Annotated in this window: 55 protein-coding genes and 1 other RNA gene (2 of these 56 only partly in view); 35 read left to right on the plus strand and 21 right to left on the minus strand. The window is 61.8% G+C overall.

Translation table 11 applies throughout. The features are described 5' to 3' along the window. From K3555_RS06370 to K3555_RS06380, 3 genes are all read right to left on the minus strand, one after another. Positions 1-197: the 5' end (the start) of a short chain dehydrogenase gene (locus tag K3555_RS06370; RefSeq protein WP_260007814.1), read on the minus strand. Its footprint begins 406 nt before the window's first position; the window shows 197 of its 603 coding nt (coding positions 1-197); it begins with the start codon at positions 195-197; its stop codon lies off the left edge, out of view. 69 nt (positions 198-266) lie between these two features. Next, positions 267-1,346 carry an ABC transporter substrate-binding protein gene (locus tag K3555_RS06375; protein ID WP_260007815.1) on the minus strand — a complete coding sequence of 360 codons (1,080 nt, stop codon included), beginning with the start codon at positions 1,344-1,346 and terminating at the stop codon, positions 267-269. A 30-nt stretch (positions 1,347-1,376) separates the two neighbouring features. Continuing rightward, the gene (locus tag K3555_RS06380) at positions 1,377-1,859 is read right to left on the minus strand and encodes a luciferase family protein (RefSeq protein ID WP_260007816.1); all 483 of its coding nucleotides are present in this window, start codon (positions 1,857-1,859) and stop codon (positions 1,377-1,379) included. A 255-nt stretch (positions 1,860-2,114) separates the two neighbouring features. Here K3555_RS06380 and K3555_RS06385 point away from each other — a divergent pair, with 255 nt between their 5' ends. Further along, the gene (locus K3555_RS06385) at positions 2,115-2,999 is read left to right on the plus strand and encodes a LysR family transcriptional regulator (protein WP_260007817.1); all 885 of its coding nucleotides are present in this window, start codon (positions 2,115-2,117) and stop codon (positions 2,997-2,999) included. Between the two features lie 198 nt (positions 3,000-3,197). Here the strand turns inward: K3555_RS06385 and K3555_RS06390 are convergent, their stop codons facing one another. Continuing rightward, a complete protein-coding gene (locus K3555_RS06390; protein WP_260008503.1) occupies positions 3,198-3,998 on the minus strand; it encodes a transposase in 801 nt (266 codons plus the stop codon). Positions 3,999-4,463: 465 nt separating this feature from the next. Here K3555_RS06390 and rnpB point away from each other — a divergent pair. Both rnpB and rpmG read left to right on the plus strand, forming a co-directional pair. Next, an RNA gene (gene rnpB, locus K3555_RS06395) (RNase P RNA component class A) lies at positions 4,464-4,891 on the plus strand. 107 nt (positions 4,892-4,998) lie between these two features. Next, positions 4,999-5,166 carry a 50S ribosomal protein L33 gene (rpmG, locus tag K3555_RS06400; protein ID WP_008554190.1) on the plus strand — a complete coding sequence of 56 codons (168 nt, stop codon included), beginning with the start codon at positions 4,999-5,001 and terminating at the stop codon, positions 5,164-5,166. Between the two features lie 673 nt (positions 5,167-5,839). Here the strand turns inward: rpmG and K3555_RS06405 are convergent. The 3 genes from K3555_RS06405 to K3555_RS06415 all read right to left on the minus strand — a co-directional run bounded on the left by K3555_RS06405 (position 5,840) and on the right by K3555_RS06415 (position 7,595). Beyond that, positions 5,840-6,313, minus strand: coding sequence for a GNAT family N-acetyltransferase (locus K3555_RS06405; protein ID WP_260007818.1), 474 nt, complete (start codon positions 6,311-6,313; stop codon positions 5,840-5,842). Positions 6,314-6,399: 86 nt separating this feature from the next. Next, entirely contained in the window at positions 6,400-7,176 is a 777-nt protein-coding gene (locus tag K3555_RS06410) for a Bax inhibitor-1/YccA family protein (protein ID WP_259991206.1), read from the minus strand. A gap of 197 nt (positions 7,177-7,373) precedes the next feature. Further along, positions 7,374-7,595, minus strand: a complete 222-nt coding sequence (locus K3555_RS06415) for a DUF1127 domain-containing protein (RefSeq protein ID WP_260007819.1) — start codon at positions 7,593-7,595, stop codon at positions 7,374-7,376. 125 nt (positions 7,596-7,720) lie between these two features. On the opposite strand from K3555_RS06415, the gene K3555_RS06420 reads away from it, so the two are divergent. Beyond that, the gene (locus K3555_RS06420; RefSeq protein WP_260007821.1) at positions 7,721-8,602 is read left to right on the plus strand and encodes a LysR family transcriptional regulator; all 882 of its coding nucleotides are present in this window, start codon (positions 7,721-7,723) and stop codon (positions 8,600-8,602) included. A gap of 50 nt (positions 8,603-8,652) precedes the next feature. Here K3555_RS06420 and K3555_RS06425 read toward each other — a convergent pair whose 3' ends face one another. Further along, a complete protein-coding gene (locus tag K3555_RS06425; protein WP_260007822.1) occupies positions 8,653-9,621 on the minus strand; it encodes an NADPH:quinone oxidoreductase family protein in 969 nt (322 codons plus the stop codon). A gap of 352 nt (positions 9,622-9,973) precedes the next feature. Between K3555_RS06425 and K3555_RS06430 the strand changes: the two genes are divergently transcribed. The 3 genes from K3555_RS06430 (at position 9,974) to K3555_RS06440 (ending at position 12,693) form a co-directional block, all read left to right on the plus strand. Beyond that, complete coding sequence (locus K3555_RS06430) at positions 9,974-10,345, plus strand: helix-turn-helix domain-containing protein (protein WP_259991212.1); 372 nt, start codon at positions 9,974-9,976, stop codon at positions 10,343-10,345. 97 nt (positions 10,346-10,442) lie between these two features. After that, positions 10,443-11,234 carry a histidinol-phosphatase gene (gene hisN, locus K3555_RS06435; RefSeq protein ID WP_260007823.1) on the plus strand — a complete coding sequence of 264 codons (792 nt, stop codon included), beginning with the start codon at positions 10,443-10,445 and terminating at the stop codon, positions 11,232-11,234. 118 nt (positions 11,235-11,352) lie between these two features. After that, positions 11,353-12,693 (plus strand): 8-oxoguanine deaminase, encoded by a 1,341-nt coding sequence (locus tag K3555_RS06440; RefSeq protein ID WP_260007824.1) that lies wholly within the window; start codon positions 11,353-11,355, stop codon positions 12,691-12,693. 34 nt (positions 12,694-12,727) lie between these two features. Here K3555_RS06440 and guaD read toward each other — a convergent pair whose 3' ends face one another. Then, the gene (guaD, locus tag K3555_RS06445) at positions 12,728-14,014 is read right to left on the minus strand and encodes a guanine deaminase (protein ID WP_260007825.1); all 1,287 of its coding nucleotides are present in this window, start codon (positions 14,012-14,014) and stop codon (positions 12,728-12,730) included. A gap of 144 nt (positions 14,015-14,158) precedes the next feature. Here guaD and mgtE point away from each other — a divergent pair, with 144 nt between their 5' ends. From mgtE to K3555_RS06470, 5 genes are all read left to right on the plus strand, one after another. Continuing rightward, entirely contained in the window at positions 14,159-15,547 is a 1,389-nt protein-coding gene (gene mgtE, locus K3555_RS06450; protein WP_259991220.1) for a magnesium transporter, read from the plus strand. Between the two features lie 9 nt (positions 15,548-15,556). After that, positions 15,557-16,120: a 5-formyltetrahydrofolate cyclo-ligase gene (locus K3555_RS06455; protein WP_259991222.1), complete on the plus strand. Its 564-nt coding sequence runs from the start codon at positions 15,557-15,559 to the stop codon at positions 16,118-16,120. A 113-nt stretch (positions 16,121-16,233) separates the two neighbouring features. Then, the gene (locus K3555_RS06460; RefSeq protein ID WP_129370392.1) at positions 16,234-17,046 is read left to right on the plus strand and encodes a TIGR00282 family metallophosphoesterase; all 813 of its coding nucleotides are present in this window, start codon (positions 16,234-16,236) and stop codon (positions 17,044-17,046) included. Positions 17,047-17,259: 213 nt separating this feature from the next. Further along, on the plus strand, positions 17,260-19,038 hold the full coding sequence (locus K3555_RS06465) for an SLC13 family permease (RefSeq protein ID WP_259991224.1): 1,779 nt from the start codon (positions 17,260-17,262) through the stop codon (positions 19,036-19,038). A 55-nt stretch (positions 19,039-19,093) separates the two neighbouring features. Then, positions 19,094-19,282, plus strand: coding sequence for a hypothetical protein (locus K3555_RS06470; RefSeq protein WP_260007826.1), 189 nt, complete (start codon positions 19,094-19,096; stop codon positions 19,280-19,282). Positions 19,283-19,324: 42 nt separating this feature from the next. On the opposite strand, the gene K3555_RS06475 is transcribed toward K3555_RS06470, so the two are convergent. Next, positions 19,325-21,100 (minus strand): SLC13 family permease, encoded by a 1,776-nt coding sequence (locus K3555_RS06475; protein WP_260007827.1) that lies wholly within the window; start codon positions 21,098-21,100, stop codon positions 19,325-19,327. Positions 21,101-21,222: 122 nt separating this feature from the next. Between K3555_RS06475 and K3555_RS06480 the strand changes: the two genes are divergently transcribed. After that, positions 21,223-21,963 (plus strand): YebC/PmpR family DNA-binding transcriptional regulator, encoded by a 741-nt coding sequence (locus K3555_RS06480; protein WP_259991228.1) that lies wholly within the window; start codon positions 21,223-21,225, stop codon positions 21,961-21,963. Positions 21,964-22,297: 334 nt separating this feature from the next. Here K3555_RS06480 and K3555_RS06485 read toward each other — a convergent pair whose 3' ends face one another. From K3555_RS06485 to K3555_RS06500, 4 genes are all read right to left on the minus strand, one after another. Then, positions 22,298-22,459 carry a DUF1036 domain-containing protein gene (locus K3555_RS06485; protein WP_260007828.1) on the minus strand — a complete coding sequence of 54 codons (162 nt, stop codon included), beginning with the start codon at positions 22,457-22,459 and terminating at the stop codon, positions 22,298-22,300. 86 nt (positions 22,460-22,545) lie between these two features. Continuing rightward, entirely contained in the window at positions 22,546-23,382 is an 837-nt protein-coding gene (locus tag K3555_RS06490) for a hypothetical protein (RefSeq protein WP_260007829.1), read from the minus strand. Between the two features lie 88 nt (positions 23,383-23,470). Continuing rightward, positions 23,471-24,163, minus strand: a complete 693-nt coding sequence (locus K3555_RS06495; RefSeq protein WP_259991234.1) for a nitroreductase family protein — start codon at positions 24,161-24,163, stop codon at positions 23,471-23,473. Between the two features lie 16 nt (positions 24,164-24,179). Further along, on the minus strand, positions 24,180-25,064 hold the full coding sequence (locus K3555_RS06500; RefSeq protein ID WP_260007830.1) for a LysR family transcriptional regulator ArgP: 885 nt from the start codon (positions 25,062-25,064) through the stop codon (positions 24,180-24,182). 89 nt (positions 25,065-25,153) lie between these two features. Here K3555_RS06500 and K3555_RS06505 point away from each other — a divergent pair, with 89 nt between their 5' ends. The 4 genes from K3555_RS06505 (at position 25,154) to K3555_RS06520 (ending at position 28,851) form a co-directional block, all read left to right on the plus strand. Then, entirely contained in the window at positions 25,154-25,756 is a 603-nt protein-coding gene (locus tag K3555_RS06505) for a LysE/ArgO family amino acid transporter (RefSeq protein WP_260007832.1), read from the plus strand. An 84-nt stretch (positions 25,757-25,840) separates the two neighbouring features. Beyond that, entirely contained in the window at positions 25,841-26,785 is a 945-nt protein-coding gene (locus tag K3555_RS06510) for a pirin family protein (RefSeq protein ID WP_260007833.1), read from the plus strand. A gap of 50 nt (positions 26,786-26,835) precedes the next feature. Continuing rightward, positions 26,836-27,756, plus strand: coding sequence for a DMT family transporter (locus K3555_RS06515; protein ID WP_260007834.1), 921 nt, complete (start codon positions 26,836-26,838; stop codon positions 27,754-27,756). A 66-nt stretch (positions 27,757-27,822) separates the two neighbouring features. Then, a complete protein-coding gene (locus tag K3555_RS06520; protein ID WP_260007836.1) occupies positions 27,823-28,851 on the plus strand; it encodes a DUF1036 domain-containing protein in 1,029 nt (342 codons plus the stop codon). Positions 28,852-28,854: 3 nt separating this feature from the next. Here K3555_RS06520 and betI read toward each other — a convergent pair whose 3' ends face one another. Further along, on the minus strand, positions 28,855-29,430 hold the full coding sequence (betI, locus tag K3555_RS06525) for a choline-responsive transcriptional repressor BetI (RefSeq protein ID WP_259991245.1): 576 nt from the start codon (positions 29,428-29,430) through the stop codon (positions 28,855-28,857). A 159-nt stretch (positions 29,431-29,589) separates the two neighbouring features. Between betI and K3555_RS06530 the strand changes: the two genes are divergently transcribed. The 5 genes from K3555_RS06530 (at position 29,590) to K3555_RS06550 (ending at position 36,267) form a co-directional block, all read left to right on the plus strand. Then, positions 29,590-30,798 carry a BCCT family transporter gene (locus K3555_RS06530; protein ID WP_259991247.1) on the plus strand — a complete coding sequence of 403 codons (1,209 nt, stop codon included), beginning with the start codon at positions 29,590-29,592 and terminating at the stop codon, positions 30,796-30,798. A gap of 126 nt (positions 30,799-30,924) precedes the next feature. After that, positions 30,925-32,433: a choline-sulfatase gene (gene betC / locus K3555_RS06535; protein ID WP_260007837.1), complete on the plus strand. Its 1,509-nt coding sequence runs from the start codon at positions 30,925-30,927 to the stop codon at positions 32,431-32,433. Positions 32,434-32,495: 62 nt separating this feature from the next. Then, entirely contained in the window at positions 32,496-33,953 is a 1,458-nt protein-coding gene (gene betB / locus K3555_RS06540) for a betaine-aldehyde dehydrogenase (protein ID WP_260007838.1), read from the plus strand. 210 nt (positions 33,954-34,163) lie between these two features. Then, complete coding sequence (gene betA / locus K3555_RS06545; RefSeq protein WP_259991253.1) at positions 34,164-35,819, plus strand: choline dehydrogenase; 1,656 nt, start codon at positions 34,164-34,166, stop codon at positions 35,817-35,819. Between the two features lie 208 nt (positions 35,820-36,027). After that, positions 36,028-36,267 (plus strand): YdcH family protein, encoded by a 240-nt coding sequence (locus tag K3555_RS06550; protein WP_259991255.1) that lies wholly within the window; start codon positions 36,028-36,030, stop codon positions 36,265-36,267. Positions 36,268-36,357: 90 nt separating this feature from the next. On the opposite strand, the gene K3555_RS06555 is transcribed toward K3555_RS06550, so the two are convergent. From K3555_RS06555 to K3555_RS06570, 4 genes are all read right to left on the minus strand, one after another. Beyond that, complete coding sequence (locus K3555_RS06555; RefSeq protein ID WP_260007839.1) at positions 36,358-36,966, minus strand: class I SAM-dependent methyltransferase; 609 nt, start codon at positions 36,964-36,966, stop codon at positions 36,358-36,360. Positions 36,967-37,121: 155 nt separating this feature from the next. Beyond that, on the minus strand, positions 37,122-37,970 hold the full coding sequence (locus tag K3555_RS06560; protein WP_260007841.1) for a patatin-like phospholipase family protein: 849 nt from the start codon (positions 37,968-37,970) through the stop codon (positions 37,122-37,124). A 45-nt stretch (positions 37,971-38,015) separates the two neighbouring features. Continuing rightward, a complete protein-coding gene (locus K3555_RS06565) occupies positions 38,016-39,404 on the minus strand; it encodes a short-chain fatty acyl-CoA regulator family protein (protein ID WP_259998234.1) in 1,389 nt (462 codons plus the stop codon). A 75-nt stretch (positions 39,405-39,479) separates the two neighbouring features. Beyond that, positions 39,480-40,691 carry a multidrug effflux MFS transporter gene (locus K3555_RS06570; protein WP_259998236.1) on the minus strand — a complete coding sequence of 404 codons (1,212 nt, stop codon included), beginning with the start codon at positions 40,689-40,691 and terminating at the stop codon, positions 39,480-39,482. Positions 40,692-40,875: 184 nt separating this feature from the next. Here K3555_RS06570 and K3555_RS06575 point away from each other — a divergent pair, with 184 nt between their 5' ends. The 8 genes from K3555_RS06575 to K3555_RS06610 all read left to right on the plus strand — a co-directional run bounded on the left by K3555_RS06575 (position 40,876) and on the right by K3555_RS06610 (position 48,787). Then, positions 40,876-43,650 (plus strand): hypothetical protein, encoded by a 2,775-nt coding sequence (locus K3555_RS06575; RefSeq protein ID WP_260007843.1) that lies wholly within the window; start codon positions 40,876-40,878, stop codon positions 43,648-43,650. Then, the gene (locus K3555_RS06580) at positions 43,647-44,030 is read left to right on the plus strand and encodes a hypothetical protein (RefSeq protein ID WP_260007844.1); all 384 of its coding nucleotides are present in this window, start codon (positions 43,647-43,649) and stop codon (positions 44,028-44,030) included. Before K3555_RS06575 ends, K3555_RS06580 begins: the two co-directional genes overlap by 4 nt. 22 nt (positions 44,031-44,052) lie before the next feature. After that, entirely contained in the window at positions 44,053-45,288 is a 1,236-nt protein-coding gene (locus K3555_RS06585) for a hypothetical protein (RefSeq protein WP_260007845.1), read from the plus strand. A 185-nt stretch (positions 45,289-45,473) separates the two neighbouring features. Continuing rightward, positions 45,474-47,006 (plus strand): acyl-CoA carboxylase subunit beta, encoded by a 1,533-nt coding sequence (locus tag K3555_RS06590; RefSeq protein ID WP_259991269.1) that lies wholly within the window; start codon positions 45,474-45,476, stop codon positions 47,004-47,006. An 80-nt stretch (positions 47,007-47,086) separates the two neighbouring features. Next, positions 47,087-47,527, plus strand: coding sequence for a hypothetical protein (locus tag K3555_RS06595; RefSeq protein WP_260007846.1), 441 nt, complete (start codon positions 47,087-47,089; stop codon positions 47,525-47,527). A gap of 119 nt (positions 47,528-47,646) precedes the next feature. Continuing rightward, positions 47,647-48,018, plus strand: coding sequence for a DUF6497 family protein (locus tag K3555_RS06600; protein ID WP_260007847.1), 372 nt, complete (start codon positions 47,647-47,649; stop codon positions 48,016-48,018). 214 nt (positions 48,019-48,232) lie between these two features. Then, positions 48,233-48,373: a hypothetical protein gene (locus K3555_RS06605; RefSeq protein ID WP_024089507.1), complete on the plus strand. Its 141-nt coding sequence runs from the start codon at positions 48,233-48,235 to the stop codon at positions 48,371-48,373. 69 nt (positions 48,374-48,442) lie between these two features. Continuing rightward, positions 48,443-48,787: a hypothetical protein gene (locus tag K3555_RS06610; protein WP_260007848.1), complete on the plus strand. Its 345-nt coding sequence runs from the start codon at positions 48,443-48,445 to the stop codon at positions 48,785-48,787. A gap of 95 nt (positions 48,788-48,882) precedes the next feature. Here K3555_RS06610 and K3555_RS06615 read toward each other — a convergent pair whose 3' ends face one another. Further along, positions 48,883-50,025 (minus strand): DcaP family trimeric outer membrane transporter, encoded by a 1,143-nt coding sequence (locus K3555_RS06615; protein ID WP_259991278.1) that lies wholly within the window; start codon positions 50,023-50,025, stop codon positions 48,883-48,885. A 677-nt stretch (positions 50,026-50,702) separates the two neighbouring features. Here K3555_RS06615 and K3555_RS06620 point away from each other — a divergent pair. The 3 genes from K3555_RS06620 (at position 50,703) to K3555_RS06630 (ending at position 53,755) form a co-directional block, all read left to right on the plus strand. Next, complete coding sequence (locus tag K3555_RS06620) at positions 50,703-50,906, plus strand: hypothetical protein (RefSeq protein WP_129370421.1); 204 nt, start codon at positions 50,703-50,705, stop codon at positions 50,904-50,906. Positions 50,907-51,058: 152 nt separating this feature from the next. Then, positions 51,059-53,104 (plus strand): acetyl/propionyl/methylcrotonyl-CoA carboxylase subunit alpha, encoded by a 2,046-nt coding sequence (locus tag K3555_RS06625; RefSeq protein ID WP_260007850.1) that lies wholly within the window; start codon positions 51,059-51,061, stop codon positions 53,102-53,104. Positions 53,105-53,263: 159 nt separating this feature from the next. Beyond that, positions 53,264-53,755 (plus strand): hypothetical protein, encoded by a 492-nt coding sequence (locus K3555_RS06630; RefSeq protein WP_259991283.1) that lies wholly within the window; start codon positions 53,264-53,266, stop codon positions 53,753-53,755. Positions 53,756-53,777: 22 nt separating this feature from the next. Here K3555_RS06630 and K3555_RS06635 read toward each other — a convergent pair whose 3' ends face one another. Next, a complete protein-coding gene (locus K3555_RS06635) occupies positions 53,778-54,212 on the minus strand; it encodes a DUF4174 domain-containing protein (protein ID WP_259991285.1) in 435 nt (144 codons plus the stop codon). 177 nt (positions 54,213-54,389) lie between these two features. On the opposite strand from K3555_RS06635, the gene K3555_RS06640 reads away from it, so the two are divergent. Then, complete coding sequence (locus tag K3555_RS06640; protein WP_260008504.1) at positions 54,390-55,322, plus strand: hypothetical protein; 933 nt, start codon at positions 54,390-54,392, stop codon at positions 55,320-55,322. After that, positions 55,288-56,227, plus strand: partial view of a methylmalonyl-CoA mutase gene (gene scpA / locus K3555_RS06645; protein ID WP_260007852.1) — the 5' end (the start) only. 1,190 nt of this gene lie beyond the right edge of the window; only the first 940 of its 2,130 coding nucleotides appear in the window; its start codon is at positions 55,288-55,290; the stop codon falls past the right edge of the window. The genes K3555_RS06640 and scpA overlap by 35 nt, the downstream gene beginning before the upstream one ends.

Here is a 56,227-nt window from a genome sequence, read left to right on the forward strand (position 1 = left end):
GCAAGCCCGGCGGTGCTGATCACGGCGTCAACGGTGCCGATGGCCTGGAACATCGCCTCGATGGAGGCTTTGGAACCGAGATCGACCTTCACATCACCGTCGCTGTATCCGGCGCTGATGATTTCATGGTTGGCCGAGAGGGCATTTGCGACTGCGCCGCCGATGAGACCGGTTGCGCCTACGATAAGGATTTTCATGGATTTTCTCCGATATTGAAGGGCTTCGCGTTGCCGCGTTCTAGTCGCAACGCGAAGCCGTGAGCGGGGTTATGGTTTGACGCTGTAGTCCAGTTCGAGAGGGGCTGGACCTTCAGCCGGACCGACGAGCTGTTCGATCTGCAGGCGGAAACGCTCGACCTGATCGCGTTTCAGCATGAACCGGTGGAAGTCTGCAGGAGAGGTGTTGTAGTGCAGGTGCGATTTGTAGCCATCGGGTGATTCAACATCCATGCGCACCGGGAACTGCAGCCACTTGCCTTGGAATTCCTCAGAGAGCATCCAGTTCAGGTAGAGTTTGGCCGCGGCTTTGTGTTTTGCATCCGTCGGAATAGCTGCGGTTTGAAACCAACTCAGGAAGTAGTCTTCTTCGGGCAATACGAGCCGTGTATCGCTGCCTTCAAATGGCACAAATGCCCAGGAGGTCGTGAAGCTCGCGCCATACCATCCGTTGTCAATCGCGACATAGGGCATCGACGTGCCGCGCACCCAGGTCGGTTCAGTGGCAACAAGCTGTTCAAGATACTCCCAGCCGTATTGCTCTTTCAGATTCCAGAACTGGTACAGAACGGCGTCATCGGTGTGCGGGTAGGTCAGGATGACTTTGCCCTTCAGCGCCGGGTCCAGGTAATCCAGCGCATCGCGCGGAGCGTCATCTTCATTAATCAGGTCGGAATTGAATACGTTGGTGAAGGCCACGCCGAACAGGCCGATCCAACGCCCGTGCGGATCTTTGTAATCCGGGTAGACCTTCTCCCAGTTCTTCGGCTTGTATCGCTCCAGCAGTCCGCGCTCGGCGTAGTAGTCGTAGTCGTGCAGGGTTTGAAACTGGATGATGTCCGGCACATCGGCTTTGCTGTCATCTTCCCGCGCATTGTCATAGCGGGATGCGTGATAGAAACTCAGGTCAACACTGTGCGTGACATTGATTTCCGGAAAACGCTCTTTGAACATATCCAGGTAGTAGTCGGCCTGATCGTCCTTATCACCGCCCGCGCGGATGACCAGCTCGCCGCCTTCCGCAACGGCTTCGGCATAAAGTTCTTCGAGCGATTTGGTTTCGATTTCGGTTGCGAGTGCTGTGCTGGCGAACAGAGCGCCTGCAATGGCACCAATAAGTGCATGTTTCATTGGAGTGTTCTTTCTTTAACAGCTTGAGGGTTACGCCGCGATTTTCTGACCGTTCACGGCTTCGTAGGAGCGGATGAGTATCGTCTTGATGGTGTCCAGCTCAGCCTCATCACGGGGTGAAAACACCATCACGAGCCCGACCGGACGGCGGCCTGCCAGGACAAGAGTGTGGTGCTCACCCCAGCCTTTTTCGACAACTTCCAGGGCATCGTCGTGGGGCAGTTGCACATGCATGCTGCCATTGTCCGGATGCGGGTGGATGTGGGCGAACTCGCGGCCAATCATGAAGGCGTCGTGATTGCAGGCGGCTCCATCGTGCATAACCATTGCGCGGGCACCGGGAACCGAAACAAGGCTGTCGCGGTCTTCTACACCCGGCAGGGTAAAGGCCCATTCGCGCATCTGGTCAACGATGTGGTCAGGCCCGTGGTGAGTGACCTGGGAATGCGGCAGCCCGTGGGTGGTGTCGGGTTTCGGACCAACGCGCTTCGGGAGGTTCAGTGTTTTGCTCATGGCGTTTCTCCAGTTCGGTGTGCTCAGAAGATAGCCTGCGCAACTGCGCATAGTAATTAGCGATCTAGACAAGCCATACTTGCACAAAAGCACAGATTAAAATCGCAACCAGGCCATGCGGGCTGAATTTCGAAAGCTGACCCAGAAACTGCGCCAGAAAGCAGGCCTCCCTTTGGCCAGGCGAAATGCTTGCTGAGCGGCGTTCAGGCGTTAATACTTGCAAGGAGATTTGGCATCACCGTAAAGGCTTCTTGCATGGACGCACAAAACTTTGAATGGAGCGATGTTCCTTTTGTGCTGGCCGTCTGCGAAACCGGAAGCCTGTCCGGCGCGGCCCGCAGGTTAGGAGTGAACCACTCCACCGTTTTCCGGCGCATCGAAAACGTGGAAAGCAAGCTGGGCGTCACCCTGTTCGAGCGCCAATCGCACGGCTATGTCATGACTGCGGCGGGTGAGTATTTTCTTCAGCATGGGCTGAAGCTTCGGGAACGCATGACCCTGATTCAGCGCGAACTAAGCGGCCAGGATTTGCGCCTGGAGGGCATTCTTACCGTTACGACGACAGACTCTTTGCTGCACACGTTTTCGCCCGTGTTCCGGTATTTTCAGCAAAAATACCCTGATGTTGAACTGCGCCTGCTCTCCGGGACCCGGCCACTAGACCTGATGCAGCGTGACGCGGATATTGCGTTGCGGCCAACAATGAACCCTCCCGAACATTGGATAGGGCGCAACCTGCTGCCGGTTTCCTATGCAGTCTATGCCCATACAGATTACGTGGAGGCTATGCGGGACCTGCCGCCGGAGCAGCACCGCTGGCTGCAGCTGGACGATAGCTTGCGGCAATCACCAATGAACCGGATTACAGCGGGGCACAAGGCGGAGCATGCGCCAATAACACTAACCAGTGCGGTTATGGGGATGTTCGACCTTGCCCGGGCAAGCCTCGGTATTGCTGTGTTGCCCTGCTACCTTGGCCAAAGCTGCCCGGAACTGCAGCGGCTGCACGCGCCCGACCCCAAAAACAACACAAGTCTCTGGTTGCTGGCACATCCCGATATTCGACGAAGCGCCAGGGTTCATGCATTCTTCGAATTCGCGACCGCTAAAATTCGTGATGAGTACATGGATGTTTTCTAGCTGTATGATCTGCTGAGACGGCATCCGAGCGCATCGCAAAAGCAGATGAATTTGGCTCGAACATGCCGTAAACTAAGGTGAGTTTTGGCGGTTTACCACCGATAGAAGGCAATGGGCGCGGTCTTGTTCGCGACTGCGGCGAACGACAGAAAAGTCCCGACCTTGCCAATTCCGACACCTTGCCGTGAAAGGCAGCAGTCACGACTTTGCGGCACCGTAGCGAATTGACACCTGCCCTTCCTTCAACCCCGCATTCATGATGACGATGAGCTTGCGCATGATTGCCGTGATCGCGACCTTTGCGGGCTTTCCACGTTCACGTAAGCGTCGCGCGCATGATTGCATCATGGGATCGTATAGCTGCGTTGACAGAGCGGCCATGTAGAGCGTGGATCTGACGTCGCGCCTGCCCCCGGAAATGCGGCGGTGGCCTTTCAACGTCCCTGAATCTTGGGCGTGCGGCGCAAGTCCAACGATGGCGGCTGCTTCACCCTTGGCCAGTGAGCCAAGCTCAGGCACATATGCTAAGCACGCCGCAGCCGTTTCGGAGCCTACACCGACCACGGATTTCAGCAAGTCCGACTTGCTCCGAAACCCGGGTGTTGATGATATCAGCTTGCCGGTTTGTTCATCCAGCTCGTTCATATCTTTGGTCAGGGCGCGGATATGGCGTTTCAAGGAGCGCTCAACGGCCCTGATTAGCCGGTTCTGTTCCTTGCGGATCATCTGGGCCAGGCCATCGCGACGCCGCCGTAGCCCACGTAGCTCGGCTGTTTCCGTCCCAGGCGGCTGCCAAAGGCGCAGATCCTCTGATTTTGCGGCAAAGAGTGCGAGCATTCTTGCGTCCACCTGGTCTGTCTTGGCTGACAATCCGGGATACTTCGCAAAGTACCGTGTCCGTGTGCCATGTGCGCGATGGACAGGCAGCTCCAGATCGACACAGGACTGAAGAACGTGCCGTTCATAGCCTCCAGATGCCTCGCAAACGACAAATGGGATGCCGCCTTTCCTCTTGTCTTGAGAAACCGTTTGATGGCCGTGACGCTGTTGGGACTTGTCACCTGCCGATCATCGGGCAAGCTATGCACCGTCAGACTGGCCTTCGGGACTTCGAATGCAATGACGTTGGTGCGGTCTGCCTCGCTGAAGTTACTGCTGATGTCGTTATCCTTGATTAGGCTCGGCCGCGAAGGCCCTTCTGCCGTTCGGATGGCCGGACAGATGTGACGGGCGGCAAGATATTTTGCGACCGTTGAGCAGGTCTTCCTCGGGTTGGCCTGCCCGCCACCAGCTTCCCGAATGGCCATCCGGGAAACCGACCGGCATCATCTTCTCAGAAGATAAAATAGAGGCAATGTCTTACGCATAACCCTGGGGTGAGGCCGGAAGGCCAAGAGGGCAGCGCCCCTGCCGTCTGCACTATCTGCTTGACGCCGCGCGCCGATGTTCCTACGCATCCGGCGCGCAGAAGGCTGGACGGCCGCGTGGGGTTCATGCCCCGCGAGGAAAGTCCGGACTCCATGAAGCAACGGTGCCGGGTAACGCCCGGGCGGGGAAACCCGACGGAAAGCGCCACAGAAAACAGACCGCCCGCCGGACCGGAGGTTCGCCAACGGAGCATTCGGCGGGTAAGGGTGAAACGGTGGGGTAAGAGCCCACCGCGCCGCTGGCAACAGGGGCGGCACGGCAAGCCCCACCGGGAGCAATGCCAAATAGGGCCCCCGCGCAGGCAGGTCCCGGAAACGGGAAACCGCTGCTAGGCACGCTTCAGCCGAGAGGGGCCGGGTTGGCAGCTAGAGGCACGCAGCAATGCGCGCCCCAGATGAATGGCCGTCGAGCCCGGGATTACGGTCCCGGGGGGACAGGATCCGGCTTACAGGCCTTCTGCGCATAATTACCCCCGAATCCTATTGACTTGGGGGCTGGGACAGGTACAAGCCGGGCTTCAGATAGGAATTTACCGAGAGGCCCCTGCCTTTTCGGACGCAGGAGAAGCACCATGGCGAAGCCGACCACAATCAAGATCCGCCTGAACTCGAGCGCGGGCACCGGCCACTTCTATGTGACCAAGAAAAACGCTCGCACCATGACCGAAAAAATGGTTGTGCGGAAGTACGACCCGGTTGTGCGCAAGCATGTCGAGTACAAAGAAGGCAAAATCAAGTAAGCCTTTCCTTTGGAATGATTTCCGGAAACGGGTCGCGCCTGGCGCGGCCCGTTTTCTTTTGGGCTGGCCTGTCACTTCGGTTAGCCTGACACTTCGGCTGGTCTGACACCTCGCGCGGCTGCTTCAAATTCGAGAAAAATGCCGGGCTGATTTCGCCGCATAACGACCTGCCGTGGCACGTTTGTGCCCCAATTCCCGCCTAGCCTTAAACCCGTGGGTTAATGAACAAACGGGTGGATGTGCTGTGAGGGTTTACATGATTGCGGCTGCACTGGCAGCGAGTGGGGCGCCGGTCTCCAGTTCTTTTGATGCTGGGATGGCGGTACCGCCGCCGCCTGCAGTCGAGGCACGGCATTTGCAGGCAGCGTCGCCGGCCCCTTCCGGCGGACAGCGGGCTGTGGTGGACAAAATCGTGCACCTGCAGGGGCGCAGGCTGGCATTGTGCCTGGTCCGCTCAGGCAGTGCTGGAATGGCGGTTCTAAGTGTCCCGGAGGACAGTGCGGTGCCCAGCCTGCCAGAGATCCCAGCGGCTGAGTTCCTTGGTTTGGTCACAGAAGCTTCCGGCTGCCGCCCAGACGGAGAAGTGCGCAAAGTGTCGAGCCGCCGGGGCACAATCGCCGTCTCCACCGGGCTGGACTGCGCCGGTCCAGGTTCCTGACGCCACAGATCTGAACTAGGCGCGCCACTCGGCCATAGTCAGCACCGGATCCATTCCCATCCCCTGCATCAGCGCGGCTGAGGCGGTGTTGAAGGGTGCATAAGTGGCTGCAACCACTGTGGCGCCCGCCGCCAGTGCCTGTGCCCTCATCGCCTCGACCAGCGCCTTGCCAACCCCCATCCGGCGCCAGGCTTCGGTCACCGAAATATGGTGCAGCATGGCGCGGGTCTCAGCCATGCGGATGGGCAGCGCTGGCCGGTTCTGCAGCTCATAGATCAGATAGCCCAGCAGCGCCCCTTGCGGGCTTTCTGCGGCCAGCGCAAAGATGGTCTCTTCCCGCAGCCACTCCTGCAGCCATGCGGCCAGACCTGTGCTGTCAGGGGCTGGCGTGTGGCGCTCTGGCTGATGCGCTGCGTGCAGCGCATGCAGGTCCTGCAACAGCGGCAGCAGACGGTCTGCCTCCACTGCGGGAATCTCGATAATCTTCATGGGGTCATCCCTCTTATTGTTTTTGAAATGAAAAGGGGCGGATCATTGTGACCCGCCCCTCGCTGACTTTGGAATGTGTTGTACGCTTATTCGCGGTTTCCAAGCAGCTGGAGCAGCATCATGAACATGTTGATGAAGTCCAGATAAAGGCTGAGCGCGCCCATGATGGCGGACTTTGCCAGCCATTCCTGGTCGCCCGAATGGGCCATCTGCAGGTAGTCGTTCTTGATCCGCTGGGTGTCATAGGCGGTGAGGCCTGCAAAGATCAGCACGCCGATCACCGAGATCGCAAAGGCCATTGCCGACGACGCCAGGAAGATATTGACGATCGAGGCCACGATCAGGCCGATCAGGCCCATGATCAGGAAAGCGCCCATGCCGGACAGGTCTTTCTTGGTGGTGTAACCAACCAGCGACAGGCCCGCAAAGGCGACGGAGGTGATCAGGAACACCTGCACGATGCTCTCGCCGGTGAACACCAGGAAGATCGAGCTGATCGACAGGCCCATCACGGTGGCGAAGACATAGAACAGCAGCTGGACGCCGGCCGCGGACATGCGGTTTGCGGCAGCGCCGATGCCAAAGACAAAGGCCAGCGGTGCAAACATGATGACCCATTTCAGCGGCGAAGCATAAAGCGCATGGCCGATATTGGTCAGATATTTATCCGCGCTCAGCTGCGCTACGGCATTCGCCGGGTCCGCAGTGACGGCCAGGCCGGAAATGGCCCAGGCTGCAAGGAAAGTGATGAACGTGCCTGCGGCCATGGTGCCGTAGACCTTGTTCATATGGGCGCGCAGGCCCTCATCAATCTGCGCGGCGCGGGCGCCGGCGGCAGACCGGATGGTGTCGAATTGTGCCATCTTGGGTGGTCTCCGTAAATTACTCCCTTGCTGCCGGCGCACGAACCGGGCCGCGGCCGGCAGCATTCCCGCTAAATATCGGGGGAAGTGCGTTCCGGTTCAAGTATTTCAGGGCAATAAATACATGAAAAACGAGGAAACGGGCCGCCGGCTGGCGGCCCGTCTCAAATGCGGGCGTCAAATCGGGCTGCAGAGGCTCAGCGGGACCAGTGATCCGGCGCGCTCCAGAACCCGCGCCGGGCCTCGGCATCTGCTTCTGTGCGGGTCACGCCGATGTCGTCCAATGCGCGGGCGTCCAGCTTGGCCAGCTGGCGGCGCTGCGTCCAGACCTTCAGGTGCAAGCGCAGGCGGGCAGCCAGCGAAAGCTGCGGCTTTGCGGCAGGGCGGGGTGTGCAGCGGGAGGAGGTTGCAGGGGTCATAGCGCGGATCCTTCAGTTACGTTTGTGATGCGCCCCTTTTGGGTGATCAATTGTGTTGATGAATATGGCGTCTTGTGGCACATTTTAAAAACGAATGTTTTTGATCTAATGCATCAGGTGCTGTGATGATAAGAAATCTCGATATCACCACGCTCCGCTCTTTTGTGGCGGTGGCGGACAATGGCGGCGTGACCCGGGCGGCCGGTTTTCTGCATCTCACCCAATCGGCGGTCTCGATGCAGATGAAGCGGCTGGAGGAGCTTTTGGGTTTAAGCCTTCTGGACCGCTCCGGGCGCACTATTGCGTTGACAGCGGAAGGTGAGCAGATGCTTGGCTATGCCCGCAGGATGGTGGCGCTGAATGACGAGGTGATCGGCAGGCTGACAGACCAGGCCTTTGAGGGCGAGGTGCTGCTGGGGGTGCCGCATGACGTGGTGCATCCGGTCATTCCGCAGGTGCTGAAGCGGTTCAATCTCAGCTACCCGCGGGTGAATGTGAACCTTTGCACATCCAACACCCGCGACTTGAAAACTGAATTCTCGCGCGGTGCATTCGATCTGATCCTGACCACGGAAAACGGATCAGGCGAGGGCGGTGAGACGATCCACAGCATGCCGCTGCGCTGGGTCGGCGCGCCCGACGGATCGGTCTGGCGGCAGCGTCCCCTGCGGCTCGGCTTCTGCCGCAACTGCAGTTTCCGCCCCGTGGCCACTGCGGCGCTGGATCAGGCGGGTATCGAATGGGAGATGGCGCTCGACAGCGATTCCGACCGCACCGTCGAGGCAACGGTCAGTGCCGACCTGGCCATCGGCGTGCTGCTGGAGGGCACCCAGCCGGGCTATCAGGAGCTGGTTGAACAGGGTTGCGGTCTGCCGGACCTTCCGATGCAGCACATCAATCTCTACGGGGCCGAGCGCGTGCGCGCACCCTATGTCGAGGAGCTGGCCGAGTTTATCCGTCAGGCCTTTCAAGGGCTGTGGTCCGCGCCGCTGCGCGCTGCCAGTTGACGCGCTGATGCTCCGGCACCGGGCGGGAAGGGCCCGGACGCGCTATCTGGTCAGCGGTTGCCGCCCATGGTGATCACCACCTTGCCGGTGGACTTGCGGCTGCGCAGCAGGTCCAGCCCCTCGGCCGCGCGGTCCAGCGGCAGGGTGTGGCTGATATGCGGCTTGATGCGGCCTTCGCCGTGCCAGGCAAACAGCGTCTCAAAGGAGCGGCGTACTGCTTCGGGCCAGAATTTCATGTAGCCGCCCAGATAAAACCCGATCACCGTCAGGTTTTTTACCAGCAAGTGGTTGGCCGGGATTTGCGGCACCTCGCCGCCGGCAAACCCCACCGGCAGCAGCCGAGCGCCGGGATTGGCAGAGCGGAAAGCGGCTTTCCAAACATCTCCGCCCACAGCGTCATAAACCACATCTGCGCCGCCCAGTGTTTTCACAGTGCTGCGCAGGTCTTCACTTGCATCGACCAGGTGATCGGCACCGGCAGCGGCAGCCACTTCCAGCTTCTCCAGCCCGCGGGCCTGGGCAATGACTGTTGCGCCCATCAGCTTGCCGATTTCAACAGCCGTCAGCCCGACGCCGCCGGCGGCGCCTGTTACCAGCAGTGTCTCGCCCGGCTGCAGGCGGGCGCAATGATCCAGTGCCATGTGGCTGGTGCCATAGGCGATCTGCATCGCCGCGGCGTGCTCGAAACTCATCGCATCCGGGATCCGGATCAGCTGGGCTGCGTCAAAAACCCCGGCTTCAGCCAGCCCGCCGGATCCGCCGAACACCGCGACCCGGTCGCCCGGAGCAAACCCTTTTGTGCCATCGCCCAGTTCCGTCACCACGCCTGCCGCTTCCAGTCCCAGGGTAAAGGGGGGCTCGGGCGTGTCCTGATAACTGCCCTTCATCATCAGCAGGTCGGCAAAGTTCAAACCGCAAGCTTGCAGCGCAACGGCAGCTTGGCCGGGGCCCGGGGGCGGGACGTCTGTTTCCGTCAGCGACGCCGGACGGTCAAAGGCCGGAACTTGGAAAGCTTGCATGTTTTTTCCTCACCTTCTGCGGGAATCTGTGTGATTCGCCACCTCACACTGGCGGGGTGCTGCGCCTGCCTGCACCTCGCTATTTCTGGGGAGGTACGTGATCGGCAGCCGCTTGGCAACAAAACCTTTAGAAAAATGATACATGAAATCATGCGCTTGAACGTGCGGTCCGCGCACGGGGCGACGGCAGCCTTGCAATCAATCGCAAGGGTTGTACACTTTTGCTCAGAGGTTGAGCGTAGATCGCTCTGATGGGGAACCGTGTTCCGGCAAAGAATTGAAGCCGCCAGAACAGGTTATAGGAACGCAGCGGTCCGGGTTGCAGCCGGATTTTTGAACTTAGGAGAAACGCATGGCTCATCCAGTTGACGTGCATGTGGGAAAGCGCATCCGCCACCGCCGGTGGCTGATCGGCATGACACAGCAGCAACTCGCCGAGCAGGTCGGCATTAAATTTCAGCAAATTCAGAAATACGAGACCGGTGCCAACCGGGTCAGCGCCTCCCGGCTCTGGGATATCTCCGACGCCCTTGAGGTGCCGGTAAGCTTCTTCTTCGAAGGTCTGCAGGAAGAAGGCAAATCCTCGGCGGATAAAGCCTCCGTTCCGGAAGATCTGATGGGCGACAAGGAAGCCCTGGACTTGGTGCGCTCCTACTACGCGATCCCGGAAAACCAGCGCCGCCGCCTGTTTGAACTGGCGCGCGTACTGAGCGACGTCGCCTGAAATCCGGACGGCGAATGAAGGATAATTGCAAGCGCAAAACCTGCGATGACAGGGTTTGCGCTTGCAATAATGCCGGGTGAGTGGCACCCGTATTGGTATGACACAGGCCGCTTTTCTCGATCTTGACGTTGCACACAGGATGGCAGACGCAGCCCGCGCTGCCATCCTGCCGCATTTCCGCACATCTTCGCTGACCGCTGAAAACAAACTCGAAGGCGGGTTTGATCCGGTCACGGTTGCGGACCGCGCTGCCGAGCAGGCGATGCGGGCAGTCCTGGCAGAGTTGCGCCCCGATGACGGAATTCTGGGCGAAGAGTTTGGCACCAAGCCAGGCACCACGGGCCGCACCTGGGTGCTCGATCCGATTGACGGCACCCGCGGGTTCATCAGCGGCACGCCAACCTGGGGTGTCCTGATCGCATTGTCGGATGAAAACGGTCCATTCCTGGGGGTGATCGACCAGCCCTATACCGGCGAGCGTTTCTGCGGCGGGCCGGAAATTGCTTCCATGACCGGCCCGTTAGGCGAAAGATCTTTGCAGACCCGCGCCACTGCGGCGCTGAAAGACGCCATCCTGTTCACCACTTTTCCGGAAGTCGGTACGCCAGAGGACCGCGCTGCGTTCGAACGGGTCTCGGCCCGCGCCAAGCTGACCCGCTATGGCACCGATTGTTATGCCTATGCGCTGGTGGCGGCGGGGCAAGTGGATCTGGTGATCGAGGCCGGTCTCAACGCTTATGACATTCAGGCGCCGATTGCGCTGATCCAGGCGGCAGGCGGTATGGTCACTGACTGGCAGGGCAACCCGGCCCACAACGGCGGCCGTGCCCTGGCCGCGGCCAATGCGGATATCCACGCGGCTGCACTGGAACTTCTGCAACAGACGTAAACGGGTTGATAATGGCGCCCCCGGCCTGTAGTTTTCCCGGCAGGCCGGTTCTTCGCCCGTTTTCCATCGGCTAATCACACATTCCTCTGAAGCGGGCTGTCTTTTGGAGTGTGTGTAAATGACAGAGATCCTGATACAAAATGCCGATACCATCCTGACCATGGATGACACGCGCCGTGTGCTGCACGGCGCCGATGTGCTGATCCGCGGCGGCGGGATTGCCGCGGTGGGGCAGGGGCTGCAAACCAGCGGAGACATTGTCTCCGGCCGCGGATGCGTGGTGACCCCGGGGCTGGTCAACACCCATCACCACCTCTACCAGAACCTGACCCGCGCGGTGCCGGGCGCCCAGGATGCGCTGTTGTTCGGCTGGCTGCAGCGGCTCTATCCCATCTGGGCGCAGTTCACCCCGGACGAGATGTTCGTCTCTGCCCAGCTGGGCCTGGCAGAGCTGGCGCTGTCCGGCTGCACCCTCAGTTCCGACCACCTGTATCTCTACCCCAACGGCTCGCGGCTGGAGGACACTATCCATGCCGCCCGCGATGTGGGCCTGCGTTTTCACCCGACCCGCGGCGCGATGAGCATCGGCGAAAGCGACGGCGGATTGCCGCCGGACAGCCTGGTCGAGAAAGAGCAGGCCATTCTCGACGACATGATCCGCGTGGTGGATGGCTTCCACGATGCCGGCGAAGGGTCCATGTGCCGCGTCGGCCTGGCGCCATGTTCGCCGTTTTCGGTCAGCCGCGAGCTGATGCGCGATGCCGCCCTGCTGGCCCGTGACAAAGGCGTGATGCTGCACACCCATCTGGCCGAAAACGACGAGGACATCGCCTATTCCGAGGCCAAATTCGGCTGCCGCCCCGGCCAGTATGCCGAAGAACTGGGATGGACTGGCGACGACGTCTGGCATGCCCACTGCGTGAAGCTCGACGTGCAAGAGATTGACCTTTTTGCCAGAACCCGCACCGGGGTTGCCCATTGCCCCTGTTCCAACTGCCGTCTGGGCAGCGGCATAGCGCCTGTGCGCGCAATGCGGGACGCCGGGGTTCCTGTGGGGCTGGGTGTGGACGGCTCCGCCAGCAACGACATGGCCAGCCTGGCGTCAGAGGCGCGGCAGGCCATGCTGCTGCAGCGGGTTGCCAATGGCGCCGACGCGATGAGCGCTTATGAAACGCTGGAGATCGCCACCCGCGGCGGCGCCGATGTGCTGGGCCGCCCGGATTGCGGCCGCCTGGCACCGGGCAAGCGCGCCGACATCGCGGTCTGGGACACCACAGGCATTGCCTCCAGCGGCAGCTGGGATGCCGCAGCGCTGCTGCTGGCCGGTCCCACACAGGTGAAACACCTGTTTGTCGAAGGCAAGCAGGTCATCCGCAGCGGCGGGATCACAACGCTCGACCTGCCGCAGCTGATAGAACGCCATGGGAAACTGGCGCGGGCGCTGGCTTCATCTTTCTGAAAATACTCAAGGCCGAGGCGCGTCAGCGCCTCTGCTAAACCGGTCGCCCGCCAATCCAGACCTCGGAAATGGCGCGGTCGTCGCCCATCATGATGGTGGGGAACACCGCCTCCCACAGATCCCCGGCGCGCGCTGACCGCTGCGCGATCGCCGGGGCCGAGGCCAGATCCAGCACCACTAGATCCGCCTCCATGCCGTGGGCGATGTTGCCGATCTTTGCCTCCATCCGCAGCGCCGTGGCGGATCCTTGGGTCGCCAGCCACAACAGCTGTGCTGCATGCAGCGGCGTGCCGCGCAGCTGGCCGATCTCATAGGCCGCCGCCATGGTGCGCAGCATTGAAAAGCTGGACCCGCCGCCGGTGTCAGTGGCAAGCCCGATCCGCTGGCCCTCTGCCATCAGCCCTGCCATGTCAAAGAGGCCGGAGCCGATAAATGTGTTCGACGTCGGGCAATGGATCAGCGCCGCGCCAAAGTCCCGCAGCCGGTGCCGTTCACGCTCCTCCAGATGGATTGCGTGACCGTAAAGCCCCCGGGCGCCCAGCAGTCCGAACTCCTCATAGGTGTCCAGATAGTCGCGGGCCTGCGGAAACAACGACCTGACCCATTCGATCTCATCAATCTGCTCGCTCAGATGTGTTTGCATCAGGCATTCCGGGTGCTTGCCCCACAGTGCACCCATTGCTTCCAGCTGTTCTGGGGTGGAGGTGGGGGAGAACCGCGGTGTAATTGCATATTCCAGCCGGTCCACACCGTGCCAACGCCCGATCAGCGCGTCTGAATCGTCATAAGACGACTGCGCGGTATCCCGCAGCTCCTCCGGCGCGTTGCGGTCCATGCAGGTCTTGCCCGCCACCACCCGCTGCCCGCGCGATTGCGCGGCCGTGAAAAACGCATCCACGCTTTCGGAATGAATTGTGCAATAGCTGCAGACAGTGGTGGTGCCGTGTGCGGCTGTCAGATCCAGATACCTGTTCGCAATCCCGTCTGCATAGGCGCGGTCGCCGAACCGCATCTCCTCCGGGAAGGTATAGCTGTTCAGCCAGTCGATCAGCCGCTTGCCCCAGCTGGCGATGATCGCGGTCTGCGGGTAATGCACATGGGCGTCCACAAATCCGGCCATGATCAGCTTGCCGCTGTGATCCACGGTTTCCGCCGCAGGCAGCAGCGCCTGCATTTCTGCCAGCGGCCCTGCACCCGCGACCTTGCCGTTCTGCACCGCCACCGCGTCCAGCAGACGGGCCGCGTCTTCGGGCTGCTCCACGGCAAAGGGAGAGCCGGTAAAAGACAATACGTGCCCTTTCAGGATGTAATCGGTGCCCATTCTTCCAACCCTTTCCTTGCAAAATGGCTCTTGGCAGGATACCCGCCGCATCAGCTCCGGTAAATTATGCCGATGTCATTGTTTTCCGGTAGCCGCTTCTTCTATTTTGCAGGCAGACACTCATAAAATACCCGGGGGCATCACATGAGCAGCGGCGACAACATCACCGGCGATCTGTCTCAGGACGACTCCTATGACCTGGACCGCAAATTGGTTGCCCGGATTCTGGGGGCGGTGGAGCAGGGCGATCAGCAGGCGCTGACGGATCTGCTGGAAGACCTGCACGCAGCCGACATCGCCGACCTTCTGGAACAGATCGATGCCAGCGACCGGGCACGGCTGATCCGGCTTTACGACCGTGAGTTCGACGGCGAGATCCTGTCCGAACTGGACGAGTCGATCCGCGAAGAAGTCATTGAGACGCTGAATCCGCTGGTTCTGGCCGACGCGGTCCGGGAGATGGAAAGCGACGATGTCGTCGACCTTCTCGAAGACCTTGAGGTGCCGCAGCAGGAAGCCATTCTTGAAGCGCTGGAAGATGCCGACCGGGTCGCGGTTGAGCAATCTCTAAGCTATCCGGAAAACTCGGCCGGCCGCTTGATGCAGCGCGAAGTTGTGATGGCGCCGGAGCATTGGAATGTCGGGCAGGCCATTGATTTTATGCGCAACTCGGATGATCTGCCAGAGCAGTTCTATCACGTGGTCCTGGTTGATCCGCGTCTGCATCCGATTGGTAATGTCACCCTTGGCCGGATCATGGCCACCAAACGCGAAGTGCCGCTGACCGAATTGGTCGAGGACACCTTTCAGGTGATCCCCGCCGATCAGGACGAGGAAGACGTGGCCTATGCCTTCAACCAGTACCACCTGATCTCGGCGCCCGTGACCGACGCTGAGGGGCGTCTGGTCGGTGTGATCACCATCGACGACGCGATGATTGTGCAGGACGAGGAGCACGAGGAAGATATCCTGCGTCTGGCGGGTGTGGGCGAGGAAAGCTCGCTGGCGGACCGGGTGATCGAAACAACCAAACGCCGGTTCCCCTGGCTGGCCGTGAACCTGGTCACCGCGATACTGGCCTCGCTGGTGATTGCGCAGTTTGAAGCAACCATTACGCAGTTCGTTGCCCTTGCGGTGCTGATGCCGATTGTTGCCTCGATGGGCGGCAATGCCGGCACCCAGTCGCTGACGGTTGCGGTGCGCGCGATTGCCACCCGCGACCTGACCGGCTCCAACGTCTGGCGGGTGATCCGGCGGGAAGTGCTGGTGGGGTTGGTCAACGGGGTGATCTTTGCCATTGTGATGGGTCTGGTGGGCCTCGCTTGGTTCGGCTCGCCGATGCTGGGGGTCGTGATTGCCGTCGCTATGGTGATCAATCTGGTCGTGGCGGGGCTGGCGGGCACGGTGATCCCGGTTCTATTGGAGAAAGCCGGAATTGACCCGGCGCTGGCCTCAGGCGCATTTGTGACCACTGTGACAGATGTGGTCGGGTTCTTTGCCTTCCTCGGGCTTGCCGCCACCGTTTTGCTGTAGGAGACCGCGATGACGGATCTGACTGAAATCAAAGCCGCCGCCCGCAAGGCGGCCTTTGCCCGCCGCAAGGACGCGCACGCCCGCAACATCCCCGGTGCCGCAGGCCATCTGTCCGAGGTGCTGGCCGGTTACCGCGGTGTGCCGCTGTCGGGTTTTCTGCCGATCCGCACCGAGATCGACCCGGTGCCCGCAATGGCCGAAGCGGCAGCGCACGGGCCTGTCGGCGTGCCGGTTATCATGGGGGCGGGCCAGCCGCTGAGATTCAGCCGCTGGCAGCCCGAAGGCCCGCTGCGCGACGGCCCTTTTGGCGCCATGGTTCCTGAAACCGATGACTTCTTTGAACCAGAGATCCTGGTGGTGCCGCTGGTTGCCTTTGATGCAAAGGGGGGGCGTCTGGGGTATGGCGGCGGCTTTTATGACCGCACGCTGGAATTGCTGCGCGGCAAGCGGGCGACGCTGGCGATCGGCTTTGCCTTTGACGCGCAAGAGGCCGAAGACCTGCCGCTGGAACCCACAGATCAACCGCTGGACATGCTGATTACCGAAAGCCGGATCCTGCAATTCAGCCGCTGACGCTGGCCGCGCGCCTAAGATTTTTCGAAAAATCTTGGCAAAACTTTTCAGAAAAGTTTTGCGCGCTTGCTGCAGGCCTTGTTCTGCCGTCCGCATGCGCGTACCACGCCCGCATGCGAATTCTGTTTCTAGGCGATGTGATGGGCCGCGCGGGGCGCAGTGCCATTACCGAAAATCTGCGGCGGCTGCGCCAGGACTGGCGGCTCGATTTTGTTGTGGTGAACGGCGAAAACGCCTCCAACGGCATGGGGCTGAGCGGCGAGCACGCCAAGCTGCTGCTGGAGGCCGGCGTTGATTGCCTGACTCTGGGCGATCATGCCTTTGATCAAAAGGACATGCTGCAGTTCATTGAGAAGGAACAGCGCATTATCCGGCCGCTGAACTTTGCCAAAGGTGCGCCGGGCCGCGGCTTCCGGCTGTTCCAGGCTCCGGGCGGACGTAAGGTGCTGGTGGTGCAGGTGCTGGGCCAGGTGTTCATGAAGCGCGCTTTCGATGATCCCTTCGGCGCGGTTGAGGCGGTGCTGAAATCGCACCCCCGGGGCGGGCTGGCACAGGCCATCATTGTGGATGTACATTGCGAAGCCACCTCCGAGAAGATGGCGATGGGCCATTTCTGCAACGGGCGTGCCTCGCTGGTGGTCGGGACCCATACCCATGTTCCAACGGCTGACGCGCAGATCCTGTCCGAGGGCACCGGCTATCTGACCGATGCCGGCATGTGCGGCGATTACAATTCGGTCATCGGCATGGACAAGGCCGAGCCGATGCGCCGCTTCCTGACCGGAATGCCCAAGGCGCGCTTTACCCCTGCAAACGGCGCGGCCACCTTGTCCGGCGTGTTTGTCGAGACAGACGACCGCACAGGGGCTGCCAAGCAGATTCGCATGGTGCGCAACGGCGGCCTGCTGCAGGAGGCGGCCCCCTAACGGAGTGCTTTTCCGCCACGCGGTGCAGCTTGTGGCGGGATGAATTGCCGGTGCGGCCGCGATTTTCCGCATAAATTCCCGAATCCAGGCCTCCGCAGCGGGGCGGGCGCGGAAATTCTTGCTCAGGCCAAGGGTTTCAGGGAAACTGCGCGATGGCGGAGCGTGCAGCAGCGCGCTAAACCCGCCTGAAACAATAAGGCATCGTCACGGTATATGCAGTTTTTCCAACTAGGTGATTCCGGCAGCGCGGTCCTGGCACTAGCCATTGTCCTGGCCATGTTCGTGGCTTTTCTGCGCGAAACCTATCCCACCGAAGTTGTGGCGCTGACCGGCGTTGCAGCAATGCTGGCCACCGGTGTTTTGCCCTACAATGAGGCGCTGCCGGTGCTGTCCAACCCGGCGCCTTGGACCATTGCGGCGATGTTCATCATCATGGGCGCCTTGGTGCGGACCGGTGCGCTGGATGCCTTCACTCAAATCGCCAAAAAGCAGGCCGAGGTGAGTCCCAAGCTTGCGGTTGCCTTGCTGATGGCCTTTGTGGTTGCGGCTTCAGCCGTGGTGTCAAACACGCCGGTGGTGGTGGTGATGATCCCGGTGTTCATCCAGATCTCCCGCACCCTGAAGGTTTCCGCCTCCAAGATGCTGATCCCGCTCAGCTATGCGGCGATCCTGGGCGGCACGCTGACACTGATCGGCACCTCGACCAACCTGCTGGTGGATGGTGTTGCGCGGGCGCAGGGCCTGCAGCCTTTCACTATTTTTGAGGTCACGCCGCTGGGCGTGATCCTGGTCATCTATGGCATGATCTACCTGCGCTTTGTCGCACCGCGGCTGCTGCCGGACCGTGACAGCATGGCCATGCTGCTGAGCGACAAATCCAAGATGAAGTTCTTCACCGAAGCGGTGATCCCGCCCGAAAGCAACCTGATCGGCCGCGAAGTCACCGGTGTGCAGCTGTTCAAACGCCCTGGCGTGCGGCTGATCGACGTGATCCGCGGCGATGACTCTCTGCGCCGCAACCTCATGGGTGTGGAGCTGCAGGTCGGCGACCGGGTAGTGCTGCGCACCCGAATGACCGAGCTGTTGAGCCTGCAAACCAACAAGGAACTGAAGCGGGTGGATCAGGTTTCCGCCGTCGAGACTGAAACCGTCGAAGTGCTGATCACCCCGGGTTGCCGTATGGTGGGCCGCAGCCTTGGCGCCATGCGCCTGCGCCGCCGCTACGGCGTCTATACCCTGGCGGTGCACCGCCGGAACCAGAACATCGGCGTGCAGTTGGATGACCTCGTGGTGCGGATCGGCGACACCCTGCTGCTGGAGGGGGCGCCCGCCGATATCCAGCGTCTGGCCTCTGATATGGATCTGGCCGATGTCTCGCAGCCGACCCAGCGCGCCTACCGCCGCAGCCACGCGCCGATTGCTGTTGTTGCCCTTTTGGGGATCGTTCTATTGGCCGCCTTTGGCGTGGCACCAATCCTGATGCTGTCTCTGCTGATGGTGTCGCTGGTGTTCGTGACCCGCTGCATTGACGCGGACGAGGCGTTCTCCTTTGTGGACGGGCGGCTCCTGGCGTTGATTTTTTCGATGCTGGCCATCGGCGCCGCGCTGGAAAGCTCTGGGGCGGTTGCCCTGATTGTCAATGCCATTGCCCCCGGCCTGTCGATGCTGCCGCCGTTCCTGCTGGTCTGGGCGGTCTATTTGCTGACCTCTGTGTTGACCGAGCTGGTCTCAAACAACGCTGTGGCTGTTGTCGTCACCCCGATTGCCATTGGCCTGGCCCAGGCCATGGGGGTGGATCCGCGCCCCTTGGTGGTGGCTGTCATGGTCGCCGCCTCGGCCTCTTTTGCCACCCCGATCGGCTACCAGACCAACACGCTGGTTTACGGTCCTGGCGGTTACAAGTTCACCGATTTTTTGCGTGTCGGCATCCCGCTGAACCTGACGGTCGGCATGGTTGCGTCCTTGATCATTCCGTTTTTCTGGCCGCTCTGACATCACCGGATGCCCTTGATGATGGCGGTTTTCCGCTTCGCCAGCATTTGTTTACGTGAAACTGTTAAAGCCGGGCCCATATGAAACAGAGAGTATTTCATGGGGTGGCAAAGTGGATTTCAAAAAACTGTTCCTGATCGCGGTCCTGGGCGGATCAACAGCCATTGTGCTGATGTCGCAGGCCTGGGCGGACCGGCACCCACAGTCTTTAAAAGTCTCCGCGCAGGCCGCAAAATCCTTGTGAAAGGATTTTGGCAAAACTTTTTCTCAAAAGTTTTGGTCCCCGCTACAATGGCCAAAACACCAGGATTGCCGGAATAGAGACAGCAATGACCAGAACCTCAAGCGGCAATCCCATCCGCCAGTAATCGCCAAAGCGGTATCCTCCGGGACCCAGCACAAGCGTGTTGTTCTTATGTCCGATCGGCGTCAGGAACGCCGCCGAGGCGGCAACTGCCACCGCCATCAGGAACGGATCCGGAGATACCCCCAGGGACTCGGCCATCTGAATGCCCACAGGTGCCGCGACAATGGCTGTGGCGGTATTGTTCAGCACGTCCGACAGCGTCATGGTCACCACCATCAGCACTGTCAACACTGCCCAGGCGGGCAGGCCTTCGGTCAGGCCTGTCAGCGCATTGGCAATCAGAGCTGTGCCGCCTGAACTGTCCAGTGCCGCCCCCAACGGGATCATCGACCCCAGCAGCACCACAACCGGCCATTCCACATGATCATAGATCTCCGCCACCGGCAGGATCTTGAAAAGAACATAACCGATTGCCACCAGGCCCAATGCCACCGGCAAGTAGATCAGCCCGACGGAGGCCGCCAGAACGGCGGCGGCAAACAGACCGATGGCGGCCCAGGTCTTGTCATTTGCCGTTACCGCCAGCCCGCGCTGCGCCAGCGGCAGACAGCCCAGCCAGTCGGTCACATCGGCACTGCGCCCGCGCGGGCAAAGCAGCAGCAGAATGTCCCCTGCCTCGATCTCTGCCTGCCGGATATGTTTGGTGATCCGCCGGCCTTGACGGGAAATCCCCAGCAGCACCGCGCTTTGCCGCCAAGCCAGTCCGATGGACTGGGCGCTGCGCCCGCGCACGCGGGCCGCTTCCGGCACCACGACCTCAACCAGCTCCAGCCCGTCGCCTGCAGCGGTCAGCTTTTCCTGCCGTGCGGCGTCGGCAAAATCCAGTTTCAGGGCGCTGCGGAACTCATCCAATGCCTCCGGTTCGGCCTCGATCACCAGCGTATCCCCGTCCTGCAGCATCGCAGCGCTGGCGCGGCCATAGCGGCGCTTGCCGTCCCGGATCAACCCAATGATCGCCACATCCGCCTTTTCGGCCTCTTCGTCCAATTCGCCCAGCCGCTTGCCGGTCAGCTCTGACCCTTCGCCTACAGTCAGCTCAGCAATATAGGGCGCCAGCTGCGCCTCGGACGCTCCCGCTGCATTCTCCCGCGCGGGGATCAGCCGCCAGCCGATTAGCGCCACAAAGGTAAGCCCCGCCAGCGCCGCCACGCCGCCCACCGGGGCAAAATCGAACATCCGGAACGGCTCTCCCAGCCGTTCCTCCCGGATCGCCGCAATGATGATGTTGGGCGGCGTGCCGATCAGGGTCGCCATGCCGCCCAGAATAGTGGCAAAGGACAGGGGCATCAGGCTCAACCCCGGCGCCCGGCCTGCTTTGCGTGCGGTTTGAATGTCCACTGGCATCAGCAGCGCCAGCGCCGCCACGTTGTTCATAAAGGCCGACAAAACCGCGCCCACGCCGCCCATCAGCGCAATATGGCCGCCAAGGCCGCGCGCGGAATCCACCAATGTGCGGGTGATCAGAAACACCGCGCCTGAGCGCACCAGCCCGGCAGAAACGATCAGCACCAGCGCCACCACCAGCGTTGCCGGATGGCCAAACCCGCCAAAGGCATCGCCAGCAGGCACCACCCCCAGCACGACCCCCGCCATCAGCGCCGCAAAGGCCACCAGATCATAGCGGTAACGCCCCCATAACAGCAGGGCAAAAACGGCAGCAAATAACGCAAATAAAACAGCTTGATCATATGTCATCGGGCCAGCTTAACCGCGAAACACCGCGGAGCAAGGGCCAAGCCGGGGCAGGGTGCTTGAAACCCGGTGCCGGCACGGGCTATATGGGCGCCAATTCAGATATTCAGCAGCAAGGATGCACCATGGCAGGCCATTCAAAATGGGCAAACATTCAGCACCGCAAAGGCCGTCAGGACGCGGCGCGGTCGAAACTGTTTTCCAAGCTGGCCAAGGAGATCACCGTGGCCGCCAAAATGGGCGACCCTGATCCCGACAAGAACCCGCGCCTGCGCCTGGCGGTCAAGGAAGCCAAAAGCCAGTCCGTCCCCAAGGACGTGATCGACCGCGCGATCAAAAAGGCCGTGGGCGGAGACGCTGAAAACTACGATGAAATCCGTTACGAAGGGTATGGACCCAGTGGCGTGGCTGTCATCGTCGAGGCAATGACCGACAACAAGAACCGCACCGCCTCCAACGTGCGCTCCACCTTTTCCAAGAACGGCGGCAACCTGGGCGAGACCGGGTCAGTCGGTTTCATGTTCGAACGCAAGGGCGAAGTCACCTATCCGGCCTCTGTTGGCGATGCCGACACCGTGATGATGGCAGCAATCGAAGCCGGCGCCGAAGATGTCGAAAGCTCGGAGGACGGCCATATTATCTACTGCGCCGATACCGACCTCAACGACGTGTCGAACGCATTGGAAGCTGAACTGGGCGAGTCCGAGAGCACTAAGCTGGTCTGGAAACCGGGCACCACCACCGAGCTGGATCTCGAAGGCATGCAAAAGCTGATGAAGCTGGTTGATGCGCTGGAGGATGACGACGACGTGCAGCGTGTCACTACCAACTTCGAAGCGTCCGACGAGGTCATGGCGCAGCTCTAAGCTGCAGCAGCCGCGCAACGTTGAAAGCCCGCCGCGCCACCGGCGGGCTTTTCCTTTGGCGCACAGACCACCTGTATTGGGGCTACCTGTATGGGGCCACCCGTATGAGGCCACCCAAATGGCTCCGGGCTGCTGCTTCTTTCTGGTCGAAAGTACCCCGGGGGTAAGGCCGCAAGGCCGAGGGGGCAGCGCCCCTCCCTGCCGCCGCGAATGGTACAGGGCTCAGAGAATGTCAAACGGTGTAACCGCCGCTGGCAAAAGCCTTGCCCGATACATTTGCCTGGCAATAATTTTGGCTTTTCTTTAAATCGCCGCCGACCGGCGTTTTGCACGCTTAGACCGGCATGTTCCACCAGCCTTCCGAGACCCAATCCCCGCCGCCAAAATAGCCGATGACCAGGCTCAGGCTTTGCCCGCCATTGTTGCAGATCTCCAGCCCGGCAACGGCAGGCGATGCTGCCAGCCCCAGGCCCGCAGCAAGTAGAATATGCTTCATGCAAAACTCCCTCCGGGTGATCTCTGAAACGTTAGGGGGGATGGTGGAGGCGGCATGAAAAACCCGGATGCACGGCGGCTGGCCGGTCATTCGGTCACGACACCGCCAATTCGCAGGGCCGTGGCATCCGGTATCCATATCTCCCGGTGGGGGATGGCGAAGACCCTGTTTGCAAACTCGGCGCTCACCCCTTGCTGCAACAGAAAGGTGCGGTCCTTTTCCTGCTCCTTTTCCAGGTTTATCTGCGGCAGGCCGCTTTCGAACTGCAAAGCATAGCTGTGAAAGCCAAGCTGCCCGTTTCCGCCGAGGCTGCGCCGAAGGCCGGCTGCGAACATCAATGTGCAGGCTGAAGCACACAATCCCTCTGCACGGGTGGAAAACCCCTGTTCGCGGATCAGTCTGGCGGCGCCACGGGCTTCGGCAATCAGACCGCCGGGACTGGTCAGGGTAATTCGCTGCAGCCCGGGGTGCTGGAGGATCATCTGCTCAACCCGCTGTGTCAGGCCAAAGGTGATTTCACCTGCAAAGATCAGCGCGCGGCCGTCATTGGAAACTGTCAGCCTGTAAAGCGCTTCGCGCGCCTGCCGCCGCTGTTCGGCATAGACGGGTTCTTCCTCCGCCCTGGCAATCAACTGGGCATCCCACCACAGGGTGACCGCTGCAAAACCCGCAAACAGCAGCACCAGATAACCGCCCCAGACTGGCGCCATCGCACCGGTGCTGCGTACATGCGCATCGGCACTGTGCAGATAAATGCGGGCCTGCCACAGCAGAAACAGCCCGTCCGCCGCCATCAAAGCAAAGACCAGCGGTACTGGCAGGCTGACCCATTGGTTCAGCGCCAGCCAGATCACCACAACCCCCGCGCGCGGCAGCAGCACCTGCAGGCCCAGGCTGCGGCGCAGGGAGGCGGGCGCCGGCATCAACTGTACCGCCCGCCGCAGGCGGCACAATTTTCTTGCAAGAAAATTGGCCGGAAAATTCGAATTTTCCGGGTGCCGGCCGCGAGGGCTATTCTACAAATGCTGCAATCTCCTCCAGCGGTTTTTTCAGCTTGGCAACGGAGGGCACCATGGCGTTCTCTGCGGGATGGCCCACGGCGATGATCATCGTCGGTTTTTCCGATGCCGGGCGGCCCAGGGCGCCATTCAGGAACTTCATCGGGTTCGGCGTGTGGGTGAGAGTGCACAGGCCCGCCGTATGCAAAGCTGTCAGCAATACGCCGGTGGCAATGTTCACGCTTTCCGGCACGTAATAGTTTTTGTAGCGGCTGCCGTCCTCAAAAGCGCCCCAGCGCTGGGCAAAGACAACAATCAGCCAGGGCGCAGTGGTCAGGTGCGGCTTGTCCGCATTGGTGCCGATCGGCTCCAGCGCCGTGATCCATTCATCGCCCGCACCCCCGGCATAGAACTTCTTTTCCTCTTCTTCAGCCTCGGCGCGGATCTGCGCCTTCAGCTCCGGATTGGAGATCGCAGCAAAGAACCAGGGCTGGTGGTTGGCCCCCGAGGGTGCCGTGCCGGCTGCACGGATACAGGTTTCGATCACCTGCCGCGGTACCGGCTGGCCGGTAAAGTCCCGCACCGTGTGCCGCCGCCTCATATGGGCCAGGAACTCTGCTGCTTTCTCCTGCATTTCAGCGTCGGAGTACTCGGCTCGGTCCGGCAAGGGCAGAGGATCATAGCTGAGGGTGTCTTTTGAAAACATCGGCGGGCTTTCCTGTCTAGCTTTGGGTCAAATACTGCCTAGCAGATTTCTGCACGGCGCGGGTCACCTCCGCAAGGGCAGGGGCCATCACCCGCGCCACCTGCCAGGTCAAGGGCACCGGCAGCGTGGTCTCAGGGATCAACGGCACCAGCCGCCCGCTGCGGATATCGCCGGCGACCATTGCCAGCGGATTCATGCCCCAGCCCAGACCCACCGCGGCGGCATCAATGAAGGCCTGGGTCGAGGGCAGGTAATGGGCAGGCGGTGCCAGCTGCGGCGCCACATTCTGCTCCAGCCACTGCCGCTGCAGATTGTCCTTGGCATTGAAGATCAGGCAGGGCGCGTGGGCGGCAGCCTCCGGCGTCACCCCTGCCGGAAACCAGCGCGCCATAAAATCCGGGCTGGTGGTTGCCACATAGTCCAGCGTGCCCAGCGGATGGGCGTCAAACCCGGTCACGGGCTTGGCGCTGGCCGTCACCGCAGCAGAGACCTCGCCGCGCTTCAGCCACTCCGCGCTGTGGTCCTGATCATCCACCAAAAGATCGAACAGCACCCCGTCCACCTCTGCCATTGCGTCAATGAACCAGCTGGCCAGGCTGTCGGCATTTACCGCAATCCGCAGCCGCACCGGGCCGTGATCCGCTGTCAGAGCCAGTTCCCGTGCCAGCTGCGCTTCCAGCAGGCCGATGTCCTCGGCATGTTTGGCAATCCTCAGACCCGCCGCCGTCCCGGTGCAGGGCGTGCCGCGCAGCACCAGCGCGGTGCCGATGCGGTCTTCCAGCGCCTTGATCCGCTGCGAAACCGCCGATGGCGTCACCCGCAAGGAATGCGCCGCGGCCTCAAATGTGCCAAGACGCAGCACCGCGCTCAACGCCGCCATCTGGCTGGGATCCATCTGCATTAGCAACTCTAATCTGACTTAAGTCTCTTTAACTGGATTAATGGCGTGGCAGTCTCTAGTCAAACCCCAGCACAACGATGGAGACCACAATGCCCCCCAGCCTGCTTGCCGGATTTGCCCTTGGCCTTAGCCTGATTGCGGCGATTGGTGCCCAAAACGCCTTTGTTCTGCGCCAGGGGCTGCGGCGCCAGCATGTGTTCTGGATCTGCTTCACCTGTGCGGGATCCGATGCGGTGCTGATCACTGCGGGTGTTTTCGGCTTTGGCTCGCTTGCGCTGGCAGTTCCGTGGTTTGAACAGGCGATGCGGCTTGGCGGCGCGGCTTTTCTGATCTGGTACGGTGCCCGCGCTCTGCGCAGCGCCTGGCGCGGCGGCGAAACCCTGGACACGGCGGGCGAAGGTGCAGGCGGCGCCCTGGCGCCGGTGCTGGCCACGGTTCTGGCGCTGACCTGGCTGAACCCGCATGTCTACCTCGATACAGTTGTTCTCCTTGGTTCGATCTCGGCCCAATACCCCGAGCCGCTGGTCTTTGCGTCCGGCGCTGCCATTGCCAGCTTCACCTTCTTCTTCACGCTCGGCTATGGCGCCAGCCTGCTGGCTCCGGTCTTTGCCCGCCCGTGCGCCTGGCAAGTGCTGGATGCCATTGTCGGCCTCACCATGTGGGCGATTGCGCTTAAGCTGCTGATGATGTGACGAACAGCATCTGTGCGCAGGCCGCCCTAACGCCTGCGCTGAAATGCGCTACCTTCCTCCTGAAGCCGCCAACAGGAGGGAAGGATGAGCTGGAACCCGGCACTGGAACCGCAATGCCCCGAAGCGGGCAGCCTTGATGCAATTGAAACGGTGATCATCCCGCGCGCCCGCGACCTTGGCGGCTTTGAGGTCCGCCGCGCCTTGCCCGCACCACGCCGCCAGATGGTCGGCCCGTTCATCTTCTTCGATCAGGCCGGGCCGGCTGAATTCCTGACCGGGCAGGGCATCGACGTGCGCCCGCATCCGCATATCGGCCTTGGCACCGTGACCTACCTCTATCAGGGCGAATTCGAACATCGCGATTCCTTAGGCACTCACCAGATGATCTATCCGGGCGAGGTGAACTGGATGGTGGCAGGCCAGGGCGTCACCCATTCCGAACGCACCTCGGCCACGACCCGCGCAGGTCCAAGCAGCCTGTTCGGCATCCAGACCTGGATCGCTCTGCCCGACAGCCACGAGGACACGCCCGCCGCCTTTGAACACCACGGCAAGGACGCACTGCCGCTGCTGGAGGGCGAGGGCAAGGCCGTGCGGCTGATCCTCGGTACTGCCTGGGGTGAAAAAGCCCCTGCAACGCTTTATTCTGAAACCTTTTATGCCGATGCGGTACTGCAAGCCGGCGCCAAGCTCCCGCTGCCCTCGGATCACGAGGACCGCGGGCTTTACGTCACGCAAGGGTCGGTGGAAATCGCCGGCGAAACATTTGAGGCCGGCCGCATGATGGTGTTCCGCCCAGGGGATGAGATCACCGTGACCGCAGGCCCGCAAGGCGCCCGGCTGATGGCGCTGGGCGGTGCGACACTGAACGGGCCGCGCTATATCTGGTGGAACTTCGTCGCCTCCTCCCGCGACCGGATCGAAGACGCCAAGGCCGCCTGGGCCGCGGGCGACTGGCAGCAAGGCCGCTTCCAGCTGCCGCCAGGCGATGATGAGGAATTCACCCCGCTGCCGGAGAAGCGGAAATAATTCACATGTGAAGCCTTGCGCCGCCGCCCGAACGGGTGTTCTGTCCGGCCATGTCCCAAACCGTCAAATCCGCCCAAACCGCGCAAAACCCTCTCAGGGGCGTGTTCTGGATGGTTGTCACCGGTCTTTGTTTTGTGGCGGTCACAGCGCTGGTCAAGCACCTCGGCACCCGCATCCCGCCCGCCGAAAGCGCCTTTTTGCGGTACTTGCTGGGGCTGGTGTTTTTGATCCCGATGGCCGGGGCCTTGCGCCGGGCGCATCTGACCCCGCGGCTTTGGGCATTGTTTGCAGGCCGCGGCGTGGTGCATTCTGCCGGCGTGATCCTGTGGTTCTATGCCATGACCCAGATCCCCCTGGCCGAGGTTACGGCAATGAACTACCTGTCCCCGGTCTATGTCACCTTGGGGGCTGCGCTGTTTCTGGGGGAGAAGCTGGCGGTGCGCCGGATATCGGCGATTGCTGTCGCTTTGATCGGCGCGATGATCATCCTGCGGCCGGGCTTCCGCGAGGTCTCGCCCGGCCATATCGCCATGCTGTTCACCGCAGTGTCCTTCGGCGCCTCCTACCTGATCGCCAAGTTTACTGTTGGCAGCAACAGCCCAGCGGTTGTGGTCGGCATGCTGTCGATCTTTGTCACTCTGGGCCTGGCCCCCTTTGCTCTGGCGGTCTGGGTGACGCCCACGCTGGCTGAGCTTGCAATTCTGTTCGGTGTCGCCTGCTTTGCCACCGCAGGCCACTACACCATGACGCTGGCCTTTGCCGCAGCACCCGTGGCGGTGACCCAGCCGGTCACGTTCCTGCAGCTGGTCTGGGCTACCCTGCTGGGCGCGCTGGCGTTTGGTGAACCGGCTGACATCTGGGTAATGTCCGGCGGCGGGCTGATCCTGGCTGCGGTCAGCTTTATCTCATGGCGTGAAGCCAGGGTTAAAAAGAAGGCTCTTACACCTTCCGGTAATGCGACTGGTGTTTGATCGTCTTATGGATGTTACAAACCCGAAGTAATCTTCCGCTCTTACCGATGCAGGCGGAGACCGCGCATGGCAAACTGGCTTTGGCCCACGGCGTTGCTGCTGGCGGCCCTTTTTGATCTGCCGGCCGCCCAGGCCGGGCCCAGTATCTGCAACGATACGGAGGCCTTGCATCATTTGGCCATCAGCTTGCGGATTGACGGCCGCTGGGTGGTGCAGGGCTGGCAGCCGCTCATGCCGGGAGATTGCGCCGAACCGGTGCCGGCCGGCTATCAGGGCCGGTTTCTCTACTTCCGCACCAAAAGCCCCGGATACCGTTTTCGCGATGACAGCGTCCGGTTTTGCACCGCCCAGGGCCGGTTCCGGATTGAGCATGACAGCGGTTGCACCGCACAAGGCTATGCAATGCAGGGGTTTGCCAAAACCCTTACGGCACCAACAGGACCGCAGGTTCTGCTCAGTTCCCGATCACAGTCCGAACGCCGGCAGGCTGCGGTTGCCGCCGCTGAAGACGGGCATGACGCGACAGAAGACCAATTGCATTACGCGGCGGAGGTGGTTTTTCAAGGCTGCAAGCAGCAGAAAAGCCCGGGCGCCGTCACCTGCAGTTTTGTTGGCGGCGGCATGGAGTTCGGTGCTGTGGGCAAGGTCCGGATCTCCGATCCGGTCTTCACATTCCTGCTGGGGCTGGTGCGCGGCACCCCGCTGGCAATTGACGGTGAGATAGTCACCCGTTTCGGCTCTTTTGCAGAGCTGGAGCTGCACAGCGTCACGCCGCGTGTGCCGAACCGGTTCGACAAGATGCTGCAGAACATGCAGGGAGAGTGGCAGTCCGTGCAAAACCCAAAAGACCGGTTTGCCATTTCCGGTGCCGTGCGCCAAGTCCGTTACGGTGGCAGGCAAATGACCCCGGAGTTTGTCACGATCCAGCACAGCTGCCGCGGCATAGGGTTTACGGCTGACTTCCTGATGGCCTGGGACAGCCAGAGCGGCACCAGACTGTGTTATCAGATCAATTCTCTGACCCGCGACGGAATGACCCTTATTTATTTGCCGCGCGGAACCCGGCTGGACTACGAACGGCTGCCTGGCGGCTAGGCCTTATGGGATGACAAGATCCACAACCAGATGCGCCGCAGCTCGCGCGGCATTGGGATTCAGCGGATCTTCCGACTGCGCGGCCTGCAGCCAGACCCCGTCCATATAGCATTGCAGCGCCTGGCGCGCGGTTTCCAACTGTCCGCCTGGCAGCAGCGCCCGCAGCTCGGCCAGGACATGGCTGCGCACCCGGGCACGGTTGATTCGGTGCAGACGGCTCAGCCGCGGCGAATAGGGGGCATTTGCCCAGAACTGCATCCAGATACTGCACTGGGGAACGGTGAACAGATCGTCGGCAAAGTTCGCGTCCATCACCGCATACAGCCGTTCGCGCGGGGTGCGCGCTGTGGCATAGCCATCCGCCATGGCCCGCCGCAGCTTGCCCAGAAGATGCAGCATAGTGGCTTCCATCAGCCCTTCCTTGGAGCCGAAATAATAGTTTATCGAGGCCGCCGAAGCACCGGCCTCCTTGGCGATTTCCGCCATGGTTACAACACCGTAACCGCGCTCATGCACCGCAACGATGGTGGCTTCGATCAGCTCTTCGTTGCGGATATCCCGGATGCGTTTCCTGCTCATGAATAAGTTGTGCGGCAATTGGGCCGGCGTTTCAACTGTTGTTCGAAGGAATTCAAATCTTGAATGACCATTCAAAAAACTATTTGGCCGATCAGCCTGCTGTGTTATGTACCCGACCCATGTCTTAGGGCGGGAACCGCCTGGAAATGGGAGGGACATATGACTTCAATCATTTCATTCGGGATTCTGCTGGCCTTTGCGCTGGTGGTGTTCTGCGTGATCAAGTGGTGGAACGTCCGCAACGTCGGCGTGACTCCGGTCCACTTGTTCACCTTCATCGCAATCCTCTTCACCTCGGGCCTGGACGTCGGCCTGATCATGTTCCCGCTGGCCTGGGACTTTCCGCTTTATGCCGACACCGCGGCAGAGCCCGCCTATGGGTTCACCAACCCGCTGGCGCTGGAATTCGGCTTCTGGGGCTTCCTGATCTGGGGCTTCTACTTCCTGACCACCTTCTACTTCTGCGTGGTTGAGCCGCGGGTGAAGTTCTTTGAGATCCCGCTGGTGAAATGGCTCAACAACATCGTGATCATCGGCACCTGCGCCTTTACCGGCGCGCTGTTCCTAATCTACTTGCCGTATTATGCCACCTTCATGGGCGACGGCGAGAGCGTGATCCCGGCCTTCTATGTCATTACCTTCCTGGTGATCCTGTTTGCCGCCTTCTCCTCGACCGACATCAAATACGTGCGCATCCTGTCGGTCGGCTCCACCGTGTTGTTCCTGTCGCTGATCCTCGGCATGTGGGCTTATTCCGGTATGGGGCTGAGCGCCTTCGGCGATACCGCCTCCAACATCGGCGGCTATTTTGCCAACATCCACAAATTCGTGCTGCCGCTGACCGACTATCACGAATTCTACCTGTTCTGGTGGTTTGCATGGTCGATCATGATCGGCCAGTTCACCTCGCGCTTTGTCGGCGGGCTGCGCACCTGGCAGGTTCTGGCAGCGCTGCTGATCTTCCCGTCGATCCCGCTGGGTGTGTGGTTCTCGGTGCTGTACTATTACCACCTCAACAGCATCGAGACGACGCTGCTGATCAACGTCTCCATGGTCGCGGTGGGCATCATCTTTGTGGTCAACTCCTTTGACTCGCTGATCCGCCTTTACACCGACAACCTGAACCTGACGGCCAAGCGTTTCGGCACCATTCCTTATGTGCTGGGCAACGCGGTTGTGCTTTTCGCCCTGACCCTGGCCTTCCAAAGCCAGTGGCTGCAGATCCAGTGGATCGGCACCGCGGTGATCGGCATCTATGTCGCCTGCCTGGCCTATATCGTGCTGTTCAAACGCAGCGAAGTGATGAGCATCACTGCTTCGCCCGAGGAAAACACGCTCGACTTCGACAAGATCAAGACAGCCCATTAAGGGCGGTCTCCCGGCTGGCCCCCAAGTTTCCCCGAATGACGGGACCAGCCACCAAACTGCCTGGCAGCGCCTTTGGGCCTGCCAGGCGCCTTTCGAAGAAACATCGCCTTATCTGGGAGGTCCGCGATGAGTGCCCCGAATATTCTGATCCTGATGGTTGACCAGTTGAATGGGACGCTTTTCCCGGACGGCCCCGCCGACTGGCTGCATGCTCCGAACCTGAAGAAACTGGCGGAACGCTCGACCCGTTTCGCCAACGCCTATACTGCGTCGCCCTTGTGCGCGCCGGGCCGCGCCTCCTTCATGTCCGGCCAGCTGCCGTCTCGCACTGGCGTCTATGACAACGCGGCTGAGTTCCGCAGCGACATCCCGACCTACGCCCACCACCTGCGCCGCGCGGGCTACTACACCTGCCTTTCAGGCAAGATGCATTTTGTCGGCCCCGACCAGATGCACGGGTTCGAGGACCGCCTGACCACCGACATCTACCCGGCTGATTTCGGCTGGACCCCGGACTACCGCAAACCGGGCGAGCGCATCGACTGGTGGTACCACAACATGGGGAGCGTCACCGGGGCAGGGGTGGCGGAAACCTCCAACCAGATGGAATACGACGACGAGGTTGCCTACAACGCTACCGCCAAGCTCTATGAGCTGTCGCGCGGGCTGGACGACCGCCCCTGGGCGCTGACCGTCAGCTTTACCCACCCGCATGACCCCTATGTGGCGCGCAAGAAATACTGGGATCTGTATGAGGACTGCCAGCATCTGCTGCCGCAGGTCCCGGCAATGGATTACGACGACCACGACCCGCACGCCCAGCGGATTTTTGACGCCAACGACTGGCGCAGCTTCGACATCTCTGAGGAGAACATCAAACGCTCCCGCCGCGCCTATTTCGCCAATATCTCCTATCTGGATGACAAGATCGGCGAGATCCTGAACGTCTTGGAAACCACACGGCAAGAGGCGATCATCCTGTTTGTCTCCGACCATGGCGACATGCTGGGCGAGCGGGGCCTGTGGTTCAAGATGAGCTTCTATGACGGCTCCTCCCGCGTGCCGCTGATGATCTCGGCACCGGACCTGCCCGTGGGCCTCATTGAAACCCCGGTTTCCACCCTGGATGTGACCCCGACGCTGGGCGCGCTGGCCGGTGTCGATATGGCTGAAATCGAGCCCTGGACCGACGGCCAGAACCTGGTTCCGCTGGCCACCGGCACGGAACGGACCGAGCCGGTTGCCATCGAATATGCTGCCGAAGCCTCATATGCGCCGCTGGTGTCGCTCCGCTATGGCAAGTGGAAATACAACCGCTGCGCGCTGGACCCCGATCAGCTGTTCGATCTGCAAGCCGACCCGCACGAGCTGGCCAATCTGGCAGCCGACCCTGCCCATGCCGGAACACTGGAAACCTTGCGCGCCAAATCAGACGCCCGCTGGGACCTGGAGGTTTTCGACGCCGAGGTGCGCGCCAGCCAGGCCCGCCGCTGGGTTGTCTACGAGGCCCTGCGCCAGGGCGGCTACTATCCCTGGGATTACCAGCCCCTGCAAAAGGCCTCCGAGCGTTACATGCGCAACCACATGGATCTCAACACCCTCGAGGAAAACAAACGTTTTCCCCGCGGCGAATAACTCGAAATCAGCACCCCGCCAGTTCTTCTGGCCCCAAATATCCCCGCCGGAGGCATAAACTCATGACCCACCCCGCCCAGCCCAAAGCCAGCCACTTCATCAACGGCGAATACGTCGAAGATACCGCCGGCACCCCGATCCCGGTGATCTACGCCGCCACAGGTGAGCAGATCGCCACCGTCCACGCCGCAACGCCCGCAATTGTCGAACAGGCGCTGTCCACCGCCAAAGCCGCCCAAAAGGAATGGGCGAAAATGACTGGCACCGAGCGTGGCCGCGTGCTGCGCCGTGCTGCCGACATCATGCGCGCGCGTAACCACGACCTCAGCGTGCTGGAAACCTATGACACCGGCAAGCCGCTGCAGGAAACCCTTGTGGCCGACGCCACCTCCGGCGCCGACGCGCTTGAGTACTTCGGCGGTCTCGCAGCCTCGCTGACCGGCGAGCATATCCCGCTGGGTGAGGATTGGGTCTATACCAAACGCGAACCGCTTGGCATGTGCGTCGGCATCGGTGCGTGGAACTACCCCACGCAGATCGCCTGCTGGAAAGGCGCGCCTGCCTTGGCCTGCGGCAACTCGATGGTGTTCAAACCGTCGGAAACCACCCCGCTCTGCGCCCTGAAAGTGGCCGAAATCCTGATTGAGGCCGGCGCGCCGGCGGGCGTCTTCAACGTCGTCCAGGGCATGGGCGAGGTCGGCGGCGCGCTGGTCACCGACCCGCGCGTTGACAAGGTTTCGCTGACCGGATCGGTGCCGACCGGCAAGAAGGTCTATGCCGCCGCCGCCGCAGGCATGAAACACGTCACCATGGAACTGGGCGGCAAGTCGCCCTTGATCATCTTTGACGACGCAGATGTGGACAACGCCGTCGGCGGCGCCATCAACGGCAACTTCTACTCCTCCGGCCAGGTCTGCTCGAACGGCACCCGCGTGTTTGTGCAGAAAGGCATCAAGGAAAAATTCCTCGCCCGTCTCGCCGAACGCACCGGCAATGCCATTATTGGCGACCCGATGGATGAGGCCACCAGCTTTGGCCCGATGGTGACTGAAAACCAGATGAACATCGTCTTGGGCTACATCGAGAAGGGCAAGGCCGAGGGCGCCCGCCTGATCTGCGGCGGCAACCGCGCCGACAAGGACGGCTACTTTATCGAGCCGACCGTCTTTGCCGATGTGACCGACGACATGACCATCGCGCGCGAAGAAATCTTCGGCCCGGTGATGTCTGTCCTCGATTTCGACTCCGAAGAAGAGGTCGTGGCCCGCGCCAATGACACCGAATTCGGCCTGTCGGCAGGTGTGTTCACCAAGGATTTCACCCGCGCCCACCGGGTGATCGGCAATCTTGAGGCCGGCAGCTGCTTTATCAACTCCTACAACGACGCGCCGGTCGAGGCGCCGTTCGGCGGTGTGAAGGCGTCTGGTGTGGGCCGCGAGAACTCGAAAGAGGCGATCAAGCACTTCAGCCAGGTGAAATCCGTCTACGTCCGCATGGGCGACGTCGAAGCGGCATTCTGATTGCCCTTTTGGGCAACGCCCACCCACCCGCCCCGTTGCCCAAAAGGGCAAGAGGGAAGGGGTTGCTGAGAGGTCGCTGAGGGCGCTTTGCGTCCTCAGCAGACCAGAACAATGATGAGGCAGATTCGGGATGCCTCAAGGACAAGCCGCGCCAAGGCGCGGTGCCAAAGGCATCCTTGACCCAACCCGGATCCGCAATGGAGAGAAGAAATGAACGCGGATTATGTGATTGTCGGGGCCGGGTCTGCCGGTTGTGCAATAGCCTACCGGCTGTCTGAGGCCGGCAAAAAGGTTCTGGTGATCGAACACGGCGGCACCGATGCCGGGCCGTTCATCCAGATGCCGGGCGCGCTCAGCTACCCGATGAACATGCCGCTTTACGATTGGGGCTACAAATCCCAGCCCGAGCCGCATCTGGGCGGCCGCGAACTGGTCTGCCCGCGCGGCAAAGTGATCGGCGGCTCCTCCTCGATCAACGGTATGGTCTATGTGCGCGGCCACGCCGGCGACTACAACCACTGGGCCGAGACGGGTGCGGCGGGCTGGTCCTACGCCGACGTGCTGCCGTACTTCAAACGTATGGAAACCTGGAACGACCGCGGTCATGGCGGCGATCCGGACTGGCGCGGCACCGACGGCCCGCTGCATGTGACCCGCGGCCCCCGCGACAACCCGCTGCACGACGCCTTTGTCAACGCAGGCGCGCAGGCGGGCTACCCGGTCACCTCCGACTACAACGGCGAGCAGCAAGAAGGCTTCGGCCCGATGGAGATGACGGTCTACAAGGGCCGCCGCTGGTCCGCCGCCAACGCCTATCTGAAGCCCGCGCTCAAGCGTGACAACTGCAATCTGATCCGTGCCTTCGCCCGCAAGGTGGTGATCGAGGACGGCCGCGCTGTCGGGGTCGAGGTTGAACGCGGCGGCAAGGTCGAAGTGATCCGGGCCAATACCGAAGTGATCCTGGCCGCCTCCTCGCTGAATTCCCCCAAGATGCTGATGCTGTCCGGTATCGGCCCGGCCAAACATTTGGCGGAACACGGTATCGACGTGGTCGCCGACCGTCCCGGCGTGGGCCAGAACCTGCAGGACCACCTGGAATTCTACTTCCAGTTCGCCTGCAAACAGCCGATCACCCTGTTCAAGTACTGGAACCTGTTCGGCAAGGCGCTGGTGGGGGCGCAGTGGCTGTTCACCAAGACCGGCCTTGGCGCCTCGAACCAGTTCGAAAGCGCCGCCTTTGTCCGCTCCGGCAAGGGGGTGGACTACCCGGATATCATGTATCACTTCCTGCCGATTGCAGTCCGCTATGACGGTCAGGCCGCGGCTGAGGGCCATGGTTTCCAGGCCCATGTCGGCCCCATGCGCTCCGGCTCGCGCGGCGAGGTCACGCTGAACTCTGCCGATCCGAAAGACGCGCCAAACATCCTGTTCAACTACATGTCGACCGAACAGGACTGGGAGGATTTCCGTAAATGCATCCGTCTGACCCGCGAGATCTTCGGCCAGGAGGCAATGAAACCCTTCCTCAAGCATGAGATCCAGCCCGGCGATGCGCTGCAATCGGACGAGGAACTGAACGGTTTCATCCGCGAGCACGTGGAAAGCGCCTATCATCCCTGCGGCACCTGCAAGATGGGCGCAGTTGATGACCCGATGTCGGTAGTCGATCCGGAATGCCGGGTGATTGGCGTCGAGGGTCTGCGGGTTGCCGACAGCTCAATCTTCCCGCGCATCACTAACGGCAACCTCAACGGCCCCTCGATCATGACCGGCGAGAAGGCCTCGGACCACATCCTGGGCCGCCGCCTGCCGTCCTCGAACGCTGAACCGTGGTTCAACCCGGACTGGCGCCAGGCGCAACGCTGATCCTGTTGCGCTGCCAGCAAGCCGCCCGCCACCTCCCCGTTGTGCGGGCGGCTTATTTTCTGAAATCCCGGCCTGGAACCGGGCCTGGGACCGGGCCTGAAATCAGACCGAAAATCAGCGTGTTTGCCGCATCTTTTGATCCGCGTCAAAGCGGGCGCGCAGCGCTGCGGATAACCTGCAACCGACCCTAGAAAAAAGGAGCGGGCAGATGTCCAATACCCCCCATGAACTGGCCGAAGAATTCCCCGAAAAGGCCGCGCAGATCAGTCAGCTGAAACAGGCAGATGCCCATTTCGCCAAGCTGTCGGACGAATACCACGAAGTGAATCGCGCTGTGCACCGGGCCGAAACCAACGTGGAACCGGTGAGTGCTGAGGCCGAAACCGGCCTGCGCAAACAACGCGCCGCGCTGAAGGACGAGATCTGGGGGATATTGTCGAAGGCGTGAGGGAAAAACGTGTTGAAGGCAGAACGGGGTATCACTGAAGCCCCGTTCTGTTTTTTGAACCTGTTCGGCCCTGACTGGCGTACACCCGTTTCAGGGCCGGTCTGCGTTGCGGGTGCCCAAGCCCATCAAGACCGGCATGGATTGCCCGCCGGTGTCCAGCGCAAAGACCTGCTTCACCCGAATGGAACCAAGCCCCGCAGCCTCGAGTGCAACGTGCATCTGCTGTTCTGTCAGCCCGAAGCCGCCGCTGTCCTGGCCTTGCCAATCCCATTGCACAAACTGGCCGCCCCGCTCAAGCAGGCCTGACAGTAGCTTCACTGCAGCTGCATAGTCCGGCAGGAAGCCGCAGACGGAAGATGCGCAGATCAAATCAAAACCGGAAAGCCGGTTTTTGTCGCCCGCAGCTGCACCGCCTAGGATGTCCGCGTGGACGGGCGTCACGTTGGGCAGATTCTTGTCCTTCAGGACCGCAATCATCCTGTCCGAGGTGTCAACGGCAATCACCTCTCTAACATGCGGTGCAATCAGTTCCGTCAGCAGCCCGGTTCCGCATCCAAAGTCGAGAACACGTTTCGACTGCCAGGCCTCACCGCTTATTCCGGCATGCGAGTCGAGCGCGGAAAACGCTTTGGCCGCAAAAAGCCTGACATCGCTGTTGCCGTCCCAGCCGTCCGCATAGTCATTCCAGTCGTCTGTCATTTTGCGTGCATTGCCTCAGTATTGGCTACGGCGCCGGTCCGCTGAAAACGCAATTGTGCGTGCCGCAGAAGCAACGGACATTGGCTGGGCCGGGCGCGGCAGTCAATAAGGCAGACAATACGGGGGGCAGGCCTTGTTTTCAGACGTGCTGGGTCTCAATCCCCGGCGTCAGGGATCACCCCTGCCGCTCTCTCCCGCAGGAACGTTTCCCCAGCCGCCAGGCCTGCGTCCCAGGTCGCCTGGATCTTCTCCGGATCAGTGAAGTCGATCTTATCCGCGGGCACCTCTTCCTCTGGCCAGACGTACAACCGTCCGGCGATCTCCGGCAGGTGCTTGTACGGGCGCGTCAGCAGTACCAGCGTGCGCCCCTTGTTGGGGTCCGGCATCGGCGCCTGATCGGCCATGCCGCCGTCGATCACTGCCTGCCCGTTCCAGCGGGGCGGGTCGAACACCGGCGGGATGGTGGCCGCGAACCGCACCAGATCGGCCAGCTTCCCCTCCTGCGCTGCGGCACGGGCGTCCATCAGGCTGGAGCCGACACCCAGCCACTCTGCCCAGTTGAAATGCGGCGAGCCGACCATGTGCAGCTCTGCCTCATAGGCCAGCGCCGCCAGGCTGCCAGTCAGGCGCGCCCAGCGGTCAGAGGGCGGGTGGCCCAGCAGGATCTGCGCCTGCGGCCCGGCGGCCACCCGCGCCATGGCATCGCCATCCAGCGACCGGGTGACCACCTTCTCATAGACCTTCTGATGCGGCGTCAGCTTGTCCGCGCCAGGCTTGTGCCAGTTGAGATTGTGATCAGTGCCGCGGAACGCATCTTTCATCTCCGCCAGCACCCGCTCGCCGCGGCCCGCCAGAAACCCGGCCAGCGTCAGGGCGCCGCCAGAAACCCCGGTCACGCGGGCGGGGCGCAGCGGCAGTTCATCCTGAACCACGTGCAGAAAACCGCCTTGCCAGAAGCAGCGGCAGCCGCCGCCGGACAGGACCAATTGTTCAAAAGCTGCCATGAATCCTACCCTAAAGCGCGCCGGGTACGCAGGCCAGCCGGTGCATCAGCTCACCTCATACGGCAGCACGCCGCGCTGATCGGTGTTGATGGTCAGCCGCCGTTCCAGCGGCGGGACCGAACGCTGGTGGCAGTCCTTGCGCTCGCAAATGCGGCAGGAAATGCCGATCGGCTCATAGGCGCTGTCCTGGTTCACATCCATCCCGTCTGCATAGACCAGCGCCTCCGCGTGGCGCACCTCGCAGCCCAGCGCAATGGCATAGCGCCGCACCGGGGATCCGAATGAGCCGCCCGGTTTCGACACATCCCGCGCCAGCGAGATGTAGCGCACCCCGTCCGGCGTCTCTGCCAGCTGGCGCAGGAACCGGCCCGGGGTCTCAAACGCCCGGTGCACGTTCCACAGCGGGCAGGCGCCGCCGAACCGGGCAAACTGCAGCCGCGTGGCCGAGTGCCGCTTGGTGATCGTGCCAGCCTGATCAACCCGCACAAAGAAAAACGGTACTCCCTTGGCGCCGGGACGCTGCAGGGTCGACAGCCGGTGCGATATTTGCTCGATCGAGGCGCCAAAGCGGATCGACAACAGCTCCAGATCATGGCGGCAGGCCTGCGCCGCCTCCAGAAACCTTGTGTAGGGCATCAGGGCGGCACCAGCGAAATAGTTGGCAAGGCCGATCTTGGCGATGGCGCGGGCCTCCTCGCTTTGGAACTTTGCAAAATCCAGCGTCGCTTCAAGCAGCGCGTTCTGCCGCAAAAGCGCCACCTGCAGCAGCATCTGAAACAGCTGCGTCTGCGGCGCCGAGCGGTTGGACAGATGCAGCACGCCTGTCTCCGCATCAAAACTGCGCAAGCCTTCCATTTCGGACTGGCGCACGGTCACGCCGCCGCGCTCCAGCGCGGCCACGGCTGCCGCGCGGATGTCATTGGCGGCGGCAAAATGCTCGGCTGCATGGTCCACTGCATCGATGTAGTTGTCGCAGTAGTGGAAGAAATCGCGCACCTCTTCCCAAGGAGAGGCCTGAATGCGCGCGTCCTCGCGCCCCAAAGCCTCGTCCAGCGAGGCCAGCCGTTCATGCGTCTGCCTATACGCCCGGTGCAGCGACAGAAACGCCCGCGCCAGGGCCGGGGCGTTCGATGCGGTCAGCCGCAGATCCGCCAAGGGCGGCGCTTCATCAGCAAATACCGGATCCGCCATCGCCTCGCGCATGTCGCTGACCAGCCGTTCGCTGTCGCCTGCAGACAGCTCGGTCACATCCATGCCGAATTCCTGCGCCAGCGCCAGCACCACCGTGGTTGACACCGGGCGGTTGTTGTTCTCCATCTGGTTCAGATAGGGCAGGGACACCCCCAGTTTGGCGGCGAAATCCTTCTGCGTCAGCTCCAGCCGTTGCCGCATTTCACGCAGCTTGGCGCCGGCGTATAGTTTCTGGGTGGCCATAGGGCGTGCCTTTGCAAATCCAATTCTTGCGAATGGTATAATTGCAAATCCATGCCTGCAAGCCGACCGCAGGCGTTATGCGCCGATCTGCCGCTCCCGCCGGACCACCAGCAGGATCGCAACCAGCCCGCATGCGGCGGTGCCGAACATGATCGCCAGCAAAGGCACCGCCGTGGATCCCGGCACCAGCAGCATCCCCGCAAAAGCGCTGAGTGCTGCCCCCGCACCGATCATGATCGCACCGCTAAGACCGGACGCGGTGCCGGCCAGATGCGGGCGGACAGAGATGGCGCCCGCAGTGGCGTTGGGGATCGCCATGCCGTTGCCCAGGCCCACGAAACACATCAGCCCGAAGAAGGTGAACACGCTGTCAGCGCCCGCCATAGCAATCAGCAGCGACAGCAGCACCCCGCCGCCGTTGATAACACAGCCCCACAGCACCATGCGATTGACCCCGATCCGGGTGGAAAACCGCCCCGAGATGAAGTTGCCGGCAAAATACCCCACCGCCGGAGTGGAGAAATAGACCCCCAGCTCTGCCGTGCTGAGGCCATAGACTTCGGTGCCGACAAAGGGCGCGCCGCCCAAGTAAGCAAAGAAAGCGCCTGAGGCGAGGCCCGAGGATAAGGAGTACCCCCAGAACCGGGGCGAGCGCAGCAGTTCCGGGTATTCGCGGAACTGCGCCATCAGCGTCTTGCCGCTTTTGTGGGCAGTCTCGCCGAAATCGGTGAAGGTGATGGCCAGCGTCGCCGCACCGACCAGGAACAACAGCCAGAAGTTGGCTTGCCAGCCCATCCACTGATCCAGGAAACCGCCGATTGCGGGGCCGATCATCGGCACGATTGCCATGCCCATGGTGACATAGCCGATCATGCTGGCGGCCTGGTTGGTGTCATACATGTCGCGCACCGCCGCCCGGCTCAGCACCATGGTGGCCGCCACTGCCGTCTGCGCCACCCGGAACAGCAGGAACGCCTCGGCCGTCGGCGCATAGATGCAGCCCAATGTCGCCAGCAGGAACAGCACAATGCTGACCAGGATCACCGGCCGCCGCCCCATCTGGTCCGAGATCGGCCCGACAAAAATCTGCACCACCGCATTGCCCGCCAGATACAGCGCCACTGACAGCTGCATCACACGGTAATCGACCGCATAATACTCGGACATCCCCGCCAGCGACGGCAGATGCAGGTTCATGCCAAGCGCCGACAGCCCGGCAAGCAGGATCAGGGTGAAAATGCGCGGAGGTGTCCGCTGGCCGGAAACGCGGGAATTATATGTGGACATACCATCCGGTTAGAGCAGTCGGCCCGTCTTGTCCATCAGTCCCCGGCCTGGCAGGGCATAAGGTTGCCGTTGCGTCAAAAGACTCTTGCGCCGAATTCAATGCCTCCCCTATGGTTGCTTAAGCATTCCATCAAATCGCGCGTTCCCCCAAGGCCCGTCCTTTTAAGTTCTGTTGAGGTGACCCATGGCCAATACCCCTGATCCGCTTGCCAACAATCCGGCCATCCGGCAATGGGCCGAACGGTTTTACAAGCTCAAGGCCTGGACCATGCCGGACTTTCCCGATCCGGTGGATGAGGAGGTGGACAACAGGCGTTCGGCGGCCCTGACGGAGCTGAACAAGATCACCATTCCCGCCGAACTCAGCTCAGGCGCGCGGCGCAGCCTGGCCGGCGGGCGCAAGGCGCTGAAAAAGGAAATCCTCAGCGCGGATGAGGCCGGCGCCTTTGACAAGATCGACAGCGATATTTCCGATCTGTCCAGCCAGATCGCCGCGCAGCTGGCGGTTGCCGCCGCGCGTGACAAGGCGCAGACCGCCCTGGCCGCAGCTGAGGAAAAATTCGCCTCGGTGCGCAACAGTCTGGACCAGGGCGCCTTTACCTATGTGGAGGGGCTGATCAAGGCGGCGCACAAGACCATGGCCGCCGCCGTGACCGACAAGGACTTTGAAGCAGTGGAGGCCGCGGCCAAGGATGCCTCGTCCAAGGCGGAAGACGCCAATACCTATGGTATCTTCTTCGACAATTGGACCAGCGCCACGCTGGCGCTGATCAACCCGATGACAGGCGTTACCAAGGATACCGCCGAAGCCGCCCGCGGAACCCAGATGAAAGCCGCAGCCGTCCATTCCAAGGCCGGGGATTTCGGCGCCGCCAAGTTGGCGCTGGAGGCCTGGAAATCCAATCTGAGCGATGAGGGTGATCTGGCCGAAGGCCTCAGCTTTGCTGCGCTGATGGACGATTACATGACAAACTCCCACAAGCGCTGCGAGCTTATCCTCGCCAGCGCTGTTCCTGACGCCAAGGATTTTCGCAATCACCTGAAAAACGCCAAGAAAAAGGGCTACAAGGAGCAAAAGTTCAATGAGGCCAAGGGGCTGCTGCAGGAGCTGATAGACTACAGTTCCAAGGACCGCGGCAAGCTCGCCCGCTATATGCGCGGCTTTGACGGCTCCCTCAGAGCGGATGAGGGGTTCCGCAACGCATTGGCGGCGGCGGATACCAAGCAGAAATTCAAGGGCAACAATGATCCCGCTGGCGCGCTGGCGGATCTGAAGGTCTGGGAAAAGGCCAACCGCGCGTTAATGCGCAAAAGCCATTCCAAACAGATCGTCAAGGCGCTGGAGGCGAAATACGACACTCTGAAAAAAGTTCTGGCTGAGCCGGAACTCAGCGACCTGACCACGACCTGGGACGCGCATAAACTTCTGGCGGATGCCGACAACTTCGACAAAAAAACCGGCGCGCCGCAATACCATGTCAAGCTGAACCATCTGTTCCAGCTGGAAAAGGTTGTGGATGACCGAAGCGAAATGGCCCGGATACTGACGCAATTCCCCGAGGCCGCCAGCTATGATTTTCACAAACCGGTTGCAGACAATATCACGGCGCAGAAATACCCGGATGCTGTCAGCGCTGTGCCCGCGGCACTGGCGCTTTTGCGTGCAATGCCGGGCTACCTGACCGCCAAAAAGGCCGCCGAAGACCTGCTCGCGGTGCTGCCCGGCGATGCGGATGTTATGAAGAGCACGCTGGATGACGCGATCAAGGCTGCCGAGTTCACTGCCCGCGGCGGTGATCCGGCCAAGGCCGCAGGTGATCTGCAGACTGTGCTGGACAACGCCGATTACATGGATCTGGTGCTGGCCATGGCGGATTACCGCGCCAAGCTGGCCAAGGTCGAAAAGGAACACGCCCGGACCAAGAAATACCTCAAGCTGCCAGCCGCCGAGAGCAAACTGGACGAAGCCTTGGAGGCGGCCAAGGACCGGGCCGGAACGGACAAGGAATATGGCGACGCCTTCCTGATGCTGGACACCCATGAAAAGCTGCTGAAGACGGTCAAACCGATGGCCACAGCCCGTTTTCAGGTGCAGGGCATTATCGCTGCACTGAAACGGGCAAGCGTGCCTTCAGGCGAGCTGGACCCCTTAGAGGTCAAAGTTGCAGCGGCTGAGGATGAAGCCAAAAAGCCGGATTTCGATAAGGCCAAGACCGCCTTTGATAAGGTCCGCAATGAGCTTGAAAAACTCAGCGCCGAGGCGGCGGAAGCCTATGAGATGTTGGACGGTGCCGGCAGCAATGCAGGCCATTCGCTGGACCGCCACGGCCCAGACGTCAGCGACGAGGATCTGATCACCCGGCTGAAAACCGGCAAGCCGCCCAATGCGCATGACGACGACGAACGTTCCTACACCGGCGCGTCTTCCAAGTTCCACAGCCCGCAGGACTGGCTGGCAGGCCGCGAGATTGCTGCCGAGGCCGCATTGGCCAAAGGTGTCGATATCACTGAAACCGAAATGACATTCACCGGTGATCCGCTGACCGATCCCGATGAAAGCGCCGATTTCACCGTTGAACACGGCCGCCCGATCGACAAAGCCTATATCGGCCACAAGAAACACGTGCGCTCCGATGACAACGGCGAGCCGATTTCCGATAAGACCTATGAAAGCTTCGAGGAGGTTGAGGGGCTGACCCGCGCCTATGTGAACTTCATCTGGGAGCCGGAACTGCTGCCGGCGGAAACCACAGACAATCCCGATCCTGCAACGGACTATCCCGAGGAAAAAGCGCAGGATAACGCCGACTATGTGGCGAAATACACCACCCGGCATGGCGCCGCTCCGGCCAAAATACCGGGCCGCTGGGTGATGATGCAGCAATACCCGGTCGCAGATGGCTGGGATAACGAGACCAAGACCTACACCAATGGCAATCCGGGGAACATGATCCCATGAAAATCCGCAAGGAACTGATCGCGGGCTACACGCGGCTTCTGACCATGGGGCGGGCGGTCAATGCTCCCGATCCGATGGCCGATCTGGCCCAGTTCGACGCCGACATCCGCAGCATGCACAAGCGCGCCCATAAAGAGGGCAACCTCGATTGGCTGCGGCTGGCGCTGGACTCGCTGATCGCCAGCCCTGCTGGACGCATCAGCCAGTTTGCAGGCCAGCAGTACCCGTTTGACGACGCCGAGCTGCAGGCGCTGTTCCGCCGTGCCTACGGGATGATCTGGCCGGATCAGCCGCTGTCCGAGCCGGGCGACGAGGCCGATCTCGATTTTGTGGAAATGAGCGCTGAGGACTGGAACGCCTTTACCGGCAACGCCAGCTAGGAACCAGCTTAGGAGACCTGCCATGCCTGATCAGGCTTTTGATGCGGACGCCGTCCTGAAACTTCTGAAAAAGGCCAAGGCCTCCGGCAAGGAGCTGCCTTTTGCCTTTGGCCTTGCCGGCAAGCCCGAAGACTGCGGGCTGATGATCGACCTGCGCAAACCCGGCAAGGTGCTGCGCGGCGACATGAAAAAGGCGCCGGGGATCAAGAAATCCTGTTTCGGCACCCTGCGGGTTGAGGAAAACGAGGTTCTTTTGCAGCCGGAAAAGCCGCTGAAGGGCATCGTCAAGCAGCTGAAGAAAAAGTTCATGAAGGAGGGAATGGTCAAGTTCAAGCCGGTGCTTGTCGGCCCCGATGGCAGCGTGATCGACGAAGACAGCCTGCCGGATGACGACGACGACGCCGCAGGAACCAGCCCTGAAACCCGCCCTGCCGAAGACAGGGCAGCTGATGCCGGGGCTGCTGCGGCGTTGAAATCCCGCATTGCGGCAGCGGCTGAGGCGGTCAAGGCGCTGGGCAAACCGGACTTGGCAGGCAAGCTTGCACCGGAAATCAAAGCCAGCGTGAAACTGCTGGGGCAGGGCGATCACGACGCCTGCGCGGCCCGGCTCGACCGGCTTGAAGCAGCCCTTGCCAAACTGGGCGGTCAGCCCAAGCCTGCGCCCGCGGACCCGGCCCAATCGGAACAGGCCGCAAAGCTGGGCAAGCTGCTGACTGCGCAGGCGGCCAAGCTTAAATCCCTGCCGCCGGAACAGGCCGCGCCCTTGGCAGAACAGGTCCGCGCCATCGCGGCCAATCTGAAATCAGGCGCGCTGACCGAGGCCGCGGACGGGCTCAAAGCGCTGATCAAAGCGATTGAGGCACCGGCAGAGACGGGCCAGCCCGCGGCGGACCCAATGGAAATCTGGCAGGCCGCCAAGGAGGATGTGGACCGCGGCGTCTCCAGCCTGCAGGATGCGCTGAAATCCCAGAACCATCCAGTGCTGGCGCAAATCGCTGATGCCGGCCTTGCCGGTGTCACGGACGGCAACCAGACGGCGCTGATGAAGGCCTTGTTCGAGATGAAATCGGCCACTGGCGACGCCCGCAAAACAGCTGCACAGGCATTGCTGGCCCAGATCGCCGCCTATCTCAAGTTCCTTAAGGACGATCCGGTGATCGGCATGGTCGAAGACAATCCTTTCGGAGTCAAAGCCCCGGTTAAAACACCGCTGACAAACGCCCTGCGGCAAATGGCCGGGATCGCCAAAGCGGCCTGAGGCTGCCTCCCCGGCCCCGGCCCCGGCCCCGGCCCCGGACAGGGGCTGGAATCCAAATGCGAACTTTGCTGATTTACAGGTTTGCATCCTGCGTATGCAAACGATTTGCAAATTTGCGATAATGTCCTTTGGCTTCGCTGCCGCGCAATATATGGTCCCGGTGAAATCTACAGGGGACATGTGCCATGAAAGACATCCTTTCCGAGCTGGAAGACCGCCGCCAGGACGCGCGGCTGGGCGGCGGCCAGCGCCGCATTGACGCGCAGCACGGCCGCGGCAAGCTGACGGCCCGCGAACGGATCGAACTGCTGCTGGACGAGGACAGCTTTGAAGAGTTCGACATGTTCATCAGCCACCGTTGCACCGATTTCGGCATGGAAGACAACAAACCGGCAGGCGACGGCGTGGTCACCGGCTGGGGCACCATCAATGGCCGCCAGGTCTATGTGTTTTCCCAGGATTTCACCGTCCTGGGCGGTTCGGTCTCGGCGACCCATGCCCAGAAGATCTGCAAAATCATGGACATGGCGATGCAGAACGGCGCGCCAGTGATCGGCATCAACGATTCCGGCGGTGCCCGCATTCAGGAAGGCGTCGACGCCCTTGCAGGCTACGCCGAGATCTTTCAGCGCAACATCATGGCCTCGGGCGTGATCCCGCAGATTTCCGTCATCATGGGCCCCTGTGCAGGCGGCGCGGTCTATTCCCCGGCCATGACCGATTTTATTTTCATGGTCAAAGACTCGTCCTACATGTTTGTGACCGGCCCGGATGTTGTGAAAACCGTGACCAACGAGGTGGTGACAGCCGAGGAGCTGGGTGGTGCCTCCACCCACACCAAGAAATCCTCGGTTGCTGACGGCGCCTTTGAAAACGACGTCGAGGCGCTGGCCGAAGTCCGCCGCCTGGTTGATTTCCTGCCGCTCAATAACCGTGAAAAACCCCCGGTGCGCCCGTTTTTTGACGAACCTGGCCGGATTGAGACCAGCCTCGATACCCTGATCCCGGAAAATCCCAACAGCCCCTACGACATGAAGGAGCTGATCGCCAAGGTTGCGGACGAGGGTGATTTCTACGAGATCCAGGAGGATTTCGCCAAGAACATCATCACGGGCTTCATCCGCCTTGAGGGCCAGACCGTGGGCATCGTCGCCAACCAGCCGATGGTGCTGGCAGGCTGCCTCGACATCGATTCCAGCCGCAAGGCCGCGCGTTTCGTGCGCTTCTGCGACTGTTTTGAGATCCCGATCCTGACCTTTGTCGACGTGCCGGGCTTCTTGCCGGGCACCTCGCAGGAATACGGCGGCGTCATCAAGCACGGTGCCAAGCTGCTGTTTGCTTACGGCGAAGCCACCGTGCCCAAGGTCACCGTGATCACCCGCAAGGCCTACGGCGGCGCCTATGACGTGATGGCCTCCAAGCACCTGCGCGGCGATTTCAACTATGCCTGGCCGACAGCGGAAATCGCGGTGATGGGCGCCAAGGGCGCGACCGAAATCATCCACCGCGCCGACCTCAAAGACGCGGATAAGATCGCGGCCCACGCCAAGGACTATGAGGACCGTTTCGCCAACCCCTTTGTGGCGGCAGAACGCGGCTTTATCGACGAGGTGATCATGCCCCAATCCACCCGCCGCCGCGTCTCCCGCGCGTTTGCCTCCCTGCGCGGCAAACAGCTGAAGAACCCGTGGAAGAAACATGACAACATTCCGCTGTAATTGCGGATGTTGAGCGGGGGCTGTCTGCCCCCGCACCCCCGAGGGTATTTTCGACCAGAAAGAAGAGGGAGTCTTCGGATTTGTCCAGCAACCGTTGGCATATCACCCGCACGGACAGCAGCCTGACGCTGTCGCGCCGCCTGCCTGCGCAGTTCGACGTGGCGGCGGAGACCGTGCTGACGTCCGGCGACCCGCTGCGGCTGGCGCATCAGATCCGCCAGGACATGTGGCGCAAGCTGCAAGGCATGCGGGGCTTCTCTCCGGTGGTGGAAATCACCGCCACAGGGCCGGGGTCGGGGCAGGGGCTGCACATCCGGGCCGGCGGGCAGGTGATGGGCCGGGTGCCCTCCAATGCCGCCGGGCTGATTGCCGACGTGCTGGAAAATCCCGCTAACCGGGCCCGCTGGCTGCGCCATGCGGTGCGGCGCCGGGACAAGACATGCCCGGAAACGGGCCCGAAAACGAATAATCCGCCCGAAATTGCGGCAAAATTTGACAAGGGAAACGAATCAGTCTCATGATCCGCCTCAGCCAGATACCAACAGCGCGCGCTTTATGCGCTGCGCCAGCAGCCCCGGCCGGAGGAGCCTGGGAAACCGGGGGCCGGGGCTGCGGATATCTGGCTGTTATCCCATTAGCATTGTCCGTCCTGTCCGCCTCTGCCGCGGAACCGGTTGCGGTTCCGTCGGGCCAGCCAGTGACCCTGGCCGAGGTGCTGCTGGACGAAGTACCCGGACAGGCGGGCGAAACCTGGGCCCGTTTCCGCTTCCTGGCGCCGGAAATCGCCCGGGAAACCGGTTCGGTCAGCTATGAGGCGGCGGCGCCCGACATGGACCATCTCTGCGAGACCTTGGCGGTGCCCTATCTGGCCGGTCACGGGCTGACCGCAGCCCGGGTGGTGATTTCGCTCTCGGACCGAATGGTGCCTTTTGGGGCGCAGGACCCGGCGGCCACCCAGTTTTTCGAGGCCTACCGCCCCGTGGCCGCTGGCTGCATGTGGGAGGCTTTCTGATGCATCCACAATATCTTGCGGGGCAAACTTCAGATCGGCGGATTCTTGCGGCATTGCAGCCACAGCGCTGCCAATTGCCGCGATTCACATGTGACTCGGTTGCAAACCCCGCTATCCTTGGCGCGGGCAGCCTGCGGGCTGCCTTCACATTGAGGTTGAGGCAGGCGGCGGGCCAAGCCCCCGCAGGTTTCGCGTTTTTTATCAGGAGACAGAAATGTCCAAGAGCATCAAGCTTATCGCCCTGGCAGGCCTGCTGGCCGCCGTCACTGCCTGCGCCCAGCAGGAAGAAGAATTTGTCGTGGTCGAGCCCGAGCCGATCTCGCAAGAGCCGGAATTCACCGGCAAGTACAAGTAACGACCACAAGGGTCCGGCCCTGCGGCCGGCCCTTACCCGCCCGCAGGGTGCCGGACAGGAGGCACCCAAATGCTGAAACACCGCGGGTTCCCGGGCCGTATGCCCGGCACCGATTTTCAATTCACCGTCCGCCGCCCCAATCCCAAAGGGGTCACGCCGCTGACCCGGCGCGAGCGTTTTGCCGACCGCAAGAACGTCGACCGGCGCGTCGATGCCACCTTTATGCGGGCTTTGTGGGAGCAGTTCGGCGACCAGCCGTTCGAGCGCGGCAATCTGGATGCCGGCCGCCTCAGCTGGCTGTTCGGCCGCGAAGTGATCGCCGCTGAAGATCCGTTTGATCCGGCCAGCTACGAGGCGCTGCTGGTCATTAACGTGGCCGTGGCGCAGGCGTCTTTCCCGGACGCGTTTGACTGATGGCACCGTCCCGGACGCATATCACGCAACGGGCACCGCGGATCTCTCCGCGATGCCTGCCGCTGCGTCCGGGGCGCCGCCCGTCTGCTGTTTCCTCAGAAGTTCAGCTGAACCGCCAGCTGCACCCGGTCGCCGTCAAACGTATTGCCGGAGATCGTGTCGTTGCGCTCGCCAAAGATGTATTCAGCGCTGAAGGTCAGATTGTCGGTGGGGCTGTAGAAGGCATTCACGTGAATGGTCTCCAGCTCGGTGAAGGACAGCGTGCCGGTCGAGGTCGGCAGGTCGTAATCCTCGCGCCCGTAGGCGATGCCGACATTCCATTGATCGGTGATGTCCTGGCGGAATTCGACGGTATAACCCTTCACATCGTTGGCCTGGCCGCCGACCACCGCATCCCCGAGGCCGATCAGCAACGGCCCCAGGGCCTCGCCGTCAACATAGGTGGCCTGGAACAACCCGCCGTCCCAGGGCGTGATGGAGCCGGATACGGTAACACCGGTCTGATCAACGTCAACGCCGCCGCTTTGGATGGTGCCGGCAAGGCCGGCAATCCGCGCGGTGAACAGATCATTGCTGTACTGGAACGCTGCCGTGGCGACCGGATCGCTGGAGGCGGCGGTGTTTTCCTCCAGCGACAGGCTGTAGTCGAAACCGTCGCCAAAGCTGTTGCTGTAGCGGACCTGCGGCACCCGGGCAAAGGCGATGCCGACCGGGCCGTTGAATTCGACGCTGGCGGGGTATTGCCCCAGCGGCATGAAGTTGGTCCAGGTCTGGCCGATCAGCCAGTGATCGCCGATCTGCACATTGGCGTGGCGCAGCCGCAGCTCGGAGGTGCCGCCGGAGGCGAACAGGTCGAACTCGAGCTGGCCCTGAATGGTGCCGATGCCGGTCTCGGTGGTGGTGCGGATGCCCAGCCGCGACTGGCGCACGGTGGCGCCGAAGTCGCCGTCGGTGGCATTCACCGGCTCGCCGATATTGTTGACAAAGGCCGTGTCGCCCTGGACGAAATCGAAATCATAAAAGAAATCGGCCTTGACGTAGCCGTAGATGTCGACCGCGGTATTGCCCAAGCGGAAGTCGCCGGGCGCGCCGGTCACCTGCTGGCTTTCCGCTTCCAGCACCTCGACCCGGTTGCGCAGCTCTTGCAGCTCGGACTGCGTATCCGCGTGGGCCAGGCCAGCGCTGCCGGCAAGTGCAGCAGCAGCCAGGGCGAAGCGCCCTCTATGCACTTTGGTCATGGGGTTATCCCTCCTCCTTATGTGTCGTGCAGCCAGACTCCCACGTGCGCAAACAGGGGGGAAATGACTTCAAAGAGAGCCGCCGTGAGGATTTGCGCCAGAAAAAGTGCGAAATTTTCACGGTCTGTTCACGCTGCAGTGTTTGCGCAGGCCAAGCTGCTGGCGGGGTTGCAAATCCCGGCGCCGGTCCGGCGCTGCCGTTCACAGCGCTTTGACAGCCGCTTGGCCGGCCGGCCAGCACAGTGTCAGGGTTGTAACGGCGATGTGACAGGGCTGACGCGGCCCTGCGCCATTGCCCGGCCGGTAGTGCGTGATTTCGGCGTGAAATCGCACAGCTGCCGCTTGGGTCAGCAGGAATCTGCCCAAATCCGCACCCTTGCATTTCAGGGGCTTACAGCAGCGCCGGGGCTGTGCATCGTGGGTCAAGCAGCGCAGCCACGCTGCTGTGCCGAGCATCTGTTCCGGCCCCTTCGCCTGAACGGGCAGGTACGCGCCCCCATCCGCGTCCTGCCCGTCTTTTCTCCCCTTCAGGCACCGGCGGAAGCTTGCCGTATACTCCCCCCCATGCGGCAAGCCTCCGCCCAACTGAAGGGCGGGTTCGGCACAGCGTTGCGCGCGGCTGTCCAGCCTGCAAATTCCGCAGGGACACTGACGTCCCCGGAAGAAGGAAACTGGACATGCGGGCAAAAACTTTCATCGCGGCCCTGTCGCTCTGCGGCTTTGCGGCGGCCTGCGGCGACACCACTGGCGAACGTATCGTATATGGCGCCGGCGCAGGCGCCGCAGGTGCTGCGCTGCTGGACGGCAGCCTGGTCACCGGCGCAGCCGTCGGCGTGGCCGCAAACCTGGTCTATTGCCAGCAAAATCCCCGCAAGTGCTAAGGCCGCCACCGCTGCCGCTGCACTGCTGAACATCCGGCCCGCTGCGGCCGGTGCAAAAATCGCGCAAACGCCGTGCCTGGGTCTGCCCCGGGCGCGGCGTTTTGCATTCCGGAATGCCAAGGACCAAGGGCCAGAATACAAAGGGACCACCTATGTTTGACAAGATCCTGATCGCCAACCGGGGCGAGATCGCCTGCCGGGTGATTAAAACCGCGCGGAAAATGGGCATCAAAACCGTTGCCATCTACTCTGACGCCGACAAGCAGGCCCTGCATGTGCAAATGGCCGACGAGGCTGTCCACATCGGCCCGCCGCCCGCCAACCAGTCTTATATCGTCATCGACAAGGTGATGGAGGCAGTCCGCGCAACCGGCGCTCAGGCGGTGCATCCGGGCTATGGCTTCCTGTCGGAAAACTCCAAATTCGCCGAGGCCCTGGCCGCCGAAGGCGTCGCCTTTGTCGGCCCGCCGGTGGGCGCGATTGAAAGCATGGGCGACAAGATCACCTCAAAGAAAATCGCCCAGGAAGCCGGTGTTTCCACCGTGCCCGGCTACATGGGGCTGATTGCCGACGCGGATGAGGCGGTGAAGATCTCGAACGAGGTCGGCTACCCGGTGATGATCAAGGCCTCCGCCGGCGGCGGCGGCAAGGGTATGCGCATCGCCTGGAACGACGACGAGGCCCGCGAAGGTTTCCAGTCCTCCAAGAACGAGGCCGCGAATTCTTTTGGCGACGACCGCATCTTTATCGAGAAATTCGTCACCCAGCCGCGCCACATCGAAATCCAGGTGCTCTGCGACACCCACGGCAACGGCATCTACCTGGGCGAGCGTGAATGCTCGATCCAGCGCCGCAACCAGAAAGTCGTGGAGGAGGCCCCGTCGCCCTTCCTGGACGAAGAAACCCGCAAAGCCATGGGCGAGCAGGCCGTGGCGCTGGCCAAGGCCGTCGGCTATGCCTCAGCCGGCACTGTGGAATTCATTGTTGATGGTGACAAGAACTTCTACTTCCTGGAAATGAACACCCGCCTGCAGGTGGAACACCCGGTGACCGAGCTGATCACCGGCGTTGATCTGGTCGAACAGATGATCCGCGTCGCAGACGGCGGTGAGCTGCCGCTGCGCCAGGAAGACGTGAAACTTACCGGCTGGGCGATTGAAAACCGTCTTTATGCCGAAGATCCCTACCGCGGCTTCCTGCCCTCCATCGGCCGCCTGTCGCGCTACCGCCCGCCGGCCGAGACTGCCGCAGGCCCGATGCTGATCAATGGCAAGTGGCAGGGGGATGCGCCCGCGGGCGAGGCTGCCGTGCGCAATGACACCGGCGTCTATGAGGGCGGCGAGATCTCGATGTATTACGACCCGATGATCGCCAAGCTCTGCACCTGGGCGCCCACCCGGGCCGAGGCGATCGACGCCATGCGCATTGCCCTCGACAGCTTCGAGGTGGAGGGCATCGGCCACAACCTGCCGTTCCTGTCAGCTGTCATGGATCACCCGATCTTCATCGACGGCACCATGACCACCGCCTTTATCGAGGAACAGTATCCCGAAGGTTTTGAGGGCGTTGAGCTGCCCGAAGCCGACCTGCGCAAGATCGCCGCCTCCTGTGCGGCCATGCACCGGGTTGCCGAAATCCGCCGCACCCGGGTGTCGGGCCGGATGGACAACCATGAACGCAAGGTCGGCACCGATTGGACCGTCACCCTGCAGGGCCAGTCCTATGACGTGGTGATTGACGCCGACCGCGACGGTGCCACTGTCAAGTTCGCCGATGGCACCGCATTGCGCGTGTCCTCGGACTGGACGCCGGGCGACCAGCTGGCCACACTGGATGTGGACGGCGAGATCCTGGTGCTGAAGACCGGCAAGGTCACCCAGGGTTTCCGCATCCGCTCCCGCGGGGCGGATCTCAAGGTCCATGTGCGCACCCCGCGCCAGGCGGAACTGGCGCAGCTGATGCCGGAAAAACTGCCGCCCGATACTTCCAAGATGCTGCTCTGCCCGATGCCCGGCCTGATTGTGAAGGTCGACGTCGAAGCGGGGCAGGAAGTCCAGGAGGGCCAGGCCCTTTGCACCATCGAGGCGATGAAGATGGAAAACATCCTGCGCGCCGAGAAAAAGGGCGTGGTCTCCAAGATCAACGCATCCGCGGGCGACAGCCTGGCGGTTGATGATGTGATCATGGAATTCGAATAATGCACCACGGGGCAGGCATAAGCGCGGGCGGGCAGGCGGTTTTTTCCGCCGGCACCCGCATGCCTGCCCCGGACCGTACGGTTGCGTGCACCGAATCTTCAGGAATTTCTGCAATCCTGCCCGGGTTGAACTTCCTCAAGGTGCCCTATGTTCCGCTTAATGACCGGTTTGCTTTCGGGCATTCTCCTGCTGACGGGCTGCACGCTCGACAAGGAAGAGGAGGTGCGCGTGCTGCTGTCCGAATGGACGGAACTGGGCGAAACCTTCTTTTTCCAATCCTCGTCCACCTGCACCGCTGCGGTGTTCCACACAACGGAACAGCCGCGGATCACCTCGCTGCTGGGCAGGGCGCGATCCGTCAATACCGGCATGAAAATGCTGGCAGACGGCAAACCGGTTGTATTCCGGGTGGCGGGAAAATCCCCCAATGCGGTGACCGAGGCGATCATGTCGCGGGATCTGCCGCAAGGTATCGGGATCCTGAACTCGGGCCTGGCCGGGGTCAATTGCATGAACGAGACTGTGAAAGGCGTCTACTACCGCGCTATTCTCAATCCGCAGTCCAACCTTGTCTTCGTGCCGGACAGCCATGCCATGGTTGTGCTCGACAAACAGGCGATGGCGCTGATTTACGTCCGCGGCAACAGCTGACAGCAGGCGCGGCTCGGTCCGCTCAGCTGCCGCGCCGCTCTTCCACTTCGCGCAGCCGCTCGGGGAATTTGTCGATGGTGCGGGACAATTCGCGCGCTGTCCAAGGGTGCGGTTTGCGCAGCTTCACGCCGCCGTCCTTGCCGACCAGAACCAGCATGAACCCGCGCGGACGCAGCTTTTTGCGCAGCGCGGATTTTGCTGCCGGGTCGGTGTCAACCAGCACCACCACATCCCGGGTTTTCAGAACCTCGGCGCCTTGCATCAGCCGCTCCATCTGCTCGTGGAAGCGCGGGTCGTCGGGGCTGTCGGCAAACACCACCACAGGGCGCTGCTTCCACTGGAAATCCTCCAGCTCCACATCATACCCGGGCTGTATCCAATCAGGCGCACTGCCATCTGCAGCCAGAGCCGCAAGCGGAATAAAACCTGCCAAAACAACGGTTAGGATTGCTCTCATGATCTCTCCTGTCCCGTTGAATATATGCGCCGCGGCGGTAAATGCGACCGGGAAATCCGCAACTTGGCCAAAAAACATCATCGTTAACGGGATACTGAGGGGTTGCCGGCCATGATTGTGCCATTCCCCTTGACCGGGCTGCGGCCTGCGGCCCTCCAGAAGAGGTCCCGAAGCATGATGAAAGTGATCCTTCATACCGGTGCGCACCGCTGCGCAACCACGTCGTTTCAGGAATACATGCGCCAGAACGCCGATGGGCTTGCCAAACAGCGCATTGGGTTCTGGGGGCCGTTCCGCACCAGGGGCGGGCTGTTCCACGGCATCCAGCCCGGGCCTGCACGGGTGACTGGCCGCGACCTCGCCCTGCGTGCCCGCGGACGGCTGCAAATCCAGATTGCCGGCTGCCGCGAGCAGGGCATCCATCAGCTGCTGATCAGTGAAGAAAACATGATCGGCTCCATCCGCGGCAACCTGCGGCTTGGCGATCTTTATAACGGAGTGGGGGAACGGATGGCGCGGTTCTCCCAGGCCTTCGGCAATGCCGTGACAGACGTGGCCCTCAGCATCCGCAGCCTGGACGGCTACTGGACCTCGGCACTGGCCTATGCGGTTGCCCGCGGCCACCGGGTGCCGTCGCCTGCGCAGCTTGACCGCTTGGTGCAGGCGCCGCGCAGCTGGCGCGATGTGATCACCGATATTGCCTGCGCGGTGCCAGATGTGCGCCTGCATGTGCTGCCGTTTGAAACCTTCGGCACCCGGCCCGAGGCACAGCTGACGGCCCTCACCGGGGCCGAGGCGCCGCGCACCCACGCAAGGGTGCGGCTCAACGCCTCGCTGTGCCTGCAGGACTTGCGCGCCAGCGTGCCGTCCACTGCGGCGGCCAAACTGCCAGGGGGCTCAGGCCGCTGGCGCCCCTTTGACGACGCGCAGACCGCACGCCTGCGCGAGGCGTATGCCGACGACATGATGTGGCTGGCTGCCGGTGCCGATGGCATCGCCGCACTGGCCCATGATCCCGATAAACTGGCGGCGGGCACGAACCCGCCCCGTATCGCACTGACAAGAGGAAGACCTGATGACAAACAAAGACGAATGGCAGGCTCTGGCTGAGAAAGAGCTGCGCGGACGGGCGGTTGACGACCTCAATTGGCAGACGCTGGAAGGCATCGAGGTCAAGCCGCTTTATACCGAAGACGACACCAAGGACCTGCCCCACATGGGCACGCTGCCCGGCGTCGGCCCGTTCACTCGCGGCGTCAAGGCCACCATGTATGCCGGCCGGCCCTGGACCATCCGCCAGTATGCAGGCTTCTCCACCGCCGAGGAAAGCAACGCCTTCTACCGCCGCAACCTGGCCGCCGGCCAGCAGGGTGTCTCGGTCGCCTTCGATCTTGCCACCCACCGCGGTTATGACAGCGACCACCCGCGCGTGGTCGGCGATGTCGGCAAGGCCGGCGTGGCGATTGACAGCGTCGAAGACATGAAAATCCTGTTTGACGGCATTCCGCTCGACAAGGTCTCGGTTTCGATGACCATGAACGGCGCGGTGATTCCGGTTCTGGCGTCCTTCATCGTTGCGGGCGAAGAGCAGGGCCACGATAAATCGGTCCTCGCGGGCACCATTCAGAACGACATTCTGAAGGAGTTCATGGTCCGCAACACCTATATCTATCCGCCGAAACCCTCGATGCGGATCATCTCGGACATTATCGAGTTTACCTCGAACGAGATGCCCAAATTCAACTCGATCTCGATCTCCGGCTACCACATGCAGGAGGCCGGCGCGAACCTGGTGCAGGAGCTGGCCTATACCATCGCGGATGGGCGCGAATACGTGCGCGCAGCGCTGGATGCGGGCATGGACGTGGACAAATTCGCAGGGCGCCTGTCGTTCTTCTTTGCCATCGGCATGAACTTTTTCATGGAAATCGCCAAGCTGCGCGCCGCCCGTACCCTGTGGCACCGGGTGATGACCGAATTCGGCGCCAAGTCCGAACGCTCCAAGATGCTGCGCA

The sequence above is a fragment of the Leisingera sp. M527 genome, assembly GCF_025141525.1.
GTDB lineage: Bacteria > Pseudomonadota > Alphaproteobacteria > Rhodobacterales > Rhodobacteraceae > Leisingera.

Bases quoted from the DNA above. Each gene is read 5' to 3' on its own strand.
- K3555_RS06375 (WP_260007815.1), bottom strand. From the start codon at position 1,346: ATGAAACATGCACTTATTGGTGCCATTGCAGGCGCTCTGTTCGCCAGC.
- K3555_RS06380 (WP_260007816.1), bottom strand. From the start codon at position 1,859: ATGAGCAAAACACTGAACCTCCCGAAGCGCGTTGGTCCGAAACCCGAC.
- K3555_RS06385 (WP_260007817.1), top strand. From the start codon at position 2,115: ATGGACGCACAAAACTTTGAATGGAGCGATGTTCCTTTTGTGCTGGCC.
- rpmG (WP_008554190.1), top strand. From the start codon at position 4,999: ATGGCGAAGCCGACCACAATCAAGATCCGCCTGAACTCGAGCGCGGGC.
- K3555_RS06405 (WP_260007818.1), bottom strand. From the start codon at position 6,313: ATGAAGATTATCGAGATTCCCGCAGTGGAGGCAGACCGTCTGCTGCCG.
- K3555_RS06410 (WP_259991206.1), bottom strand. From the start codon at position 7,176: ATGGCACAATTCGACACCATCCGGTCTGCCGCCGGCGCCCGCGCCGCG.
- K3555_RS06415 (WP_260007819.1), bottom strand. From the start codon at position 7,595: ATGACCCCTGCAACCTCCTCCCGCTGCACACCCCGCCCTGCCGCAAAG.
- K3555_RS06420 (WP_260007821.1), top strand. From the start codon at position 7,721: ATGATAAGAAATCTCGATATCACCACGCTCCGCTCTTTTGTGGCGGTG.
- K3555_RS06425 (WP_260007822.1), bottom strand. From the start codon at position 9,621: ATGCAAGCTTTCCAAGTTCCGGCCTTTGACCGTCCGGCGTCGCTGACG.
- K3555_RS06430 (WP_259991212.1), top strand. From the start codon at position 9,974: ATGGCTCATCCAGTTGACGTGCATGTGGGAAAGCGCATCCGCCACCGC.
- hisN (WP_260007823.1), top strand. From the start codon at position 10,443: ATGACACAGGCCGCTTTTCTCGATCTTGACGTTGCACACAGGATGGCA.
- K3555_RS06440 (WP_260007824.1), top strand. From the start codon at position 11,353: ATGACAGAGATCCTGATACAAAATGCCGATACCATCCTGACCATGGAT.
- guaD (WP_260007825.1), bottom strand. From the start codon at position 14,014: ATGGGCACCGATTACATCCTGAAAGGGCACGTATTGTCTTTTACCGGC.
- mgtE (WP_259991220.1), top strand. From the start codon at position 14,159: ATGAGCAGCGGCGACAACATCACCGGCGATCTGTCTCAGGACGACTCC.
- K3555_RS06455 (WP_259991222.1), top strand. From the start codon at position 15,557: ATGACGGATCTGACTGAAATCAAAGCCGCCGCCCGCAAGGCGGCCTTT.
- K3555_RS06460 (WP_129370392.1), top strand. From the start codon at position 16,234: ATGCGAATTCTGTTTCTAGGCGATGTGATGGGCCGCGCGGGGCGCAGT.
- K3555_RS06465 (WP_259991224.1), top strand. From the start codon at position 17,260: ATGCAGTTTTTCCAACTAGGTGATTCCGGCAGCGCGGTCCTGGCACTA.
- K3555_RS06475 (WP_260007827.1), bottom strand. From the start codon at position 21,100: ATGACATATGATCAAGCTGTTTTATTTGCGTTATTTGCTGCCGTTTTT.
- K3555_RS06480 (WP_259991228.1), top strand. From the start codon at position 21,223: ATGGCAGGCCATTCAAAATGGGCAAACATTCAGCACCGCAAAGGCCGT.
- K3555_RS06485 (WP_260007828.1), bottom strand. From the start codon at position 22,459: ATGAAGCATATTCTACTTGCTGCGGGCCTGGGGCTGGCAGCATCGCCT.
- K3555_RS06490 (WP_260007829.1), bottom strand. From the start codon at position 23,382: ATGCCGGCGCCCGCCTCCCTGCGCCGCAGCCTGGGCCTGCAGGTGCTG.
- K3555_RS06495 (WP_259991234.1), bottom strand. From the start codon at position 24,163: ATGTTTTCAAAAGACACCCTCAGCTATGATCCTCTGCCCTTGCCGGAC.
- K3555_RS06500 (WP_260007830.1), bottom strand. From the start codon at position 25,064: ATGCAGATGGATCCCAGCCAGATGGCGGCGTTGAGCGCGGTGCTGCGT.
- K3555_RS06505 (WP_260007832.1), top strand. From the start codon at position 25,154: ATGCCCCCCAGCCTGCTTGCCGGATTTGCCCTTGGCCTTAGCCTGATT.
- K3555_RS06510 (WP_260007833.1), top strand. From the start codon at position 25,841: ATGAGCTGGAACCCGGCACTGGAACCGCAATGCCCCGAAGCGGGCAGC.
- K3555_RS06515 (WP_260007834.1), top strand. From the start codon at position 26,836: ATGTCCCAAACCGTCAAATCCGCCCAAACCGCGCAAAACCCTCTCAGG.
- K3555_RS06520 (WP_260007836.1), top strand. From the start codon at position 27,823: ATGGCAAACTGGCTTTGGCCCACGGCGTTGCTGCTGGCGGCCCTTTTT.
- betI (WP_259991245.1), bottom strand. From the start codon at position 29,430: ATGAGCAGGAAACGCATCCGGGATATCCGCAACGAAGAGCTGATCGAA.
- K3555_RS06530 (WP_259991247.1), top strand. From the start codon at position 29,590: ATGACTTCAATCATTTCATTCGGGATTCTGCTGGCCTTTGCGCTGGTG.
- betC (WP_260007837.1), top strand. From the start codon at position 30,925: ATGAGTGCCCCGAATATTCTGATCCTGATGGTTGACCAGTTGAATGGG.
- betB (WP_260007838.1), top strand. From the start codon at position 32,496: ATGACCCACCCCGCCCAGCCCAAAGCCAGCCACTTCATCAACGGCGAA.
- betA (WP_259991253.1), top strand. From the start codon at position 34,164: ATGAACGCGGATTATGTGATTGTCGGGGCCGGGTCTGCCGGTTGTGCA.
- K3555_RS06550 (WP_259991255.1), top strand. From the start codon at position 36,028: ATGTCCAATACCCCCCATGAACTGGCCGAAGAATTCCCCGAAAAGGCC.
- K3555_RS06555 (WP_260007839.1), bottom strand. From the start codon at position 36,966: ATGACAGACGACTGGAATGACTATGCGGACGGCTGGGACGGCAACAGC.
- K3555_RS06560 (WP_260007841.1), bottom strand. From the start codon at position 37,970: ATGGCAGCTTTTGAACAATTGGTCCTGTCCGGCGGCGGCTGCCGCTGC.
- K3555_RS06565 (WP_259998234.1), bottom strand. From the start codon at position 39,404: ATGGCCACCCAGAAACTATACGCCGGCGCCAAGCTGCGTGAAATGCGG.
- K3555_RS06570 (WP_259998236.1), bottom strand. From the start codon at position 40,691: ATGTCCACATATAATTCCCGCGTTTCCGGCCAGCGGACACCTCCGCGC.
- K3555_RS06575 (WP_260007843.1), top strand. From the start codon at position 40,876: ATGGCCAATACCCCTGATCCGCTTGCCAACAATCCGGCCATCCGGCAA.
- K3555_RS06580 (WP_260007844.1), top strand. From the start codon at position 43,647: ATGAAAATCCGCAAGGAACTGATCGCGGGCTACACGCGGCTTCTGACC.
- K3555_RS06585 (WP_260007845.1), top strand. From the start codon at position 44,053: ATGCCTGATCAGGCTTTTGATGCGGACGCCGTCCTGAAACTTCTGAAA.
- K3555_RS06590 (WP_259991269.1), top strand. From the start codon at position 45,474: ATGAAAGACATCCTTTCCGAGCTGGAAGACCGCCGCCAGGACGCGCGG.
- K3555_RS06605 (WP_024089507.1), top strand. From the start codon at position 48,233: ATGTCCAAGAGCATCAAGCTTATCGCCCTGGCAGGCCTGCTGGCCGCC.
- K3555_RS06610 (WP_260007848.1), top strand. From the start codon at position 48,443: ATGCTGAAACACCGCGGGTTCCCGGGCCGTATGCCCGGCACCGATTTT.
- K3555_RS06615 (WP_259991278.1), bottom strand. From the start codon at position 50,025: ATGACCAAAGTGCATAGAGGGCGCTTCGCCCTGGCTGCTGCTGCACTT.
- K3555_RS06620 (WP_129370421.1), top strand. From the start codon at position 50,703: ATGCGGGCAAAAACTTTCATCGCGGCCCTGTCGCTCTGCGGCTTTGCG.
- K3555_RS06625 (WP_260007850.1), top strand. From the start codon at position 51,059: ATGTTTGACAAGATCCTGATCGCCAACCGGGGCGAGATCGCCTGCCGG.
- K3555_RS06630 (WP_259991283.1), top strand. From the start codon at position 53,264: ATGACCGGTTTGCTTTCGGGCATTCTCCTGCTGACGGGCTGCACGCTC.
- K3555_RS06635 (WP_259991285.1), bottom strand. From the start codon at position 54,212: ATGAGAGCAATCCTAACCGTTGTTTTGGCAGGTTTTATTCCGCTTGCG.
- K3555_RS06640 (WP_260008504.1), top strand. From the start codon at position 54,390: ATGAAAGTGATCCTTCATACCGGTGCGCACCGCTGCGCAACCACGTCG.